This window comes from Mycobacterium sp. OTB74, from assembly GCF_029892685.1.
In the GTDB taxonomy this organism is placed as follows: domain Bacteria; phylum Actinomycetota; class Actinomycetes; order Mycobacteriales; family Mycobacteriaceae; genus Mycobacterium.
Genome location: NZ_JARXVD010000001.1, coordinates 229,228 through 286,000 on the forward strand (window position 1 = coordinate 229,228; position 56,773 = coordinate 286,000).

The 56,773-nt window shown below is 64.1% G+C and carries 54 protein-coding genes and 2 pseudogenes (1 of these 56 cut by a window edge); 13 read left to right on the plus strand and 43 right to left on the minus strand.

The window, feature by feature from the left end; genetic code table 11:
* The 5 genes in view from M2432_RS01125 to M2432_RS01145 are tightly spaced (at most 11 nt apart) and all read right to left on the minus strand, a layout consistent with a single transcriptional unit that may run on beyond the window.
* Positions 1–28, minus strand: partial view of a hypothetical protein gene (locus M2432_RS01125; protein ID WP_280824889.1) — the 5' end (the start) only. Its footprint begins 365 nt before the window's first position; 28 of the gene's 393 nt are visible here — the first part of the coding sequence; its start codon is at positions 26–28; its stop codon lies off the left edge, out of view.
* Positions 25–780, minus strand: coding sequence for an SDR family NAD(P)-dependent oxidoreductase (locus M2432_RS01130; protein ID WP_280824890.1), 756 nt, complete (start codon positions 778–780; stop codon positions 25–27). The genes M2432_RS01125 and M2432_RS01130 overlap by 4 nt, the downstream gene beginning before the upstream one ends.
* 11 nt (positions 781–791) lie before the next feature.
* Entirely contained in the window at positions 792–2,084 is a 1,293-nt protein-coding gene (locus tag M2432_RS01135) for a cytochrome P450 (RefSeq protein WP_280824891.1), read from the minus strand.
* Positions 2,081–2,539: a hypothetical protein gene (locus tag M2432_RS01140; RefSeq protein ID WP_280824892.1), complete on the minus strand. Its 459-nt coding sequence runs from the start codon at positions 2,537–2,539 to the stop codon at positions 2,081–2,083. Before M2432_RS01140 ends, M2432_RS01135 begins: the two co-directional genes overlap by 4 nt.
* A complete protein-coding gene (locus tag M2432_RS01145; RefSeq protein WP_280824893.1) occupies positions 2,536–3,951 on the minus strand; it encodes an aromatic ring-hydroxylating dioxygenase subunit alpha in 1,416 nt (471 codons plus the stop codon). The genes M2432_RS01140 and M2432_RS01145 overlap by 4 nt, the downstream gene beginning before the upstream one ends.
* 316 nt (positions 3,952–4,267) lie before the next feature.
* Between M2432_RS01145 and M2432_RS01150 the strand changes: the two genes are divergently transcribed.
* Positions 4,268–4,867 (plus strand): helix-turn-helix domain-containing protein, encoded by a 600-nt coding sequence (locus tag M2432_RS01150; protein ID WP_280824894.1) that lies wholly within the window; start codon positions 4,268–4,270, stop codon positions 4,865–4,867.
* Between the two features lie 600 nt (positions 4,868–5,467).
* Here M2432_RS01150 and M2432_RS01155 read toward each other — a convergent pair.
* Positions 5,468–6,583 carry a hypothetical protein gene (locus M2432_RS01155; protein WP_280824895.1) on the minus strand — a complete coding sequence of 372 codons (1,116 nt, stop codon included), beginning with the start codon at positions 6,581–6,583 and terminating at the stop codon, positions 5,468–5,470.
* Positions 6,584–7,741, minus strand: a complete 1,158-nt coding sequence (locus M2432_RS01160; protein WP_280824896.1) for a phosphotransferase family protein — start codon at positions 7,739–7,741, stop codon at positions 6,584–6,586.
* 44 nt (positions 7,742–7,785) lie between these two features.
* On the opposite strand from M2432_RS01160, the gene M2432_RS01165 reads away from it, so the two are divergent.
* Positions 7,786–8,388, plus strand: coding sequence for a TetR/AcrR family transcriptional regulator (locus M2432_RS01165; RefSeq protein ID WP_280824897.1), 603 nt, complete (start codon positions 7,786–7,788; stop codon positions 8,386–8,388).
* 88 nt (positions 8,389–8,476) lie between these two features.
* Here M2432_RS01165 and M2432_RS01170 read toward each other — a convergent pair whose 3' ends face one another.
* The 17 genes from M2432_RS01170 to M2432_RS01250 form a co-directional block, all read right to left on the minus strand.
* A complete protein-coding gene (locus M2432_RS01170; RefSeq protein WP_280824898.1) occupies positions 8,477–9,244 on the minus strand; it encodes an enoyl-CoA hydratase in 768 nt (255 codons plus the stop codon).
* A gap of 20 nt (positions 9,245–9,264) precedes the next feature.
* Positions 9,265–10,818 (minus strand): NADH-quinone oxidoreductase subunit NuoN, encoded by a 1,554-nt coding sequence (gene nuoN / locus M2432_RS01175; protein WP_280824899.1) that lies wholly within the window; start codon positions 10,816–10,818, stop codon positions 9,265–9,267.
* Entirely contained in the window at positions 10,815–12,350 is a 1,536-nt protein-coding gene (locus M2432_RS01180) for an NADH-quinone oxidoreductase subunit M (protein ID WP_280824900.1), read from the minus strand. The genes nuoN and M2432_RS01180 overlap by 4 nt, the downstream gene beginning before the upstream one ends.
* The gene (nuoL, locus tag M2432_RS01185) at positions 12,344–14,227 is read right to left on the minus strand and encodes an NADH-quinone oxidoreductase subunit L (protein WP_280824901.1); all 1,884 of its coding nucleotides are present in this window, start codon (positions 14,225–14,227) and stop codon (positions 12,344–12,346) included. The genes M2432_RS01180 and nuoL overlap by 7 nt, the downstream gene beginning before the upstream one ends.
* Positions 14,228–14,229: 2 nt before the next feature.
* Positions 14,230–14,529 carry an NADH-quinone oxidoreductase subunit NuoK gene (nuoK, locus tag M2432_RS01190; RefSeq protein ID WP_280824902.1) on the minus strand — a complete coding sequence of 100 codons (300 nt, stop codon included), beginning with the start codon at positions 14,527–14,529 and terminating at the stop codon, positions 14,230–14,232.
* The gene (locus M2432_RS01195) at positions 14,526–15,266 is read right to left on the minus strand and encodes an NADH-quinone oxidoreductase subunit J (RefSeq protein ID WP_280825287.1); all 741 of its coding nucleotides are present in this window, start codon (positions 15,264–15,266) and stop codon (positions 14,526–14,528) included. Before M2432_RS01195 ends, nuoK begins: the two co-directional genes overlap by 4 nt.
* Positions 15,267–15,334: 68 nt before the next feature.
* Positions 15,335–15,880: an NADH-quinone oxidoreductase subunit NuoI gene (nuoI, locus tag M2432_RS01200; RefSeq protein ID WP_280824903.1), complete on the minus strand. Its 546-nt coding sequence runs from the start codon at positions 15,878–15,880 to the stop codon at positions 15,335–15,337.
* Positions 15,870–17,093, minus strand: a complete 1,224-nt coding sequence (gene nuoH, locus M2432_RS01205; RefSeq protein ID WP_280824904.1) for an NADH-quinone oxidoreductase subunit NuoH — start codon at positions 17,091–17,093, stop codon at positions 15,870–15,872. Before nuoH ends, nuoI begins: the two co-directional genes overlap by 11 nt.
* The gene (locus M2432_RS01210) at positions 17,090–19,561 is read right to left on the minus strand and encodes an NADH-quinone oxidoreductase subunit G (RefSeq protein ID WP_280824905.1); all 2,472 of its coding nucleotides are present in this window, start codon (positions 19,559–19,561) and stop codon (positions 17,090–17,092) included. The genes nuoH and M2432_RS01210 overlap by 4 nt, the downstream gene beginning before the upstream one ends.
* Positions 19,558–20,859: an NADH-quinone oxidoreductase subunit NuoF gene (gene nuoF / locus M2432_RS01215; protein WP_280824906.1), complete on the minus strand. Its 1,302-nt coding sequence runs from the start codon at positions 20,857–20,859 to the stop codon at positions 19,558–19,560. Before nuoF ends, M2432_RS01210 begins: the two co-directional genes overlap by 4 nt.
* Entirely contained in the window at positions 20,859–21,578 is a 720-nt protein-coding gene (nuoE, locus tag M2432_RS01220) for an NADH-quinone oxidoreductase subunit NuoE (protein ID WP_280824907.1), read from the minus strand. The genes nuoF and nuoE overlap by 1 nt, the downstream gene beginning before the upstream one ends.
* Positions 21,575–22,888 (minus strand): NADH dehydrogenase (quinone) subunit D, encoded by a 1,314-nt coding sequence (nuoD, locus tag M2432_RS01225; RefSeq protein ID WP_280824908.1) that lies wholly within the window; start codon positions 22,886–22,888, stop codon positions 21,575–21,577. The genes nuoE and nuoD overlap by 4 nt, the downstream gene beginning before the upstream one ends.
* Positions 22,888–23,577: an NADH-quinone oxidoreductase subunit C gene (locus M2432_RS01230; RefSeq protein WP_280824909.1), complete on the minus strand. Its 690-nt coding sequence runs from the start codon at positions 23,575–23,577 to the stop codon at positions 22,888–22,890. The genes nuoD and M2432_RS01230 overlap by 1 nt, the downstream gene beginning before the upstream one ends.
* Positions 23,574–24,131 (minus strand): NADH-quinone oxidoreductase subunit B family protein, encoded by a 558-nt coding sequence (locus M2432_RS01235; RefSeq protein WP_280824910.1) that lies wholly within the window; start codon positions 24,129–24,131, stop codon positions 23,574–23,576. The genes M2432_RS01230 and M2432_RS01235 overlap by 4 nt, the downstream gene beginning before the upstream one ends.
* A gap of 14 nt (positions 24,132–24,145) precedes the next feature.
* Positions 24,146–24,520 (minus strand): NADH-quinone oxidoreductase subunit A, encoded by a 375-nt coding sequence (locus tag M2432_RS01240; RefSeq protein WP_280824911.1) that lies wholly within the window; start codon positions 24,518–24,520, stop codon positions 24,146–24,148.
* A gap of 226 nt (positions 24,521–24,746) precedes the next feature.
* Positions 24,747–25,139, minus strand: coding sequence for a hypothetical protein (locus tag M2432_RS01245; RefSeq protein ID WP_280824912.1), 393 nt, complete (start codon positions 25,137–25,139; stop codon positions 24,747–24,749).
* Positions 25,140–25,143: 4 nt separating this feature from the next.
* Complete coding sequence (locus tag M2432_RS01250; RefSeq protein WP_280824913.1) at positions 25,144–26,487, minus strand: glycosyltransferase; 1,344 nt, start codon at positions 26,485–26,487, stop codon at positions 25,144–25,146.
* Between the two features lie 49 nt (positions 26,488–26,536).
* Here M2432_RS01250 and M2432_RS01255 point away from each other — a divergent pair, with 49 nt between their 5' ends.
* Positions 26,537–27,196, plus strand: a complete 660-nt coding sequence (locus M2432_RS01255; protein ID WP_280824914.1) for a TetR/AcrR family transcriptional regulator — start codon at positions 26,537–26,539, stop codon at positions 27,194–27,196.
* Here M2432_RS01255 and M2432_RS01260 read toward each other — a convergent pair.
* The 10 genes from M2432_RS01260 to M2432_RS01305 all read right to left on the minus strand — a co-directional run bounded on the left by M2432_RS01260 (position 27,193) and on the right by M2432_RS01305 (position 37,135).
* Positions 27,193–27,579, minus strand: coding sequence for a nuclear transport factor 2 family protein (locus tag M2432_RS01260; protein WP_280824915.1), 387 nt, complete (start codon positions 27,577–27,579; stop codon positions 27,193–27,195). The two genes, M2432_RS01255 and M2432_RS01260, sit on opposite strands and share 4 nt — an antisense overlap.
* Before the next feature lie 2 nt (positions 27,580–27,581).
* Positions 27,582–28,904 (minus strand): phosphotransferase family protein, encoded by a 1,323-nt coding sequence (locus M2432_RS01265; protein ID WP_280824916.1) that lies wholly within the window; start codon positions 28,902–28,904, stop codon positions 27,582–27,584.
* Complete coding sequence (locus tag M2432_RS01270) at positions 28,901–30,139, minus strand: acyl-CoA dehydrogenase family protein (protein ID WP_280824917.1); 1,239 nt, start codon at positions 30,137–30,139, stop codon at positions 28,901–28,903. The genes M2432_RS01265 and M2432_RS01270 overlap by 4 nt, the downstream gene beginning before the upstream one ends.
* A gap of 31 nt (positions 30,140–30,170) precedes the next feature.
* The gene (locus M2432_RS01275; protein ID WP_280824918.1) at positions 30,171–30,785 is read right to left on the minus strand and encodes a TetR/AcrR family transcriptional regulator; all 615 of its coding nucleotides are present in this window, start codon (positions 30,783–30,785) and stop codon (positions 30,171–30,173) included.
* Between the two features lie 11 nt (positions 30,786–30,796).
* Positions 30,797–31,702 (minus strand): hydroxymethylglutaryl-CoA lyase, encoded by a 906-nt coding sequence (locus M2432_RS01280; RefSeq protein ID WP_280824919.1) that lies wholly within the window; start codon positions 31,700–31,702, stop codon positions 30,797–30,799.
* Positions 31,699–32,898, minus strand: a complete 1,200-nt coding sequence (locus M2432_RS01285) for a CoA transferase (protein ID WP_280824920.1) — start codon at positions 32,896–32,898, stop codon at positions 31,699–31,701. The genes M2432_RS01280 and M2432_RS01285 overlap by 4 nt, the downstream gene beginning before the upstream one ends.
* Positions 32,895–34,085 (minus strand): alpha/beta fold hydrolase, encoded by a 1,191-nt coding sequence (locus tag M2432_RS01290; RefSeq protein ID WP_280824921.1) that lies wholly within the window; start codon positions 34,083–34,085, stop codon positions 32,895–32,897. Before M2432_RS01290 ends, M2432_RS01285 begins: the two co-directional genes overlap by 4 nt.
* A 2-nt stretch (positions 34,086–34,087) precedes the next feature.
* On the minus strand, positions 34,088–35,203 hold the full coding sequence (locus M2432_RS01295; protein WP_280824922.1) for a homogentisate 1,2-dioxygenase: 1,116 nt from the start codon (positions 35,201–35,203) through the stop codon (positions 34,088–34,090).
* A 150-nt stretch (positions 35,204–35,353) separates the two neighbouring features.
* Positions 35,354–36,511, minus strand: a complete 1,158-nt coding sequence (locus M2432_RS01300) for an acyl-CoA dehydrogenase family protein (protein WP_280824923.1) — start codon at positions 36,509–36,511, stop codon at positions 35,354–35,356.
* Positions 36,512–36,544: 33 nt separating this feature from the next.
* The gene (locus M2432_RS01305; RefSeq protein ID WP_280824924.1) at positions 36,545–37,135 is read right to left on the minus strand and encodes a TetR/AcrR family transcriptional regulator; all 591 of its coding nucleotides are present in this window, start codon (positions 37,133–37,135) and stop codon (positions 36,545–36,547) included.
* A gap of 289 nt (positions 37,136–37,424) precedes the next feature.
* Here M2432_RS01305 and M2432_RS01310 point away from each other — a divergent pair, with 289 nt between their 5' ends.
* Entirely contained in the window at positions 37,425–38,414 is a 990-nt protein-coding gene (locus M2432_RS01310; RefSeq protein WP_280824925.1) for an alpha/beta hydrolase family protein, read from the plus strand.
* Positions 38,415–38,481: 67 nt separating this feature from the next.
* Complete coding sequence (locus M2432_RS01315; RefSeq protein ID WP_280824926.1) at positions 38,482–39,675, plus strand: serine hydrolase; 1,194 nt, start codon at positions 38,482–38,484, stop codon at positions 39,673–39,675.
* Positions 39,676–39,708: 33 nt separating this feature from the next.
* Here M2432_RS01315 and M2432_RS01320 read toward each other — a convergent pair whose 3' ends face one another.
* The gene (locus M2432_RS01320; protein WP_280824927.1) at positions 39,709–40,920 is read right to left on the minus strand and encodes an acyl-CoA dehydrogenase family protein; all 1,212 of its coding nucleotides are present in this window, start codon (positions 40,918–40,920) and stop codon (positions 39,709–39,711) included.
* A 43-nt stretch (positions 40,921–40,963) separates the two neighbouring features.
* Entirely contained in the window at positions 40,964–42,358 is a 1,395-nt protein-coding gene (locus M2432_RS01325) for an acyl-CoA dehydrogenase family protein (protein WP_280824928.1), read from the minus strand.
* 460 nt (positions 42,359–42,818) lie between these two features.
* On the opposite strand from M2432_RS01325, the gene M2432_RS01330 reads away from it, so the two are divergent.
* The gene (locus tag M2432_RS01330) at positions 42,819–44,033 is read left to right on the plus strand and encodes a DUF2235 domain-containing protein (protein WP_280824929.1); all 1,215 of its coding nucleotides are present in this window, start codon (positions 42,819–42,821) and stop codon (positions 44,031–44,033) included.
* A 118-nt stretch (positions 44,034–44,151) separates the two neighbouring features.
* On the opposite strand, the gene M2432_RS01335 is transcribed toward M2432_RS01330, so the two are convergent.
* Both M2432_RS01335 and M2432_RS01340 read right to left on the minus strand, forming a co-directional pair.
* Entirely contained in the window at positions 44,152–45,837 is a 1,686-nt protein-coding gene (locus M2432_RS01335; RefSeq protein ID WP_280824930.1) for an iron-containing redox enzyme family protein, read from the minus strand.
* Entirely contained in the window at positions 45,827–45,955 is a 129-nt protein-coding gene (locus M2432_RS01340; protein WP_280824931.1) for a hypothetical protein, read from the minus strand. The genes M2432_RS01335 and M2432_RS01340 overlap by 11 nt, the downstream gene beginning before the upstream one ends.
* 254 nt (positions 45,956–46,209) lie before the next feature.
* Between M2432_RS01340 and M2432_RS01345 the strand changes: the two genes are divergently transcribed.
* Both M2432_RS01345 and M2432_RS01350 read left to right on the plus strand, forming a co-directional pair.
* On the plus strand, positions 46,210–48,108 hold the full coding sequence (locus tag M2432_RS01345) for a phospholipase D-like domain-containing protein (RefSeq protein ID WP_280824932.1): 1,899 nt from the start codon (positions 46,210–46,212) through the stop codon (positions 48,106–48,108).
* Between the two features lie 99 nt (positions 48,109–48,207).
* Positions 48,208–48,357, plus strand: a complete 150-nt coding sequence (locus M2432_RS01350; RefSeq protein ID WP_280824933.1) for a hypothetical protein — start codon at positions 48,208–48,210, stop codon at positions 48,355–48,357.
* Positions 48,358–48,582: 225 nt separating this feature from the next.
* Here the strand turns inward: M2432_RS01350 and M2432_RS01355 are convergent, their stop codons facing one another.
* Positions 48,583–49,026: a hypothetical protein gene (locus M2432_RS01355; protein WP_280824934.1), complete on the minus strand. Its 444-nt coding sequence runs from the start codon at positions 49,024–49,026 to the stop codon at positions 48,583–48,585.
* A 669-nt stretch (positions 49,027–49,695) separates the two neighbouring features.
* Positions 49,696–50,307: a TetR/AcrR family transcriptional regulator gene (locus tag M2432_RS01360; RefSeq protein ID WP_280824935.1), complete on the minus strand. Its 612-nt coding sequence runs from the start codon at positions 50,305–50,307 to the stop codon at positions 49,696–49,698.
* Positions 50,308–50,835: 528 nt separating this feature from the next.
* Here M2432_RS01360 and M2432_RS01365 point away from each other — a divergent pair.
* The 4 genes and pseudogenes from M2432_RS01365 to M2432_RS27940 form a co-directional block, all read left to right on the plus strand.
* The gene (locus M2432_RS01365) at positions 50,836–51,072 is read left to right on the plus strand and encodes a hypothetical protein (protein WP_280824936.1); all 237 of its coding nucleotides are present in this window, start codon (positions 50,836–50,838) and stop codon (positions 51,070–51,072) included.
* 23 nt (positions 51,073–51,095) lie between these two features.
* Positions 51,096–51,485: a hypothetical protein gene (locus tag M2432_RS01370; RefSeq protein ID WP_280824937.1), complete on the plus strand. Its 390-nt coding sequence runs from the start codon at positions 51,096–51,098 to the stop codon at positions 51,483–51,485.
* Between the two features lie 631 nt (positions 51,486–52,116).
* Positions 52,117–52,353, plus strand: a pseudogene (locus M2432_RS27935) (transglycosylase family protein); the annotation flags it as partial.
* Positions 52,354–52,815: 462 nt separating this feature from the next.
* Positions 52,816–53,226 (plus strand): annotated as a pseudogene (locus tag M2432_RS27940) (NlpC/P60 family protein); the annotation flags it as partial.
* A gap of 116 nt (positions 53,227–53,342) precedes the next feature.
* Here the strand turns inward: M2432_RS27940 and M2432_RS01380 are convergent.
* Together M2432_RS01380 and hisN are read right to left on the minus strand one after the other, a co-directional pair.
* A complete protein-coding gene (locus M2432_RS01380; RefSeq protein WP_280824939.1) occupies positions 53,343–54,152 on the minus strand; it encodes a DUF1906 domain-containing protein in 810 nt (269 codons plus the stop codon).
* Positions 54,153–54,227: 75 nt separating this feature from the next.
* Positions 54,228–55,004 (minus strand): histidinol-phosphatase, encoded by a 777-nt coding sequence (gene hisN, locus M2432_RS01385; RefSeq protein WP_280824940.1) that lies wholly within the window; start codon positions 55,002–55,004, stop codon positions 54,228–54,230.
* A 23-nt stretch (positions 55,005–55,027) separates the two neighbouring features.
* On the opposite strand from hisN, the gene M2432_RS01390 reads away from it, so the two are divergent.
* A complete protein-coding gene (locus M2432_RS01390; protein ID WP_280824941.1) occupies positions 55,028–55,342 on the plus strand; it encodes a hypothetical protein in 315 nt (104 codons plus the stop codon).
* Positions 55,343–55,373: 31 nt separating this feature from the next.
* Here M2432_RS01390 and M2432_RS01395 read toward each other — a convergent pair whose 3' ends face one another.
* Positions 55,374–56,759 carry an FAD-dependent oxidoreductase gene (locus tag M2432_RS01395; protein ID WP_280824942.1) on the minus strand — a complete coding sequence of 462 codons (1,386 nt, stop codon included), beginning with the start codon at positions 56,757–56,759 and terminating at the stop codon, positions 55,374–55,376.
* Between the last annotated feature and the right edge of the window lie 14 nt (positions 56,760–56,773).

Consider the following 56,773-nt stretch of genomic DNA (forward strand, 5'->3'; position numbering starts at 1 on the left):
GCAGCGGGCCCAGAACATCGGTGCTCATGTACGCCGCCCGCCGTTCACGCCGATGATCTGGCCTGTCACATAGGAAGATTCATCGGCCATCAGGAACATCGCGGCATTGGAGATGTCCTCGGGACGGCCGGCCCGGCGCACCGGGGTGATCTTGGCGAAGTGCTCCAGCGGGGCACTGAAATTGCCCTCGGCGATGGCCTTTTCGAGCATCGGCGTGACCACCATGCCTGGCGGGATGGTGTTGACGGTGATGCCTTTGGGGCCCAGTTCCAGCGCCAGCGCCTTGGTGAAGCCGATCACCCCGGCCTTGGAGCTGACGTACGCGGCCATGTGTGACTGTCCACCCTGCGCACTGGACGACGAGATGTTCACGATGCGGCCCCACTGTGCAGTAAGCATGTCCGGCAACACTTCCTGGACGCAGATGAACGGCCCGCGCAGGTTGACCGCCATCACGTGGTCCCACAACTCGTCGGTGATCTCGGTGAACTTGCCGAACTGTTCGATGCCGGCGTTGTTGACCAGCCGCAGCACCGGACCCAGCTCGGCGCGCACCTGCTGCACCGCGTCGCGGACCTGGCCGCGGTCGGAGACATCGACGGTGTAGCCGTTGATGGTGCCGCCCGCCTCGCGCAACCGGGCGACCTCGGTCGCCAGCTGCTCGCTCGACAGATCGAAGATGGCGACCTTGGTTCCGTGGGCGACCAGCGCCTCGGCGATCGCTAGGCCCAGGCCTTGGGCGCCTCCGGTCACGATCGCAGTTGTGCCTTCGAAAGGCATTGAGGCAACTCCTAGTTGAATCGGATATGCAGCTTGGTCAGGCCGCGCAGGATGAAGGTGGGCAGGTACCGGTATCGGCGATCACCGGGCGGGCCGTGGTGCTCCTCGTCGATCCAGAATTTCTCGGTCCGGTCGAGCAGTCCGTTGATGCTCACCAGCCCCTCGGTGCGGGCCAAAGGCGCACCGGGGCAACTGTGCACACCCCGGCCGAAGGCCATATGGTTGCGGGCATTGGCGCGATCCGGATCGAAGGTGTCGGGGTCGGCGAATTTGGCCGGGTCACGATTCATCGCCGCGTTGACCAGCATCACGGTGGTGCCGGCCGGCAGGTCGACGCCACCGACGGTGACCGGCGTCTTGGCCAGGCGGAAGTCGCCGCGCACCGGGCTCTCCAAGCGCAGGGTCTCCTCGATGAAACGCGGGATGAGGTCGCGGTCGGCCCGCAGCCGGGTCTGCAGCGCCTGATCTTCGGCCAGGATCATCACCGCCGCCGATAGCAGCCGCACCGTCGTTTCCTGGCCTGCGGCAAACAGATTCGATGCGACGCGCACCGCGTCGATGACCTCCGGGGTGCTGCCGTCAGGGAATGTCGCCGAGGCGACACCGGTCAGCACGTCGTCGCACGGACTGGCGCGCCGGTCACTGATGTAATCGGAGAACTTCCCGTACAGATACTCCAGCGGTGACTGCGTCATCGCGTCGCCCTTGCTGCTGCCGATGGTGCCGGCGTGGCCCTGGGTCAGTGCATCGAGGAACTCGGGATGGTCGGACTCGGGGACGCCGAGCAGATCGGCGATCACCAGCATCGCGAACGGGCTGGCAAAATCGTCGATCAGCTCGCAGCGGCCGTCGGTCAGCGCCACATCGAGCTGCCGGTCGGCGAGCTGCCAGATGAATTCCTCGTTCTCCTTGAGCCGTTTCGGGGTGATCATCCGCGACAGCAGCGCACGGTGATCGGTGTGCTTGGGCGGATCGAAGGTGGGCAGCTGATCATTGAACGGCAGGTCGTCGCGGTGCTTCTCGATCAGTTCCGAGATGTCGGTGTCACCCAGATCATCCAGCGGCACAGGGAATCCCGGGAATGGGCCAGTCACCGACAGGCACGCCGAGAAGTGCTGGGTGTCGTTGTAGATGGACAGGCCTTCGTCGTACCCGGTGACCATAACCACGTCATGGTGGGTCTCCCGGCGCAGCGGGCACTGGTTGCGCAGCGCGGCCAGATACCCGTATGGGTCGTGCAGCAGTTTGTTGTCGGTAAAGAAGTCGACCGCGTCGACGTCGGCGTCGAGGTGCTGATCGGTCACTGCGAGTCACCGGGGGTGTCGAAGCTGGGCATCATGCCTGGCAACTCCATCTGCAGGTAGACGGCAATGTACCGAATCTTGTTTTCTGCGTTGAACTCATACACCGAGGCGCTGTTGACCACGCTGCTGAAATCGCCGATCTGGCTTCGTTCCTCGAGTTCGAGGAAGGTCACGTCGGGCGTCTCGGTGATGCGTTTGAACGAGCAGTCCCAGTCCGAGGAGGTGGCCCAGTTGGTCAGGAATTCGACGTACTCGGCCCAGTTCATCACATCCTTGAACGGCCCGATGCGCACGAATTCGTCGGTGGCGATCAACTCGGCCAGCGGTGCCCAGCTCTCGGCCGAAAACCCGGGCTGCTTGGCCTCTTTCACGAGTTTCTTCATGATCTGGCTGTAGTCCAGCACGGTCCGCGCCCGCCCAGTGCTCTGCCCGATGACGTCGTCGATGGTGGTCATGCGGTTGCCCCTTCGATCATTTCGCGGCCCGCCGCGGTGATCATCTCGCGGCCTGCCGCGGTAGCCATGTGACGGTCCACCACGGAATGGAAGTGCGCGATGACGACTTCCTCCTTCACCAGCGTCATGTGATCGAGCCGGTCGTTACGCAAGCCCTTCTGCTGGCGAGGCATTTGCTCGTAGTCCTGCTGGAGTGCCTCAAAGTACTTGTGGCTTCCCGGCGTATCCACCACGATGGCCTCAGCCCGGACGGCATCGCGGAACTCCTCTGGCAGGTACATGTAGCTGGCCACATGCCAGATGCATTTGTTGGGATCGCCGCTGGGGTGCGGCACCGACATGATGACGTGGCACTCGCCGGCGCGCACGGTCATGAAGTAGTTGGGGAACAGCACCCAGCCCTGATTGTCCACCATCTGATCGTCGGTCAGGCGGCTGACGTCGAGGCCCATCCCGGTCAGCACGTCGCGGGTGGCCTGCTGCAGCAGCGCCCGCGCAGTCACATCGTCGGGAAATTCCACGCTCTCGTCCTCGGACCGATAGGGCGCGAGGAGTTCCTGGAACCGCGGGATCACCGCCACGGTCCCCGGGAAGGTCTCCGGCAGGGCCAGCATCCCTTCGACCTGATCCTGCACACTGGCACCCTGTACCTCGAACGGAGCCATTGCGACGCTGTGGTCTTCGAAGAATTGGTAGCGCGCGGTCTTCGGATTGATGTGCAGCACCTGCAGCAGCTGGGGGTGGATGCCGTTGATGTGGTAGCCCTCTTCGAAGGCGTCCATGACGACTTTCCAGTTGCACTCGATGGCCTCGGTGACATCCATGACCGTGGTGAACTGTTCGATGTGGTACGGCTCTAACAGTCTGACCACGTCGTCACCGAGGTACTCGTGTAGTGGCTGGGCCTCGGGATCCGGGTTGAGGAAGATGAATCCGGCGAAGGTATCCACCGACACCTGCAATAGCGAGTTCTTGGTCTTGTCGATCGGGCCAGCCAGGTCCTCCCGCAGCATTCCCTTCAGCTTGCCCTCCAAGTCGTAGGACCAGAGGTGGTACTGGCAGAGGAAACCGCGCTTGGCGTTACCGGTCTCGGCGGTGCACAGGGCGTTGCCGCGGTGCCGGCAGGCGTTGACGAAACCCCTTAGCGTGCCGTCTTTTCCGCGCACGATGATGAACGACTGATCGAGGATTTCGTATTTCTTCCAGTCACCAGGTTTCGGCAGGTCTTCTTCTCGGCCGGTGATCTGCCAGGATCGCTTCCAGATCGCTTCGCGTTCGCGCGCAGCATATTCCGGACAGGTGTAACGGTCGGTGGTGATGACCGTTTTGAACGTGTCGGGCTGGATGTCATCCAGGCCGAGGCCGATACCCGATTCCGGGTTGAGCCATTCACCGGGACGCGTTGCTGGCATCAAAGGAGTCCTCCTCAAATGGGTGGTGAACACCGGCGGCGAGCACTTGACCGGAGTGGGCCTGCCGGTTGTGCCGCCGCGATAGATGGACCTCGGGGATCGCATCTGGTCGGTGTGACCGGACTCACGATACACTCATGCATTAGCGATACAAGACTGTATTAGAGTGGTCGGCATCACACTCTTTTGCGGGCGTCGGAAAGCTTTTGGTGGGTGTCGGAAAGGCTGGGGATGAGCTATCAACTCTCCGTGCTCGGTGACGCCCGCCAAGCCGTCGCAGAACAGCCGCCGCCCGAGTTGGTGGGAGAATTCCCCGGTGGCTGAACGTTGGACTAAAGAGCGCAGGGCCGAACACCTTCGACAGGTGCTACTGGATGCCGCCGAGGAGGTCTTCGCCCGCAAGGGCCTGACTGGCGCTGCGCTTGAGGAAATCGCGGACACCGCGGGGTTCACCCGTGGTGCCATCTACTCCCAGTTCGGCGCTAAGGAGAAGTTGTTCCTCGCGGTGGTCGACCGACAGCGCGACCGGTTCCTCGATGGATTCATCGAGATCATGATGTCCTTTCATCATCTCGATGACGTTGATATCGATGAACTGTCGGATCGGTGGCGGCAATTGAGCAGCGGGCCGGATCGAGCCGCGTTGGGATACGAGCTCACCCTGTACCTGCTGCGCAACCCCGAGGCGCGGGAGCGCGTGGCCGCCCAGCGCCTCGAGACCGTCCGCGCGCTCGGCGAGTTCATCACCAAGAACGTGGCTCGGATCGGCGGTGTCCTCGCGATTGACGCCGAGACGTTGGCCCGGGTGATCCTGGCGGCCAACGACGGCATCACCCTCGATAGTCACCTTGGTGGACAAGACCTGTACCGCCCCTACCTGCAGCTCGTCATGTCCAGCATCCAAACCCCGGTATAGACAGCGCATTTCGTGTTTGCTGGTTGGCTCGGCAGGGACACTTCGCGCTTGGAGCAACTACGGCGCACCTGAGCCGGTGTTCGCATATACAAACTGTCCCCGGCACACCGATGTGCCCGGGGACAGATGGCTCGCCAGGTGTTCCCCGTGTGCGGGGTGGGGTCTGCGGTACAACTGCGCTCATCCGTAAGAGCCCCGGGAATATATCGACAACCCCCGTCGCTAAACCCTCCATCAGTGCCGACATCTGACGGCGTCCAAAAATCGCAGAGTCAAGGCATTGTCGGCGTTCATGAAGGGAAACTGCGATGACTGCCAGTACAGGCTCTGTTACGGTCCGCCCTGCGGCCGCGGCGATTCACTGGTGGGTCGAGATGGCCACCGCCATTCTCGCCAAGGTCCGTCACCCCGCGAGACCACGTCAGCCACAAGCTCAGCGGTACCTGTACTTCGAGCAATCCGCCATGGCTCGCGAAATGTGGAGACTTTGACGCCTGGCCTTCAAAGCAAACTGCCCCCGGCACGCCGTTGTGCCGGGGACAGGTGGCTCCCCCACAAGCGGGAGGTACCCCAGCTCTGGCGGGGATGTGAAGCAGGGGGCTAGGGGGCGACGGTCAGCCAGTCCGAGAAGCCCGACGGGTCATGCCGGCCGAGTGCACCGTGTTCGAACAGGCCCCATCCTTCGGCCGGCGGCTTGTTGCCTTCACGGCACACCGCGCGTCCGACATGGTCGATGACGCCGAAGCCGGAGCGGCCCACGATCGCCGGGTCGTTCATGTCGTAGGTGAGCCGCTCGGTGAACTTCTCGCCCTTCCACATGGCGTGCAGCCAGTCCGAGTCGCCGCCGTAGCCGCCGCCGACGTGAATGGGGCAGGGCAACTTGGATTCGACGTCGAAGCGGACCGGAGTACCGTCCAGCGCAGTGGCCTCAATGGTGGCACCGGTGGGAATGCGGGTGCCGGAGCGGTAGTGGATCTTCACGCGGGGCCAACCCAATTGCTCGATTCGGCCGTCTTTCCACACGCGGGTGCAGTCGTTGAGCGAGCGGTAGCCGTCGGGGGCCTCTTGGATGATCATCACGATGGCGAACTCTTCGAAAGCCATCGGCACGTACAGCCACCACATGCCTTCGAATGGCGGATCGGCCGGTCGTCCGGCAGGCTCTGGCTCACCGATGGGGCGGATGCCCCATGACCGGTCGCGGGACCCGATCCACACCGACGGGTCGACCTTGATCTCTTCACCGTCGATGACGAGATGGCCTGTCCAGGAACCTACTTGGGCGAATCGTTGGGCGTCCAGGGAGACTCGGTTGCCCTGCCGCATCAGGTGGCGCTGCTCCTGCACGACGTCGAAGAGACCCTCCCAGGTCAGATCGGCGGCGATGCCGTCGGTCTCCTCGAGCACTATGCGCACCTTGTGCAGCGGCTCGGTGACCTCGACGCGGTAGCCCATGACGTGCTGGTTCAGCCGGTCCTGGTCGATGGCATCTGATAGGTGCACTGCGGTCTGGGTATCACCGCGTCGGACAAGGAAATACGCATCCTTCACCCCGAGGTTGGGGTAGTAGCCCATTCCGGTGATGACGAAGATGTCACCGGTGCGGTCGTGCGCATTGAAGTACGAGCGATCGTAGAAGTTCCGGTCACTGGACCCTGGCCAGGCAATGGGCTGGGGTACCTGGTGGATGGGGAATTCGTCCATGGGGCCCAGCATTTAAGCGGTTCCTTCCAACAGCTTTTCCAACAACGACTTGTGGTAGAACAGCGACTCGATGTCTTCGGGCCGCTCCATTTCGCCGAAATGCACGCGGCGGGCGCCCGTGCGCATGAACACGCAACACCACACGACGCCGGAGTAGATATAGAACCAGCGCAGGTCACCCACCTCGACGCCGGTGAGGTCCTTGTATGTCGCGCGGACATCTTCTTCGCGCAGCACATCGGGCAGACCGGGCAGCCCAGCCAGCCCTGCGAGCTCCTCGAACACCTTGTGCGCAAAGATGATCCACGACACGTCGAACTCGCGAGGGCCAACCGTGGCCATCTCCCAGTCGAGCACCGCCGACGGCTTGAAGTCCTGGTACAACACGTTGCCGATGCGCGAATCACCCCACACCAGAACCGATTCCGACGCGGCGACGTCGTCGGGGAAGTTGGCCTCCAGCCATTCCAGCGCGCGCTCGATCAGCGGTGAGCGCTCCAAACCTGCTGCGGCGTACTGGTACCAGTCCTTGAGCCAGCCGAAGTGCCTGCGCAGTGCGGTATCACCCGGCGGGTCGATCTCCGATAGGAAGCCGAAAGTCTTGTCTGCGTCCGGGATGGAGTGCAGTTTGGCGATGGCTGCGACGGTGCTGTCCTGCAGTGTGCACCGCTGCTCGGCGGTGGCGTCGGCGAACCAGTTGCCGCCGAAGGTGTAGGGCATGACGTCGGGCGGTACCTGGCCGTCCACGCAGTCCATCAGGAAGAACGGCGCACCCAGTACCTCACCGGTGGGTTCCAGCCAACGCACCCGCGGCACCGGAACATCGGTGAGCTCACCGGCCAGCCTCATGACGTCGAACTGATGGTCCAGTCGGTACGACAAAAAGACCGGAACGTCGTCGGCGGTGGGGGCCACGCGGGCCACCCACTTCTGCTCGACCTGCTCACCGTTCTCGGTCCAGCGGCCGGTCAGCATGATGGTTTCCGAGGACATGCCGTTGGAATCGATACCACTTTCCACTGTGATATCGGGCTTTATGGCGCCCTCGGTAACTGTCGAAATCCATTGCGACAGAACGGCCGGCACGGTCGTGACGTCCCGGCTGGAGCGCTGGAGGTGGTCGACGTTGGTCTCGACCGAGACGGAGCTTTCCGCCGGTTCGTTCGCCACAGGGTCTTCCTTCCGCAAACAATTACGATACGATGCGTAGCGTTATGAAATCAGACCCGCCAGCGGTTGACAAGACCCCAAGCGCCGGACGTCCGCGTGATCCGCGGATCGACGCCGCGGTGCTGGCTGCTGCCGCAGAACTGCTGGCAGAGGTCGGCTATGCCAACCTGACCATGGCGGCGATAGCTGAGCGGGCCGGGACCACCAAGACCGCGTTGTATCGGCGCTGGTCCAGCAAGGCGGAGTTGGTGCACGAGGCCACCTTCCCGGTTGCTCCGTCGGCGCTGACCACGCCAGAAGGCGACATCGTTGCTGACGTTCGGGCCATGATCAGCGCGGCCCGCGACGTGTTCACCAGCCCGGTGGTGCGCGCAGCGTTGCCCGGCCTCGTGGCCGATATGACTGCTGATCCCGAACTCAACGGTCGGGTTGTCGCGCGCTTTCACGGGCTGTTCGACGTGGTGCGGTTGCGGCTGGAAGGAGCGGTCCAGCGTGGCGAGGTGCATCCCGATGTCGATCCGGACCGGCTGATTGAAATCATTGGTGGCGCAACGCTATTGCGGATGTTGCTGCGTCCCGATGACGAACTGGGCGAAAGCTGGGTCGACGAGGCTGCCCTGATCGTCACCCGCGGCGTCGCTCGCTGACTCGCCCGGTCCATTCCCGTCCAAACGGACAAACGGGCCGCAAAGTTCGAGTGCGAGCGGCCATTTTGTCGATCTCGGCGCATCACCGTCATGTAGCCAGTTGACCCTTGTTGCGCGTCGTCACCGCAGCGAAGCGGTCACTTAACCCCGCGAAATCACGGGCTTGTGCCCCGGCGATATCCTGCTCGGCCGTCAGCGCCGGATCGGTGACCGCGGCTGAGCCTCGACGGTATATCTCCTTGAGTCCCAACATGGTTGGTGCGGGTACCTCGGCGATCGCCGAGGCCAACTCGATGGCGCGGGGTAGAAGTTGTTCGTGGGCAACCACTTCGGTGATCAATCCGATGTGCTCGGCCCGGGCGGCGTCGATCACTTCGCCGGTCATCGACATCCGGCGGGCCATGGCTGCGCCGACAACCTGCGGTAGACGCGCTGTCATTCCGCCGCCGGGAAGAATCCCCACCCGGGCATGGGTGTCAGCGAACACCGCGCGTGGCGAGGCCACCAGAAAGTCGCATCCCAGCGCCAGTTCCAGCCCACCGGTGAACGTGGCACCGTTGATCGCACCGACCAGTGGCTTTCGCATATCGGCTGCGGCGGTGATGCAGTTCTGGGTCTGAAACTCGCCGAAGTAGTCCATGCCCTGGGCCGCGGCTTCCTTGAGATCGACGCCGGCACAGAACGCAGGGTCAGCCCCGGTGAGCACCACTGCCTGCACCGATTCGTCGGCGTCCGCCCCGGTCAGCGCGGTGTAGAGGGCGCCGATCAGCTCACGGCTCAGGGCATTTCGTGCCGCGGGTCGATTGAGGGTTATGACTCGCACAGGCCCGTGGTCGGCCTGAATGACTGTTGGCATGGTCCTACGTTAATCCAGGCTCAACGTACGAAATGGTCGGCACTGTTCGCCAGATCCAGCAAGGGCTGCGGCAGGGCGCCCAGGAATAGCGTCACCGCGGCCGTCAGCACGATCATCGCTCGGCTCAAGGTGCCCATGTCCACTGCCGGGGCGTCGGCCGGAGGCTCGGTGAAGAACATCAACACGATCACCCGCACGTAGAAATACGCCGCAACGGCGCTGGCGATCACACCGACCACCACCAACGACGCCGCGCCGCCCTCTGCGGCCGCCTTGAACACCGCGAACTTGCTGACGAAGCCGCTGGTCAACGGAATGCCGGCGAAGGCCAGCAGAAACAACGAGAACACCACACCGATGAACGGATAGCGCCGACCCAGACCGGCCCAGCGGCGTAGGTCGGACTCCTCGTCACCGTCGGACCGGCGCACCACGCTGACTATCGCGAATGCACCCAATGTGCTGAAACCGTAAGCGAACAAATAGAACAACGATCCGGACAGTCCGCTGGCGTTCAGTGCGATGACGCCGGTCAGGATGAAACCGGTGTGGGCGATGGACGAGTACGCAAGCATGCGCTTGACATCGTTCTGTGAGATCGCGGTAATGGTGCCGACCACCATGGTCATCACGGCGACGGCGGAGAACGCCGGTTGCCATTGACGGGCCAGCGGTGGCAGTGCGACATAGCAGACGCGCAACAAAGCACCGAACGCCGCGATCTTGGTAGCCGAGGCCATGAATGCTGTTACGGGCGTGGGGGCACCCTGGTAGACATCAGGCAGCCACGAATGGAACGGCACCGCACCGACTTTGAACAGCAGGCCCACCGACAATAGGGCCACGCCGATCAGGCCCATGGTCGACGGGCCCGAGGCCTCGGCTATTCCCGACAAGCTCAAGGTTCCCGAGTATCCGTACAGCATTGCGACGCCGTACAGGAAGAATCCTGACGAAAATGCGCCCAGCAGAAAGTATTTCAGCGAGGCCTCCTGCGACAGCAGTCGGCGTCGACGGGCCAGGCCGCACATCAGGTAGAGCGGGAGCGACAGCACCTCCAGTGCCACGAACATGCTCAGTAGGTCATCGGAGGCCCCGAACAGCATCATGCCGCCGAGCGCGAACATGGTCAGTGGAAAGATCTCGGTCTGTGTCACACCGGCTTTGGTGGCCACGAGTTCGGCGGTGCTGCCCGGCACCGACGAAGCCTGCGGGGTGAACGCCACCAGGCCGCCCCCGGTATCGGGCCCGACCGGAACGCGCTGAGCGATCAGCAACGTGGCGAGCAACCCAACCCCGAGCAGCGTGCCCTGCAGGAACAGTGCAGGTCGGTCGATGGCGACGGCACCCAGTACTGCGTGCCGTCCCTCCGCCGAACCCAATTGCAGCGCTTCGACGATCACCGCTGCCAGCGCGGCCAGTTGTCCGCCGAGGCTGAGGACCACCTGGATGCCGTAGCGGGCGGTCCGCGGTGCGAACGCCTCCACCAGAACCCCGGCCAGTCCCATACCGAACACGATCAGCATCGGCGATAGCAGGCCGTACTCGACCGATGGCGCTTGCAACGTAGTCATCGGGCCGCCCCCTGCCCGGTGCTCAGCAGAGTATGTCCCACAGCGGGATTGATCACATCCAACGCCGGCTTGGGATAAACGCCGAGGACCAACAGGAGTGCGATCAGCGGAACGACCACGGCCAACTCGCGGGGTACCAGGTCACGCAGTCGCTCATTGCCCGCGGCTACCGGCCCGGTCATCATTCGCTGGTACATCCACAGGATGTAGATGGCCGACAGCACGAGGGCGGTTGCGGCGAAGGCCGCGAAGACCGGATAGTGCACGAATGTTCCGATCAGGACCAGGAATTCGCTGATGAAAGGCGCCAGCCCGGGTAATGACAGGGTGGCGAGTCCGGCAACCAGGAAGGTCCCAGCCAGCACCGGCGCGACCTTCTGGACGCCGCCGAAATCGGCGATGGACCGCGAACCTCGGCGCGCGACCAAGAAGCCGGCGATCAGGAACAGCGCCGCGGTCGAGATGCCGTGGTTGATCATGTAGAGCGTGGACCCGGTTTGCCCCTGATCGGTCATCACGAAGATGCCCAAAATGATGAATCCGAAATGCGAAATCGAGGTGTATGAGATCAACCGCATGACGTCGGTTTGGCCGATCGCCACGATGGCCCCGTACACGATGCCGATTACTGCAAGGGTGATGATCAAGGGGCGGAACGTGATCGATGCCGACGGAAACAGTTGCAGGCAGTAACGCAGCATGCCGAATGTGCCGACTTTGTCGACTACGGCCATCATCAGCACTGCTGTCGCCGGAGTGGCTTGCACCGCGGCGTCAGGCAGCCACCGGTGCAACGGCCACAGCGGTGCCTTCACAGCGAAGGCGAACATGAATCCGGCGAACAGTGCATTTCCCAGCGCTGGATCCAGATTGAGTGCGCCCACCTGCACTGCCGCGGCGATTGTGCGGAAATCGAAGGTGCCGGAATGCAATGCCGTGCTGTTGGCGGTGGCCACATACAAACCGATGACCGCCGCCAGCATGATCAACCCGCCGAACAGGTTGTACAGCAGGAATTTGACTGCTGCCTTCGAGGCGGCGGGCCGGTCCGCGCCGAAGCCGCCGATCAGGAAGTACATCGGGATCAGCATTGCCTCGAAGAACACGTAGAACAGCAGGATGTCCAGTGCGACGAGCGATATCAGCACCATCGACTCGACAGCCAGGATCAGTGCCAGATACGACTGCGTGGATCGAGATTGCACGCCACCGTCATTCCAGCCGGCGACGATCAGTATTGGCACCAACACCGCGGTCAAGACCACGAGAGCAAGCGCTATCCCGTCCAAGCCCAGGATGTAGCCGGTGCCGAACGACCGAATCCACGGGTGGTTCTCTACGAACTGGTAGCGCGGCCCGGCCGGGTTGAATCGGGCGGCCAACAGCAGTGTGACGGCCAGGACCGCCACCGACACCGCGAGTGCTGACCAACGTGCGAAAGCCTGTGCAGCCGAAGGCAGCAAGATCACCAACGCCGCACCGAGCATCGGTATCACCCACAGCGCCGTCAACCACCACATCCCGGTCACCACACCCTCACCGCGAGAACGGCGGCCATGATCAGCGCCGCTCCGGCCAACATTGACAATGCGTAGGATCGTGCGAACCCGTTCTGCCAGCGCCGCAGTCGCTGGGAGGCGGCTCCGATCGCAGTCGCCAGGTTGTGGCTGACGCCTTCGACGGCATCTTCGTCGAAGAGCACGAGTTCCCGGGTAATCAGTTGGCCCGGCCGCATCAGGACCCGTTCGTTGAAGGCGTCTCCGTAGAGGTCGCTGCGCGCCGCCACGGTCAGTGCCGATACCTCCTGCGGTGCGGTCACAGGGATTGCCTGGTTGCCGTACATCCGCTGGGCAACAACAACTCCCACTGCGACAACTCCCAGGGTGAGGACGGTGATCAACCAGCCGGAGACGCCGTGGTGGGCTTCGTGGTGGCCCACCACCGGTGCCAGCCAGTCCTGCAGCACGTCGCCGACCGCCAGCAGCGCACCGGCACCGATCGATCCCGCGGCCAGTATCACCATCGGCCAGGTCATCACCGACGGCGATTCGTGGGGATGGGCTCCATCGGCCCAGCGCCGCTCGCCGAGGAACGTCATGAGCATCACGCGGGTCATGTAGAACGCCGTAATGCCGGCGCCCAGCAGCGCCGCCCCGCCGAACAGCAGCCCCTTCAATCCGCCTGCGGCAAAGGCTGTCTCGATGATCGGGTCCTTGGAGAAGAAGCCTGACAGGGGTGGAACTCCGATGATGGCCAGATAACCCATGCCGAAGGTGGCGAAGGTGACCGGCATAGCGGTGCGTAATCCGCCGTAGCGACGCATGTCGGTTTCCTCGTCCATGGCGTGCATCACCGAACCGGCGCCCAAGAACAGCCCGGCTTTGAAGAACCCGTGGGTGAGCAGGTGCAGGATCGCGATGGCATAACCGGCCGGGCCCAGTCCGGCGGCGAGCATCATGTAGCCGATCTGGCTCATGGTCGACGCGGCCAAAGCCTTCTTGATGTCGTCCTTGGCGCATCCGATCACCGCTCCGAAAAGCAGCGTGACGGCACCGACGACCGCGACAGCCAAACGGGCGTCGCCAGATTCGTTGAACACTGGTGCCGAGCGCACGACCAGATATACGCCCGCAGTCACCATGGTGGCCGCGTGGATCAGCGCCGACACTGGCGTGGGGCCCTCCATCGCATCGCCCAGCCAGGACTGCAGCGGAACCTGAGCCGATTTGCCGCAGGCGGCCAGCAGCAACAACAGCCCGATGATGGTGGTTTCACCCGATGCCAGGTGCGGCGCGCTGATGAACACGCCGGTGAAGGAAAGCGTCCCGCTATAGGCAAACATCGCCGCCAGCGCCAGCGCCAGTCCGATATCACCCACTCGGTTGACCACAAACGCCTTCTTGGCTGCGGTGGCGGCAGCCGGCTTGTACGACCAGAACCCGATCAACAGATAGGAGGCCAGGCCCACGCCTTCCCACCCGACGTACAGACCCAGGTAGTTGTCAGCCAGCACCAGCAGCAGCATCGCGGCCACGAACAGGTTCAGGTAGCCGAAAAACCTTCTGCGAGCAGGATCGTGAGCCATGTACCCGACCGAGTAGATGTGGATCAGTGATCCGACTCCGGTGATCAGAAGCGCGAAGCAGATGGACAGCTGATCCAGTCGCAGTCCGAAGTCGACATGCAGTTCGCCAACGGGAACCCAGGAGAACAACCGCTCGTCGACCGTACGGGCAGCGTCGGCGCGGCCTGCCATTGTGAAAATGTGCATCACTGCAAGGACGAACGAGCCCAGTACCGTGAGGCACCCCAGCAGGTGCCCCCACGCGTCGGTGGCCCGGCCGCCCAACAGCAGCACGGCGGCGCCCGCGAGTGGCAACGCGATCAGCAACCACACCGAAGCCGTCATGGTCAGAGCTTCAACAGGTTTGCGGCATCCACCGATGCAGACCGCCGGGTTCGGAATATGGCCATGATGATCGCCAGCCCCACCACCACTTCGCAGGCGGCGACCACCATGGTGAAGAAGGCAACCACTTGTCCGTCGAGGCGGCCGTACATCCTGGCGAACGTGACGAATGCCAGGTTGGCTGCGTTGAGCATCAATTCGACGCACATGAACATGACGATGGCGTTGCGCCGCAGCAGCATTCCGGCCGCACCGATGGTGAACAGCAGCGCTGAAAGGTACAGGTAGTTCGCGGGATTCATGATTGGCTGGTCCCCTCGTTGGTCGGCACGCTGCGCCGCGGCAGGATGGCGCTGACCGACAGATCGGCATCCGACCCGTCCGGCAGTCGGGCTGGGACGTCGACGGCGTTGTGCCGTGCGTACACCCCGGGACTCGGCATGGGCGTCGGATGCCCGCCGGCCGTGAATCGCTCAACCGCGAGTTCGCGTTGGGTCTTGCGACGGTCGAGTCGTTCGCGGTGCGCCAACACCATCGCCCCGAGCGCGGCGGTGATCAGCAGCACGCTGGTGATTTCGAAGGCCCATAGGTAGCGGGTGAATATCAAGACAGCCAACCCTTCGACATTGCCTGCCCGGTTGGCGTGCTGGAGGCCGATGAAGGTGGTGCTGACGTTCCCGATGCCGGCGATCAGCGCGACGCCGAATCCAATGCCAGCGACTGCTGCCCAAACTCGTTGTCCGCGAATTGTTTCCACCATCGAGTCGGCGGAATCAACGCCGATGAGCATCAGCACGAATAGGAACAGCATCATCACCGCGCCGGTGTACACCACCACCTGAACGACACCGAGGAACACCGCGTCCTGGACGGTGTACAGCACTGCCAGGCTGATCATGGTGCAGGCCAGGAACATTGCCGAGTAGACCGCCTTGGGTGCGGTGACCATGGCAATGGCCGCGAGCACCGCTATGCCGCCCAGCACCCAGAACACGACGGCCTCGGCTGTTGAGGTGTGCGGGAGCGTGGTCTCGGTCATTGCGGCGAAGGTCCGTGGGGCCCCATGGGTCAACGTTGCGGTGAACGTCGCGGAGAACAATGTCGCGGTCATCCGGCGGCCTCGTCGCGGGACACTCCATCAGAGGTGATGTTGCCGCGGTAGTAGTCCTCAACAGTGCTGCCGTCGGCCATGGCATGCGGGGGCGCGGTCATCCCGGGCTGCAGCGGGGCCAGCAGCTTGTCCTTCCCGTAGATCAGGTCGGCACGGTTGTCGTCGGCCATTTCATAGATGTTGGTCATGGTCAGCGCCCGAGTGGGGCAAGCCTCGATGCACAGACCGCAGCCGATGCACCGCAGATAGTTGATCTGGTACACCTGGCCATACCGTTCACCCGGCGAAAAGCGTTGTTCGTCAGTGTTGTCGGCGCCTTCGACGAAGATGGCATCGGCGGGACAGGCCCACGCGCACAACTCGCACCCGATACATTTCTCCAAGCCGTCGGCGTAACGGTTGAGCTGATGGCGCCCGTGATAGCGAGGTGCCACCGGACCTGGCTGCTCGGGGTACTGCTCGGTGATCGGCTTTTTGAACATCGCCCGGAAGGTGACGCCGAATCCGGCGATGGCAGCAAGGAATTTCGGTTTACCGGGCATGGGTTACCTCCTTGGCTGGGATGGGTGGCACGGGGAAGGCGCCTGCCACCGGGGGAACCGACGCCTGGCCAACTGGTCTGCGCCGCAGGGTGTTCCACACCACGCCGACGACCGCCACCGCGACGATGAGGCCTGCCACGGCCAGCACCACGCCCCAGCTGTCATGTCCGTGGACCCGCAGGCTGTGCACGATGCTCACGAGCATGATCCATGCCAGCGAGATGGGGATGAGCAACTTCCAGCCCAGTGCCATGAACTGGTCGTAGCGCAAGCGGGGCAGGCTGGCACGCAGCCAGATGTACATGAACATGAAGGTCCACACCTTGCCGACGAACCACAGCAGTGGCCACCATCCGGTGTTCGCGCCGGGGATCAGGCTGAACGGCCACGGTGCCTGCCACCCGCCCAGGAACAGGGTGGTGGCCAGCGCGGACACGGTGGTCATGTTGACGTATTCAGCGAGCATGAACATTGCGAACTTCAGCGATGAGTACTCGGTATGAAACCCACCGACCAGTTCGCCCTCGGCCTCGGGCAGATCGAAAGGCGCGCGATTGGTTTCGCCGACCATGGATGTCACGTAGATCAGGAACGAGGGCAGCAGTAGGAACACATACCAACGGCCCTGCTGCGCGGCGACGATCTGGGAGGTCGACATGGTGCCCGCGAACAGAAAGACCGCGGCGAAAGAGAGCGCCATTGCGATCTCATAGGAGATCACCTGGGCACTGGAGCGTAGCCCGCCGAGGAGCGGATAGGTCGATCCAGAAGCCCAGCCCGCCAGGACGATTCCGTACACTCCGATAGAGGTGACGGCCAGCACGTACAGTACTGCGACCGGCAGATCTGTCAGTTGCAGTGGGGTTCGGTGGCCAAAGACGTTGACCAGCGGGCCCATCGGGATGACCGCGAACGCCATGATGGCCGGGATCACCGCGATCACCGGCGCCAGCAGATAGATCGGCTTGTCCACCCCGGCGGGAACCAGCCCCTCCTTCAGCGCCAGCTTGACCCCGTCGGCCAGGCTCTGCAGCAGGCCGAACGGGCCGACCCGGTTCGGGCCGAAGCGCATCTGCATGCGGCCCAGCACCTTGCGCTCGACCAGGATGGCCACCAACACCGTCAACAGCAGAAACACGAAGATGCCAACGGATTTGGCCACTATCAGCCACCACGGATCGCGGCCGAATGAGGACAGGTCGGGATAGTTCATGACGCACCGGCCGCTTCTGCCTCATTGCTCCTCACGTCCGCGTCTGCCTCATTGCTCCTCACGTCCGCGTCTGCCTCATCGCTCCTCACGTCCGCGGCGATCGACACCACGTCACCCTGCGAGACACCCAACGTTTGGTGCACCGCCGAACCGGGGGAGTTCAACGGCAGCCAGACCACCCCGTCCGGCATCTCGGTGACGTTGAGCGGCAGCGTGATACGGCCGCGTTCGGTGCTGACCGCCACATTGTCGCCGTCGGCGGCGGCAATGTCCGTCGCGGTAGTCGCGGACAAGCGCACGACGGTGGGACGCGCCGTGGCCGCCAGATGTGGCTCACCATCCTGCATTCGGCCCGAATCGAGCAGCATGCGCCAGCTGCCCAGGACTGCCTGTCCGGCGTCCGGTTTCGCTGCGGGTTCGGCGTCGACATTTGGTGCGGCCAACCGTGGTCCGGCCCAACGACCCAGCCGACGCATCTCGTCCCGCACCGTGGCCACGTCGCGTAGCCCGAGGTCGATGCTGTGCTCATCGGCCAGCGCGGCCAGCACTCGCATATCGGCCGTCGCCGTCGGCGGCAACGCCGGACTGAACGGCCGCGAGCGACCTTCCCAGTTCACGAAGCTCCCGGCCTTCTCACTGACGGGGGCCACCGGGAACACCACATGGGCCAAATCGGTGACCGCACTGCGGCGCACCTCAAGACTGACGACGAATTGCGCTGCGGCCAAGGCGCGGTGGGCCTGCTCTGGATCCGGCAGGTCGGCTAGTTCGACTCCAGCCACCAGCAGTGATTCCAGGATGCCGGTGGCGGTGGCGGACAGAATGGCGGCGGTGTCGCGTCCTTGGGTGGTCGGCAACTCGTCGACGTGCCAGGCGGCTGCGACCTCTGCGCGTGCCGCAGGGTCAGTCATCAGGCGGCCACCCGGAAGCAGGTGCGGAGCCGCCCCTGCCTCGAGCGCCCCGCGCTCGCCCGCTCTGCGTGGCACCCAACCGATTCGGGCACCCGTGCGGGCTGCCAGTCGGGCCAGCGCAGAATACCCGCCGGGCACACCGGCCAGGCGTTCCCCCGCAAGAATGACCGAGCCAGGCGGCATCACTTCGATGGCATCGAGCGCCCGCGGTTCGCGGCCAGGCGCGGTGGCGATGAGTGTGCCACCCATCTTGGTGAGGCCTCTGCTGGCGAACGGTGCCACCGCAACGACTTTCAACCCGTGCTTACGGAATGCCTTGCGCAGCCGCAAATACACGATCGGTGATTCGTCCTCGGGTTCGAAGCCTGCCAGCAGTACCACCGGTGCTGCCTCCAGGTCGGCGTAGGTGACCTGCATCGGTTGGCCGGCGACCACGGCGGCGAGGAACTGAGCCTCTTCTTCGCTGTGTACGCGGCTCCGGAAGTCGATATCGTTGGTGCCCAATACGATACGAGCGAATTTGGCGTATGCGTAAGCGTCTTCAACGGTCAGGCGGCCGCCGACGAGGACCCCTGTTCGGGTGCCAGCCGCAGCCAAACCCCGCACCGCTGCGGCGACCGCTTCGGGCCAGGATGCCGGTCGCTGGCTGCCGTCGGGCTCCCGGATTAGCGGGGTGGTGAGGCGATCTTCCTGGGTTGCGTAGTTGAATGCCCAGCGGCCCTTGTCGCAGTTCCATTCCTCGTTGACTTCGGGATCGTCACCGGCTAACCGGCGCAGCACTTTTCCGCGCCGATGGTCGGTGCGTTGTGCGCAGCCGGATGCGCAATGCTCACAGACACTGGGCGAGGAAACCAGGTCGAACGGCCGGGCCCGGAATCGGTAGGCGGTCCCGGTGAGTGCACCGACCGGACAGATCTGCACGGTGTTGCCGGAGAAATATGAGTCGAAGGGAGCGGCATTGGGTCCTGTGGCGATGCCGACCTGTTGCAGCGCACCGCGTTCCAGCAATTCGATGAACGGGTCGCCGGCAACCTGGTTGGAGAATCGGGTGCAGCGGGCGCACAAGACACAACGTTCGCGGTCCAGCAGCACCTGTGCCGATAGGTTGATCGGCTTGGGATAAGTGCGTTTCACATCCTCGAAGCGAGAATCGGTGCGGCCGTTGGACATTGCCTGGTTCTGCAGCGGGCATTCGCCGCCCTTGTCGCACACCGGGCAGTCCAGTGGATGATTGATCAGCAGCAGCTCCATCACACCCTGCTGGGCCTTGTCGGCGGCCGCGGAGGTCAGCTGAGTGCGTACCACCATGTCAGGGGTAACCGTTGTGGTGCACGACGCCAACGGTTTACGTTGCCCTTCGACCTCGACCAGGCACTGCCGGCAGGCACCCACCGGCTCAAGGAGTGGGTGGTCGCAGAACCGGGGAATCTGGATACCCATGAGCTCGGCCGCACGGATCACCAAGGTGCCCTTGGGCACGCTGACCTGCTGGTCGTCGATGGTTACCGTCACCATCTCGACTGCAGTGGCCTCCTTGGCGGGTTCAGCGAGCGTCATGCGCCGGCTCCTTCCGTGGCGAACACTGCGGCGGCATGTGGGTCGAACGGACACCCACCAGCCAGATGCGCCTCGTACTCGTCGCGGAAATACTTGAGTGAGGACATGATCGGGCTGGCCGCACCGTCGCCCAGCGCGCAGAATGACTTGCCCAGGATGGCATCGGAGATGTCCAGTAGCTTGTCCAAATCGGATGCATCGGCCTGCCCGTTTTCCAGTCGCGCATAGATCTGAGCCAGCCAGTACGTGCCTTCCCGACACGGTGTGCATTTGCCGCAGGATTCGTGCGCGTAGAACTGCGTCCACCGCCGTACTGCACGTACCACACAGGTGGTCTCGTCGAATATCTGTAGCGCTTTTGTGCCCAGCATCGAACCGACACCGGCCATACCCTCGTAGTCCAATGGCACGTCAAGATGTTCGGCCGTCAACATCGGTGTCGACGACCCGCCCGGCGTCCAGAACTTGAGTTGATGTCCAGCCCGTACCCCGCCGGCGTAGTCCAACAACTCACGCAGTGAAATGCCCAGTGGTGCTTCATATTGGCCGGGGCGAGCGACATGTCCCGACAACGAGTACAACGTGAAGCCCGGGGACTTCTCCGAGCCCATGGACCTGAACCAGTCGACGCCGCCTCGCACCACGGCCGGAACGCTGGCGATCGACTCGACGTTGTTGACCACAGTGGGGCAGGCGTACAGTCCGGCGACCGCGGGAAACGGTGGGCGCAATCGGGGTTGACCACGCCGGCCCTCTAACGAGTCGAGCAATGCGGTCTCCTCGCCGCAGATGTAGGCGCCGGCGCCGGCATGTACCACCAGGTCGAGATCGAAACCGGTGCTGCCGATATTGCGTCCCAGATGGCCTGCGGCGTAGGCCTCGGCTACCGCAGTCTGCAGTCGCCGCAACACCGGCACGACCTCGCCACGGACATAGATGAACGCGTGTCTGGCGCCGATGGCATACGACGCAATGATCGCGCCCTCCACCAGCGCATGCGGAGTGGCCAACATGAGCGGAATGTCTTTGCAGGTACCGGGTTCGGACTCGTCGGCATTGACCACCAGGTAATGCGGCCTGCCGTCGTCGGGGGAGATGAACGACCACTTGGTGCCGGTGGGGAAGCCCGCGCCGCCGCGGCCGCGAAGTCCAGAGTCCTTCACCAGACCGATCACTTCACCGGGCGGCATCGCCAGAACCTTGCGCAGAGCCTGGTAGCCGCCCTGACGCAGATAGCTCGCCAACGTCCACGATTGCGGCTGATCCCAGTGGCGGCTGAGCACCGGTGTCAAATTCACTACGGCGCCTCCATACCCAGTTCGTCGGCGATTCGCAGCCCCGCCAGCGTCGCCTCGCCGGGCGCCGAATCGTTGCATCCAAGGCGGTCATCGGCGAAGCCGGCCAGGATGCGCGCGGTTTCACGGAAGGTACACAGCGGTGCGCCCCGGGTCGGGGTCGCCGGACTTCCTGACCGTAGTGAGTCGACGAGCTCCCTTGCGCTGCTGGGAGTTTGATTATCGAAGAACTCCCAGTTGACCATCAGAACTGGGGCGTAGTCGCAGGCCGCATTGCATTCGATGTGCTCCAGGGTCACCCGGCCGTCGGCGGTCGTCTCGCCGGCTCCGACCCCGAGATGCTCTTCCAGAGATTCCAGGATCGCGTCACCGCCCATCACCGCGCACAGTGTGTTGGTGCACACTCCAACCAGATAGTCGCCGGTGGGGGTGCGGCGGTACATCGAGTAGAAGGTCGCCACCGCGGTGACCTCCGCGGGGCTGAGGCCCAATTGTGCTGCACAGAAGGAGATTCCGGCGGGGGTTAGATAGCCGTCCTCGGACTGGACCAGGTGCAGCAGCGGCAACAGGGCCGACCGCGCGCTGGGATACTTGGCGATGATCGCGGCTGCATCGGCCGCCAGCCGCAATGCCACCCCATTCGAATAGGACTGCGGACCTTGACCTATCGGTGGTCCCGGCTCGTCAGGGCGTGGACCCAGCTGCAGCTCCACAACGCTCACCTGTCTACCCCTCCCATCACTGGGTCTATCGACGCCACCGCGGCGATCGCGTCGGCGACCATGGCTCCCTCGCACATCGCTGCCACCGCTTGCAGATTCGTGAACGAGGGATCGCGGTAGTGCACCCGGTAGGGGCGGGTGCCGCCGTCGGAGACCATGTGCACGCCCAACTCACCACGAGGCGATTCGACCGCCACGTAGACCTGTCCGGCCGGCACTCGGATGCCCTCGGTCACGAGTTTGAAATGGTGGATGAGTGCCTCCATCGACGAACCCATGATCTTGGCGATGTGCTCGTTGGAGTTGCCCAGACCGTCGGGTCCGATCTTCAAATCGGCTGGCCAGGCCAGCTTCTTGTCGGTGATCATCACCGGGCCGGGCTTGAGTCGATCGATACACTGCTCCACGATCTTGATGGATTCGCGCATCTCGCGCACCCGAATTATGTAACGCCCGTAGGAATCACACTGGTCGTCGGTGATGACATCGAATTCATAGTTCTCATACCCACAGTACGGTTGGGCTCGTCGTAGGTCATGCGGCAGCCCGGTGGCTCGTAGTATCGGCCCGGTGATGCCCAGAGCCATACATCCGGTCAGATCCAGGTAGCCGACGCCCTGCGTGCGGGCCTTCCAGATGTAGTTCTCGTTGAGTAGGTCTTCCATGTCCTGCAGGCGCTTTGGTAGCAGCGTGAGCAATTCGCGTAGTTGCGGAAGGGCTTCGTCGGGCAGGTCTGCGGCCAGGCCACCGGGCCGGATGAAAGCGTGGTTCATCCGTAGCCCGGTGATGGTCTCGAAGACCGACAGCACCAGCTCGCGCTCGCGGAAACCGAAGAACATCGCCGACATGGATCCCAGTTCCATTCCCCCGGTGGCCAGGGCCACCAGATGGCTGGAGATCCGGTTCAGCTCCATGAGCATGACCCGAATGACGTTGGCACGCTCGGGGATATCGTCGGTGACCCCTAGTAGCTTCTCAACTCCCAGGCAATACGCCGTCTCGTTGAAGAAGGGGGACAGGTAGTCCATCCGCGTCACGAATGTGACACCCTGGGTCCACGTCCGGTATTCGAGATTCTTCTCGATACCGGTGTGTAGATAGCCGATTCCGCATCGAATCTCGGTGATGGTCTCGCCGTCGATCTCCAGGATCAACCGCAGCACCCCGTGTGTGGACGGATGCTGCGGGCCCATGTTCACCACGATGCGCTCGCCGGCTACGGCGTTCTCGCGCGCCGCTGCGACCACTTCTTCCCAGTCCTGACCGCCGACGGTGATCACGCGGTCCTGGGAGTCGTTGGGTACGTTCATCAGTTATAGGCCCGCCGCTCGTCGGGAGGTGGAATCTGTGCGCCGTGGTATTCCACCGGAATGCCGCCCAGCGGATAGTCTTTGCGCTGCGGGTGACCGACCCAGTCGTCGGGCATCTCGATGCGGGTCAGTGCGGGGTGCCCGTCGAAGATGATGCCGAAGAAATCATACGTTTCGCGCTCATGCCAGTCCGTGGTCGGATAGACCGAAAACAGCGACGGCACATGAGGATCGGCATCCGGTGTGGTGGTCTCGACCCGAATGCGCCGATTGTGGGTTATGGACATCAATGGGTAGACGGCATGCAATTCGCGCCCCGTATCGTCGGGGTAGTGCACCCCCGATACGCCCAGACACAGTTCGAACCGTAATGCCGGGTCGTCACGCAGCACTTGGGCGACCGCGACCAGGTGCTCCCGGTGAATTTCCAGGGTCAGCTCATCACGGAACACCACGACGCGTTCCACCGCGGCCGTAAAAACGTTCTGGCCCAACGCCTCTGCCAGGGCATCGACCACTGCGTCGAAGTATCCGCCGTAGGGCCGCGGCGAACTCGCCGGCAGGGTTACCGCACTTACCAACCGGCCATAGCCCGACGTGTCACCGCTGCCCTGCACGCCGAACATGCCACGGCGCGTTCCGATCACCTCGGGCCCGTCGGGGGCGGTGCCGCTCGGCGTGTCCGTCATGACCGCAATAGTCCCTTCAGTTCGATGGTCGGGCGTGCCTGCAGCGCAGCCTCTTCCGCGGCGGCGATGGCCTCAGCGCGGTTGACGCCCAGCGGCATCTCCTGAATCTTTGCGTGCAGCTTGAGAATTGCGTTGAGGAGCATTTCTGGACGGGGCGGGCACCCCGGTAGATAGATGTCGACGGGCACGATGTGATCGACGCCCTGAACCACTGCGTAGTTGTTGAACATGCCTCCCGAGGAGGCGCAGACGCCCATAGCCAGAACCCATTTGGGCTCGGCCATCTGGTCGTACACCTGGCGCAGCACCGGAGCCATCTTCTGGCTGACCCGGCCGGCGACGATCATCAAATCTGCCTGACGCGGCGTGGCGGAGAACCTCTCCATACCGAACCGGGCGATGTCGAAACGCGGTCCAGCGGTGGCCATCATTTCGATGGCGCAGCAGGCCAGGCCGAAGGTGGCCGGCCACAACGAGCCTGACCGAACGTATCCCGCAACCTTCTCGACAGTCGACAACAGGATGCCGCCGGGTAAGCGTTCTTCCAGTCCCATCCTCGTCCCGTCCTTCAGTCCCAGTTCAATCCGCCGCGGCGCCAGATATATGCGTAGGCGACGAACACCGTCAGCATGAAGAGCAGCATCTCCACGACGGCGAATACCCCAAGGGAATCGAAGGAAACCGCCCACGGGTACAGGAACACGATCTCGATGTCGAATACGATGAACAACATGGCCGTCAGGTAGTACTTCACCGGGAACCGTTGCCCTGTGGTCTCATGACCAAGCGAGCCCGGTTCCATCGGTTCGATACCGCATTCGTACGCCTCGAGCTTGGCCCGGTTGTAGCGGCGCGGGCCGATCACCAGCGCGATGCCGACCGAACCTATCGCGAACACGGCCGCGATGGCGCCAAGCACCAGGATGGGGACGTAGACATTCATACCCTGAGTCGCTCCCTCGTCGGGCTGTCGATGTGAGCTAGCACACAGCTTAGCCGCGTTAACGGATGGGGTGGCGCATTTTGGATAGGATCGATCTTGAATCTACGGTGTTCCCGCGCAGACCTGCGCTTTGCGCGAAGATTGAACGGCCGCAGGCTATTTCATGCTGGTTAATTACCATTTAAGCGACGTCGACCGGCGTCGTCCGCGGTCGGCCTGTGAGTATCTAAACGCGGTTGGTCAATACGGCTACTACGGCTTCGCCGAGTCGGATCGGGTCGATCGGGTGCGGCACTGAGGCTTCGGCTCGTGACCATGACGCCAGCCAGGCGTCATCGGGCCGTCCGGTGAGGACCACGATCGGTGGGCACTGCGCCACCTCGTCCTTCAATTGTTTCGCCAACCCCATCCCGCCGGCCGGAGTGGCCTCACCGTCCAGGATCGCCAGATCGATATCGCCACCGCCCACAGTGTTGATCACCACGGGTGCCGTCGCCACATCAAGATAGGTCAGTTCCGGGAAGTCGGGGTGGACTCGGCGGCCCAGAGCAGCGCGCACCTGATCACGCGTGTTCGGGTTATCGCTGTACACCAGGATCTTCAGCGCAGTCTTGGCCACCCGATCAGGCTACGACCGAACCGTCATGCGGCGCGTCGTTTTCTGCCGACCCGGCCGGAGTTGTTGGGGTGCAAGGTGTTTGCGCAAGCTTGTCGACCAGTGCAGCCAGCCCGGCGAACCCGGGGGAGATGGCCATCTCGGCCCTGATCCGTTCACTCGCGCGCCGATAGCGGGAATCGTTCAGCACCGCGTGGATGGCCCCGTGCAGATCCCGCGGGGTCGGGTGCTCACTGCGGATGCGATGGCCGGCACCGGACCACGCGACCCGGGCACCGACCTCCGGCTTGTCCTCCTTGCCGCCTGTCGCGACGACGGGCACGCCGTAGCGTAAGGCGTGCTGGACGCCGCCGTAGCCGCCGTTGGTGACGTAAACCGCTGTGCGCGGCAATAGTTCGTCGTACGGCAGGTATGTGGCGGCGCGGGCATTTGCCGGCAGTGGCGGCAGGCTGTCGAGGGGACGGCCGCCTGTCGAGACGACTATGAGAACGTCCTCGTCGGCCAGTGCTCGCAGAGTGGGTGCGATGACCTGGCCGTAGTCGAGGTTGGCGACGGTGCCTTGGGTTACGTGCACCACCGGCCGCGGTCCGTCGAGGTCGGGCCACCAATCCGGGAGCGGCGTCGGCATGCTGGTGGCCGTCAGCGGCCCGGCGAAATACAGATTCGGCGGCGCATCGGACATCGGATACTCGAAGGAGGGAACGCTGAACTGCACGTACGCGTCGGTGTGCCGGCTCCAGCTGGTGAGCGTGAAGGGGATCTGGGTGCCGTGCACATCGTGGTAGGCCGTTTCGATGACCTGATGCGACTGTCGCAGCAACCGTCGATGGATGGCCGCCAGGACGGTATTGCGTTGCCGGTTGAAGAACCGGGCCGGCGGCAAGCCCATTCCGAATGGTGCGCTGTCCAGGCTTTCGAAGCAGACCGGGACGATGCCGCACATGATCACCGCCGGGCGATCGCGTCGTTGCTGTTCGAGCAGGAAAGCGGCGCCGAGGAACAGTGGGTCTGCGAGCACGACGTCGGCCGGTTTTGCCGAGAGTGCCGCCATCAGTGCGTGGTACTGCGCGGTGGAGGGCCGGGCGAACACGTGCTCGACGTCGAAGGCGATCGCCTTGGTGCCTTTGAGCTTGGCGCGCTGTGGAAACTGGTCGAACAACGACGCGTCGTCGAAGTCGGCTTCCTCGGGCAGCGGCATGAACGACGCGCCGACGGCGGTGACCTTGTCGGCGAACTTGCGGCCGGTGATGAAGCGGACGTCATCGCCGCGTTCGACGAAGCCTTTCGCCACGCTCAACAGCGGTGTCACGTGGCCGTGGGCGGGAATGCTGCAGATGACGATCGATGACATTCTGGCCCCTGGGGATCATCTTCGGTTGGTCAGCGTAGTATTCATTACTGTGACACGGCAGTCAATATCTAGGCGCGGGTATCGATCGGAGCTCAGGCAGCGTCAGGCCGAGGAAACCCGCACCCGCATCCTGTTCAGTGCGGCCGAACTCTTTGCCGCCGACGGATACGCGCGAACAACCCTGGCCAAGATCGCTTCCGTCGCGGGTGTGTCACCCGAGACCGTGCAGGGGCAGGGGTCCAAGGCTGCGCTCTTGATTGCCGCCCTCGAGTACACCGTGGTGGGCGTCAGCGGCGAGGAGAACGTCCTCAATCTGGAGCTCGGACGCCGTTTGCAAGCTGCCGCGAGTCCGTCCGACGCCGTCGAGCTGATCATCGCCGAGCAGACCGAGGCACACGAACGCAGCGCCGGGCTGGGGCTGGCACTGATCGGTGCTGCCAACGGCGATCCCGAACTGGACCGCTATCTGACCGCGCTGCTGGCGAGCGTCACCGAACAGCATCGTCGGCTGCTCGCGATCTTCCGTGACCGCGGATGGTTGCGTGACCAGATGCCGTTCGACGAACTGGTCGAAACATCCGCGGTGCTCTGCAGCATCGAGACTTTCATCCGGATCACCCAGCGTGACGGATGGACCGTGGACCGCTACCGAACCTGGCTGCGTCGGGTGATGACGAATATCATTTTCGTTGCGCCGCAACCGAATTAGAGCAGCGCCGCCATATCCCGCGGGTCGAAGTATTCGTCGATCCGGCTGATGAGGCCGTTGGCGCCGAGTGCGACGACGATGCAGACCCGCATCGCGATGGTCGCGCCGTCGGTGCCGGTGGCATGCAGGATGTGCTGTTGAACGAAACCGCCGTCGAAGATGCGCCGGTCCAGTATCTCGTAGCGGCGGACGCTGGTGCGGTTGATGAACCAGCAGATCACCGCGTACGCGCGACGGTAGTCGTTATCCTTCGGATCGCCGGAGTGCCACACGGCGATGTCGTTGTTCCAGAGTTCCTCGATGAGCGCGACGTCGGACTGCTCGATGGCCTCGAACAACCGATCGGCGACGTCGATGATGGCCAGTTCGTCGGTGACGGGCATGCTCACTCCTCCTGATAGCTGGGATGGGCAGCGGCCAACCGATTACTCACCAGCACCCTCAGACACGGCATGAGATCGTCGGCCCGGTCATCGAGATCGCCCCGCCGGATCGCTGTGGCCAGTTCTGCTTCGTCGGTAACGCAAAGCTTCGACAGGGCAGCGCTCGCCTCGTCGGACGAGCCGTTGTCTAGTTCGCGCTGCACCATCCGCAACGCGTTGGCCGCAACGCGGGCATGGTAGTTGACCTGGCCGTCGGTGGCGCCCCGAACATCGGTGTCGAGGAAGTCGGCGACCGCGGCGACGAGTTCTGCCGCGGTAGGACGGCCGTGCAGTACGCCGGAGGGATCTGGATGCGATTCGGTCGGCTTGGAGCGCGTGAACGCACCCGCATGGTCGGGGTCGATCAGGTTCAGCAGGTCCCACTCCGTCTCGCAGACCCGGCGTCCGATGGTCGCCAGCTCCACCGACGGGCTTTGCCCGGACAGATGGCGCTCGGCTTGGAAGCGGCAGATCACCCCCCAGCGCAGGGTGGCAAGCACCAGCCACCACCGGAACTCGTCCCGGTCGACCGTGCGGTCGCCGGTGTGTTCGTAGGCGGTCAGAAAATCCTCGATGCTGCCGAGTCCGCCTGCACCGAGAGACTTGGGGGCGCCGAACCGCCACGCCCGGATGCAGAACCACGCCAGGTCCTCGCAGGGATCACCGGCGTGGGTCAGTTCCCAGTCCAGCACAGCGGCCAGGCGTGAGCCGTCGATGACGAGATTGCCCATCCGAAAATCGCCGTGCACCAGGGTGGCAGGCCGGGATGCCGGTCGATTGCGCTCGAGCCAGCGGAACGCCCACTCGAACGTTGCGGTGGTGTCGTGCATCGCATCCAGTTCCGCGCGCCAGGCACCCAGCTGGTCCTCGCTGCTCAGCCCAGCGCCGGCAGGATCGGCCCGGTGAATGTCGGCCAGTGCGTCCGCGCACTGTGCCAACAGGGCAGCGCGGCCCGCGTCGTCCAGCCCGCGGAAAATCTTGCGGACGATGGTCTCGCCCGGGATTTCGGAACAGATCAGATAAGGGTTACCCAGCGGCTCAACAGAATTCGATGCCGCCAGGATATGCGGGACCGGAGCGCCCTGGGCGCCCGCGAGCTTCTGGACCGCAGCTTCGAGTTCCATCGAGGCATGCAGTTCATCGGGTGGGCCGGTGCGCAGGATCAGCGGCCGCTCGTCGGCCTTGAACGCCCAGGTGGTCCGGCTCGCCCCGCCCGTCAGCCGGGTCAGATCGGTCACCGTCGCACCGAGCACGGCGCCCAGCGCGTCTGCGAGAACAGCACTCATTTGCGGCCGAACTTGAGCATCCGCTGTGCTACCCGCCGGATCTGAATCTCCTCGGCGCCCTCGGTGATTCGGTACCGCCGGTGGTGCCGATAGATGTGCTCGAACGGTTCATGCCGGCTGTAGCCGATGCCACCGTGGATCTGCATGGCTCGATCGGCGGCCTCACACACCAGTCGGTTGGCCCGATAGTTGGCCATAGATACCTTGTCCGAGACCTCCATGTGGTGGTCGCGGTCCAGATGCCAGGTGGTGTAATACACCAGCAGGCGGACCATTTGGGCTTCGGTCTGTAATTCGGCCAGCGGCCACTGCACCGCCTGATTCACCGACAACGGCTTCCCGAACACCACTCGCTCACCGGCGTAAGCCGCGGCCCGGTCGATGCAGTACTGGGCAGCTCCAAGGCTGCTGGCGGCCTGCCGAATCCGGTTCTCGTGCAGGAAGGTCTGACCGACCTCCAGGCCGCGGTCGACCTCGCCGAGCACCGCGTCGGCAGGCACCCGAACGTCCTTGAGTTCGACTTCGCCGTGGTCGCTGGGCATGTTGAACGTCCACCAGTAATAGGGGACAGTGAACCCCGGAGTGTCGGTCGGCACCAGGAAAGCGGTTATCCCCGTTGCGGATCCGTCTGCGCCGGATGTGCGCGCGAAGATCAGGTCGTGGGTGGCGCGGTGCACCCCGGTGTTCCAGCGCTTGGCTCCGTTGATCACCCAGTCACCTCCGTCGCGGACCGCACGGGTCTCCATCCAGGTGGCGTCGCTGCCGTGGTCAGGTTCGGTCAAGCCGAACGCCATGGACCGCTTGCCGGTGATCATCGCCTCGACCCAGTCTTTCTTCTGGGCTTCGGTCCCGAACCTGCTCATCATGATGACCTGCGGGAAGTTCCCGACGATCGAAGACTCGTCCTGCAAATCGTTATGCAGGCCAAGGCCCTTGTGCGCCAGGTGTTCTCGGATCACAGCCATGTCCAGATTGCTGCCGTCGCGACCGCCGAACTCACTTGGCAGGCCGTATCGTAACCAACCGGCCGCATCGGCGCGCCGACGCATCTCGTCGAGCAGATCCTCCCATTCGCGCGCCGGCACGCCACCATTGTCGAGATCGGTGCGGGCGAACTCGCGACGCCGGTCGAAATACTGCATGTTTTCGCGTTCCAGCGGCTTGATCTCCGCCTCGATGAAGGCATCCATCTCGGCCAGCACGCCCGGAAGATGTTCCGGTAAAGCGAAATCCACTCTGATCTCTCTTTCTGCTGTGGGTGCTGCTCTACGAGCCGTACAGGGTTTTCTTCCAGATGGTGGACAGCGTTGTGATGGCGTCGGCATCACTGATCTGCAATTCGGAACCAGGATTGCCGACCACCACCACCGTGAAGTTCTCGAACAGCAGGGCGATGGCGGCCGCGATGTGTTCGGCGTTGAGGCCCTGAGCGTAGCCCTGCGCCTCGGCGTGTCGCACCGATTCGGCAACCACATCCATACCGAAGCGCCGGAACTCGTGCTGCACTTGGGCAAATCGCGGTTGGGTGGCACCAAGCTGGGCCACCGCGATCATGATGCCGATGTTCTGCTTGAACAGATTCCAGTACCCGGTGACCACGGTGGTGAAGTACTCGGTGTCCTGCGGCGAGGCCGGCAGGGGCACGTTCATTCCTGACGGGGCGACGATGTCGTGCAGGAACGACTCGGCCAGCGACGCCAGCAGGTCTTCCTTGTCATCGAAGTAGCGGTAGAACACCGCCGAAGACTTGCCCGCGGTCGACGTGATGTCGGCCAGCGTGGTGCCGTGAAAACCCCGTTCGGCAAACAGCTTCCGGGCTGCCAGCTCGATAGCCTCGCGAGTCTGGCGGCCCTTGGCGGTCAGGGAATCGGCCGGTGTCATGGGTGTCGGGCTCAGCTCACGATCCGGTCCCCGGCGCGCAGCAGCGCGCTGGGCAGTTCATGACCGACGACCCGCTGGGCCACCCGGGCTGCGTCGATGGCCCGGGTCAGGTCGACGTCGGTACCGATGTCGCTGTCCCGCAATAGATACACCAGGTCCTCGGTGGAGATGTTTCCGGTGGCGCCGGGCGCGAACGGGCAGCCGCCCAGTCCGCCCACCGAAGCGTCAAGTCGCGTCACGCCGCCCTGCACCGCGGCGTAGGCACTGGCCAGCCCGGCGCCGCGGGTGTTGTGGAAATGCCCGCCGAGCGGCAGTTCACCGATCACCGGGCGCACTCGTGCGACCAGGTCGGCGGTCCGGCGTGGGGTGGTGGTGCCGATGGTGTCCGCGATCGCCACCCGGTCGGCGCCGAAGTCCTTTGCCGCCGAGGCGATGTCGACCACCCGGGCCGGATCGGTCGGCCCGTCGAACGGGCAGTCCCAGGCCGTTGCGACGATCACCTCGATGCTGGCCCCACCATCGTGCGCAATGCCCGCGATGTCGGAGATCAGCTGGGTCGAATCGGCTGTCGACCGCCCGACATTGGCCTGGCTGTGGCCGTCGGCCGCGGACACCACGTATTCCAGCGACTGCATGCCGGCGGCAATCGCGCGGTGCGCACCGCCTGGACCGGCCACCAGTGCCGAGAACTCAACCCCCTCGAACCGCGGCAGTTCGGCTGCCAGAGCCGCCGCATCGGCCAAGGCGGGCACCTTCGACGGTGACACGAACGCCGTCGCCTCGATCTCCCGGACCCCCGTGGCCACGATGGCTTCAAGAAGTTCCAGCTTGGCGGCCAAGGGGATTGGGTCTTCCAGTTGCAGTCCGTCGCGCAGGCAGACCTCGCGAATGGTGACGTGGCTGGGCAGGTAGTTCACAGCACACCTTCCTCGTGCAGTGCCGACAATTCGGCGGCGCTGAGGCCAAGCAGCCCGCAGTACACCTCGCTGTTGTGTTGGCCCGGCTGAGCAGATCCGGCGTTGCGGATACTGCCTGGTGATTCGGTGAGCACCGGAACGATACCGGGCCCCTTCACATTTCGTTGTGCGCGCTCGTCCCAGTGATCGGCGATCATCCCGCGGGCCTGCAACTGCGGGTCCTGCACCACTTCGGCGACGGTGTTGATCGGTCCGCTGATCACCCCGGCCTTGGAGAGGGTGGAGATGATCTCGTCGGGCTCGCGTGAACCCGCCCATGCGCCGATGATCGCGTCCAGTTCATCCTGATTGCGTCCGCGGGCAAGATGATCGGCGAAACGCTCATCAGTCGCCAATTCGGGCTGGCCCATGGCGCCGCACAACCGGCGGAACACAGTGTCCTGGTTGGCCGCGATCACCACCCAGCTGCCATTGGCGCTCTGGTAGATGTTCGACGGCGCAATGCCTTCCAATCGAGTGCCCGACGGCCCGCGCACCACGCCGCCGACGTCATAGTCGGGAATGGTCGATTCTTGTATGGCCAAACAGCTTTCGGTCAACGCGGTGTCGACGATCTGTCCTTCGCCGGTAACCGTGCGCCGGTACAGCGCGGCGAGCGCGCCCTGCGCGGCGAACATCCCGGCCAAGCTGTCGCCCAACGACAACGCCAGCCGCGGGGGCGGACCACCGGGGAAGCCGTTCATGTGCCGTAGGCCGCTGGAGGCCTCGGCGACCGAGGCATATCCGGCCTTGCCCGCGTCCGGGCCGGTCTGCCCGTAGCCTGATACCCGCACCAGGATGATGCCCTTATTATGTTGGCGCAGAACGTCGTAACCCAGGTTCCACTTCTCCAGGGTGCCCGGACGGAAATTCTCTACGATGATGTCGGAGCGTTCCACCAACTGCAGGAACAGCTCCCGGCCCCGCTCCGTGCGCAGGTCCAGCGTCACCGCTTTCTTGTTGCGGGCATGCACGGTCCAGAAGAACCGGTGCCCGTCCAGCTCGGCTTGCCCCCAGGTACGCAATGGATCTGGCGAGGACGGCAGCTCGATCTTGAGCACCTCGGCGCCCATGTCGCCAAGCAGTCGGCCCGCGTAGGGCCCAGAGATCAGGGTGCCCAGTTCCAGCACCCTGATTCCGTCGAGCGCACCAGTCATAGCGAAAATCCATGCCGGTGCAGCCAATCCGTACAGATGGCCACTGCCTGACGCAGTGTGCCGCGCTGATCCGGCCCCGAGTAGTAGTGATTGGCACCGGGAATCTCGTGCATCTCCTTGTCCGGATGCCCGATTGCCTCAAACAACCGCCGCGTGTGGCTGGGCGTGCAGGCGTCATCGGCAAGGTTGCCGATCACCAGGGTCGGCACGGCGATATCCGGGCCGGCCTTCACCGCGTCACCGTTGGCGTCGTCGTAGCTCCACTGCGACAGCCAACTGCGCAGGGTGCAGAAGCGAGCAAGCCCGACCGGTGAATTGTTGACCACCTCAGGGTCGCCCAGGTAGCAAGTTCCCGGAGTGCGTTCGTTCGGGTCGACCGTCGGGTCCAACCAGCGCGGATCGGCCATGGTGCCGTGCACCACGAACCCGAACTCGTCGTCAGGCCGTCCCGCGGCCTTGAGTTCCGCCAGCTTCTCTTTGACCCACTTGGTGATTCGACGATTCCGGGCCACCTGTGCTTCGTGGTAACGCGCAAGGAACTCCGGGGTGTAGGGCGGCTGGTTCGGGTTGTTCGGGTTGTACAGATCCAATTCCGGATCACGTTTGGTCGGGTCGGCCTCGTCCAAGATGGATGCGTCCATCCACTCGGTCATGGTGCCGTGCCGACTGATGTGCGCGGCCAGCAGCATGACGCCGTCGGCCGGGATCAGCCCCAGTTTGGTCAGGTCGGGTCCGTCGCCAGACGGGCTGGCGGTCACGGTCGGGTTCTGGGCCTGCTGCTGATAGAACACAGACAGAGACCCGCCACCACTCCAACCGCCAAGCACCACCTTGGTATAGCCGAGCCGGTTCTTTGCATCCTTGATGCACTCTCCAAGGTCTTCGACCACCTTCTCCATCAGCAACGCCGAGTCGGTACCGCGGAATCGACTGTTGCAGTAAATGACATGATGCCCGGCGCGAGCCAAAGCATTGATCATCGGCAGGTAGGCCCCGCCGCCGATCGGATGCATGAACACCACCACGGTGTCGCTCGGCTTGTCCTTCGGCTTGAGCAGATAGCTCTCCAGCACGACGAGCTCGGCCACGCCGCCGTACACATCGCGGACCGCCGAGTTATTCTGGTACGCAACCAGATACGGGATGCGCTCGTAGTCGTACTTGACCGGTGCCTCGGTTGTTGTCATTTCTAGTGTTGCCCCAGATCGTTAGCGAGAATTTCGGCGGACGGGATGAGACGACGACGGGTGTCGATGGCGATCACCGACCAGTCGACACGGTCGTAGTCGTCGAACTTGCGGCGGGCCCGTTCCCGAGCTTTCTCCGGTGCACCGTGGTGAACTCCTTGCGGTGCATGGGAAATCAGGCCGGGCGGCATCGGAATGCCGTACAGCGATCCGCCGTGGAAGAACGCGATCTCGTCGTAATCGACATTGCGGTGATACCACGGGGTGCGCTCGGTGCCCGGCACGCTTTCGGCGGGCTTGGGCAGGAAGTTCATCACATAGACGCCGGTGGCCTGCATGAACAGGTGCACCGTTGGAGGTAGGTGCACGCTCTCGGAGGTAATGACGGTGTAGTCCTCGATGTTGAAGGTGAACGGGAAGTTGTCTCCGCGCCAGCCCTCCACGTCGAGCGGATTATGTTGGTAGAACAAAGAAGTGGAGCCCGACCCCTGGATTTCTGAGTGGATGAGGCGGACCTCGTACTCTTCTCGGCCGTCGTCGTCGATCGGAGCGGGCTCGGGGATGGTGACCTGAGCTGGGTCGAAAGGGAAGTGCCGCCCCAGGGTGCCGGCCGGCGGCACCCGGAAATCGTCGGTCGCCTGGATCATGAGGAAAGTGCTCGCACCGCCCTCGCCACTGTCGGGCACCTGGCGGAAAGTGCACGCCTTGGGGATGTACACCCAGTCGCCCTCGCGGTAGGGCAGGGGACCGAACTCGGTCTCCAGCAGGCCGGATCCCTTGTGCACGAACACAAGTAGATCGCCGTCGACGTAGCGGACGAAGAAGGGCATCGGTTCGCTGCGTCGGCTCAGAAGCACCTGGCAGTCGGCGTTGGAGAACATCAGCAGTGGCCCGCCATGCGCGTCGGTAGCGTCGCTGGGCTTGAGCTCACTGGAAAGCACATCCGTGGGACGCAACGGTCCGACAGTGCGGTAGGCGGTGGGGTCGTTGCGCCGGTACATGTTGGCGGTGCGCCCGACGAAACCGCCACGACCCAATTCGTCGTCTTTGAGTCCGTCTAGATCGGCATGCACTCGCTTCGGTGTCTTGCCTTTGCGCAGGTGAACGAAGGATTCCATGAGCGGCTCCTGGGGATCTGGCGGCGAAACTGAAAGTGACTTTACTTTTTGTTTACGGGCGTGGCAAGGGGTGGCTACAGTCACGCGGAGAAGTTGCGCATGCCTCCGCGTGACCCAAAGCGCGTCGAAAGTGCTACTCGCCCAGCGGTTTCAGATCATGGACGTACGCGGGATTCGCAGGCCGAGGGCGAGCGCCCCGGCCAGTTCCCGGCTGGTGTCGTAGTCGAACACCACGTGTCCGGCCAGCATGTCCACGTCGCGCTTGAACCGCTGCAGAGGACTGGACAGGAAGTGGATGCTCGCCCCGCCCGCGGCCAGCAGATCACTGATCACCGCACGCGATTCGGTGACGATATGGGCCGCCGCCAGGCGGGCCTGCGCACGCACCGGCTTGTCGACCGAGTCGCCTGAGGCAACTATTTCTTCTATCTCTCCGACTGTGTCGGAGAGCAGCCCGCGCAGGGACCGCAGCCGCACCTGTGCACCGGCCAGGTGGGCCTGGGCGATCGGCTTGTCCTTCTGCATCACGCCCTCGTAAGGCAGGACGCGCTCGGCCAGACGTTCGGCATAGATTTCCGTGACGCGTTCGGCGCTGCCGAGGGCCGGCATCGCCGCCAGCAGAGCCAGTGCGGGCACCATCGGCCAGCGGTACGTGGCGCTGTCGTGCAGTCCGGCGCCCGGTGCGGTGCCGGCATAGATATCGGTGACTTTGACCAGGCGGTGCTCCGGCACGAACGCGTCCGTGGCGATGGCGTCATTGGATCCGGTGGCGCGCATGCCATCGGTATGCCAGACGTCGTCGACCGTGACATCGCTCATGGGTAGTAGTGCCAGGGCGGGGTACAGGCCGTCGTCCGGTCCGCACAACGCGGCCACGATGATCCAGTTGCCGTGCATCACGCCGGTGGCCCACGACCACCGCCCGGTCAGCCGGACCCCGCCGTCGGCTGGCAGGCCGCGACCGGTCGGGGCCAGTGGGGCCGGAGCCAAGAACGGTCTGCTGCCGAAGGCTTCCTGTTGGGCTTGTTCACCGAACAACGCCAGCATCCAGTTGTGCAGGGCGAGGAAACCGATAGTCCAGGCGCTGGACGTGCAGCCGTGGGCGAGTCGGCGGACCGGATCGAGGATGGCCGGGAAAGGAGCTTGCCGGCCGCCGTAGCGAGCCGGCACCAACAGTTCGGTGAATCCGGAGGCGACCAGGTCGCGGACTGTGTCATCGGGGAGCCGGCGCAATTGTTCGGCCTCTGCCGCACGCTCGGCGAGCGCAGCGACGAATTCGTCTGTGATGGCGGCCTGCGCACTCAGCATGACGCGGACCGTACCATACCTTTTAGTACGGAATTATCTGGTGAGCATGAGGTCGAGGAATCGCTCGCTGCGGGCGGCCAGTCGAGGGTGCGGGGAATGGCCGGATAGATGTAGGAAACCGATCCCGACGGCAAAGGTGGCGTCGGCGCGCAGTTCGGCCTCCTCGGCGTCGAAGCCGTAGTCCTGGAAGGCCTGTCGGACCGCCGCCAGGATCCGCCGGTCGGCGGCCCGCACGCTTTTGGCAACTGCCTGGTCAGACCGCGCCCACTCTCGCATCGCCCGCTCGAGTGTCCAGTGCCGCGGGCTGACCAATGAACTCATCATCTGTAGCAGGCGATCTCGCGGCGGCAATGTGCCGATGTCGTCTATGTGGCTACGTTCGGCGTCCCGGAGTTCACCCCACCCTTGGATAAGCGCCGTGCGATAGGCGGCCATGTTGCTGAAATGCCAATAAAAGCTGCCCTTGGTGACATCGAGGCGAGCGCACAGCCGATCGATCTTCAGCGCTTTGATGCCTTCCTCGGCCAGGATCGAATACCCGGCCGACAACCAATCGTCGACGCTGAGTCGACTGGCCGGCCGCGTTTCCGGAGGCGCGCCGAAGTCGGGCGGATCGCTCGTCACGAACGGCAGCCTACGGCCGGATAAACGGCCGATAAACGCGAAAGTTACGAAATTCCGAAATGGTCCGCTATCTGCAACAACCTGGTCTCGGGGAGTTATCAAAGGTTTCCCGAGCGTGCGAACCCGTGTTTTACTGCCCTGGGACAATTCAATCCTGAGGTTCGCTTGGTTCCAGTACCAGGCCGGGCGAGCCGTACGCGACTGTGACCCACGTCATGGCCGTGCCACGAGCGCTGTTTGGCGCCCTTGGGCGTGTCATCAGGTACCCGATACTGAATGGGAATTGTGAATGTTCGTTGACAAGATTCGCGGCCGCTGGGCTCGCAGGGTCCTGGGTGTCGTCTCGGCAGCCGTCCTGCTCCCGGGCATGATCGGACTTGCGGGCGAGACTGCCACCGCCGGTGCGTTCTCCCGCCCCGGTCTGCCAGTTGAGTATCTGCAGGTGCCGTCGCCCGCGATGGGGCGCGACATCAAGGTGCAGTTCCAGAGCGGTGGCCCGGGTTCGCCGGCTGTGTACCTGCTCGACGGTCTGCGGGCCCAGGACGACTACAACGGTTGGGACATCAATACCCCGGCCTTCGAGTGGTACTACCAGTCCGGCCTGTCGATCGTCATGCCGGTCGGCGGGCAGTCCAGCTTCTACAGCGACTGGTACCGGCCCGCCTGCGGTAAGGCTGGTTGCCAGACCTACAAGTGGGAGACCTTCCTGACCTCGGAGCTGCCGTCCTGGCTGGCCTCGAACCGTGAGGTCAAGTCCACCGGTATGGCCGCGGTGGGTCTGTCGATGGCCGGTTCGGCAGCCATGACGCTGGCCATCTACCACCCGCAGCAGTTCATCTACGCAGGCTCGATGTCGGGCTTCCTGAACCCGTCCGAAGGCTGGTGGCCGTTCCTGATCAACGTCTCCATGGGTGACGCCGGTGGCTTCAAGGCCGACGACATGTGGGGCAAGACCGAGGACCCGAACAGCGCATGGCAGCGCAACGACCCGATGGTCAACATTCCCAAGTTGGTGGCCAACAACACCCGCCTGTGGGTCTACTGCGGTAACGGCAACCCGAGCGAGATCGGTGGCGACAACGTCCCGGCCAAGTTCCTTGAAGGTCTGACCATCCGCACCAACCGCACCTTCCAGGACAACTACCTGGCCGCGGGCGGCAACAACGCCGTGTTCAACTTCCCCGACAGCGGTACCCACGACTGGGGCTACTGGGGACAGCAGCTGCAGGCCATGAAGCCTGACCTGCAGCGTGTGCTGGGCGCCAGCGCACAGTCGTAAGCATCGCGCAAGCACTGCGAGCAGGGCCCCGGGTTAATCCTGGGGCCCTGTTTCGTTGTCTCGGTGCATGATTGATGATTGGGTGGTGACGTCGCAACCCATTCACGACGATGATCAGCCACCGGACCCGCAGCACATGCTCACCTGGAGTCAGGCCGAGCGGGTCATCGGTTTTCGCAACACCTACCGTGCCTACCCCGGGACGACATTCCGTCGTGCGTCCGCGCGGCCTCTGCCGGTTTCGGCCAGGCCGTTGATCGACGTGACGTACACCTTCGACGGCACGACCTACCACCTGGCCGATTACCTGAGCCGGCAGGACGTGACCGGGCTGCTGATACTCAAGGACGGCCAGGTTGCCCATGAGTACTACGGCGCCGGAAACACCGCATCGACACTGTGGACGTCGCGATCCGTTGCCAAATCGGTGGTTTCGACGTTGATCGGGGTCGCGGTCGCCGACGGGGCAATCAAGTCGTTGGAGGACCAGTTGAGTATCTACAATCCGGAATTGGCCGGAACTGCCTGGGACGGTGTCACCGTCAGACAGTTGATGCAGCACACCTCGGGAGTGCAGTGGAACGAGGACTACACCGACCCGGATTCGGAATTCGCTCGTCTGACTCGGTACGAGGCGGGCACGGGAGTCTACGACGCGGTCAGCGCATTGGTGCGAAACCTCAAGCGGTGCCCTGGGATTGAGCCCGGCGACTTGTGGTCATACAACAGTGGTGGAGCCTGGCTACTGGGCGACATTCTGGAGAAGGCCACCGGTATGTCGATTGGCCGGTACCTGGAGCGAAAGGTCTGGATTCCCTTCGGCATGGCGGCCGACGGCGTCTGGCACAGTTACGAAGGGCATGACACCGGCGCGCACGGATTCAATGCGACGCTGGGGGATTGGGGCCGGTTCGGGCTCTTTGTCTTGGGCGAAGGGACTCTGCCGGGCGGCGAGAAAATCCTGCCCGAGCACTGGCTGCGGGATGCTTCGCACTGGGTGCGCGCCGAAGGTTCGGTCTCAGCTGAGCGCCCGAATGGAATCTACGGATACCAATGGTGGAACAACGATGTGCCAGCGACATCGCTTGGTAATGAAAGCCTATGGGCACTAGGGATTTTCGGTCAGATCTTGGCGATCAACCGCCGGGAGAACATCGTCATGGCGCAGTGGTCCACCTGGCCGCAGGCCGAGCCGTCGTTTGACCGGCAACCGCACGAGGCCGCGCTGATGTTAGAGGCGATCGCGACTGCGCTGAGGTAGCCCGGACGTACTGCCGGGCTACCGCAGCGGGTGTCACTTGAGTTGCGCCGACGACAGGCCCAGCAGTCGTCGTGCCACCACGAGCTGCTGAATCTGCTGTGTGCCCTCGAAGATGTCGAGAATCTTGCTGTCGCGGGCCCACTTCTCCAGCAGCATCTGCTCGGAATAGCCTGTGGTGCCGGCCAATTCGACGGCTTTGAGAGTGATGTCGGTGCCGACGCGGGCGGCCTTGGCCTTACCCATAGAGGCCTCTTTGGAGTTGGGCACCTTGTTGTCGGCCTGCCACGCCGAGCGGATGGCCAGCAGGTAACCGGCCTCCCAGTCGGCTTCCATCCGGAGGAACTCGGCGGCCGGAGCGCTCTGTGCATGCGCGGGCTTGTCGTAGGAGATCTCGATGCCGGCATCGGTCAGAATGGTGCGCAGCTCCTCCAGCGCGGCACGGGCAACACCTATGGCCATTGCCGCCACCATCGGACGGGTGTTGTCGAAGGTCTCCATAACCCCGCCAAATCCCTTGTCCACCTTGACTTCCGGATCACCGATCAGGTTGTCCTTGGGGATGCGGCAGTTGTCGAACCGGATCACCGCGGTGTCGGAGGCCTTGATGCCCAGTTTGTGTTCGAGGCGCTCGACGATCACGCCGGGGTGCTCACGCGGCACCACAAACGACTTGATGGCCGCGCGGCCGAGGGACTTGTCCAGCGTCGCCCACACCACGATGTGGGTGGCACGCGATCCGGCGGTCACGAAGATCTTCTCGCCGTTGATGACGTACTCGTCACCGTCGAGAACCGCGGTGGTGGTGACCGCCGCCGAGTCCGATCCGAAGCTGGACTCGGTGATTGCCATCGCGGCCCAGACTCGTCCGAAGCGCTCGAGTTGTTCCTTGGAGGCCACCGAGGAGATCGCAGCATTGCCCAGCCCCTGGTAGGGGACGGTCAGCAGCAGGGCGACATCGCCCCAGCTGATCTCGATGGCGTTCAGCAGCGCAGACATGTTGGCGCCGTTGATGTTCGCTTTCTTGCTCTTGTTCTCGTCGCTGGAGAAACCGGCTCCGGCGAACGAGATGGTGTTGGCTTCTGAGATACCTTCGAACAGGTCGTTGAGGGTAGCCAGTTCCACCGGGAAAGTGTGCTCGGCCAGGTCATATTTGCGCGAGATCGCCCTAATCACCTCGGCGGCACCTCGGTGGCTCATCTCGCTGACGGCCTGGAGCTTGCGGGGCATTTCCAAATTAATTGCCATGATTGGTCTTTCGCTTGAACAGAGTTGGGTCTAAAGGGCCGGTCTACAAAACGACGACACCCTCGGCGACGCCGATTGCCCGCAGATCGCGGTACCAGCGTTCGACCGGGTGCTCCTTGGTGTAGCCGTGGCCGCCGAGCAACTGCACGCCGTCCAGGCCGATCTGCATGCCCTTGTCGGTGGCGAACCGCTTGGCCAGCGCGGCCTCTCGGGCGAAGGTCATGCCCTGTTCGGCGCGTGCAGCGCCGCGCCAGGTGATCAGCCGCAGTCCGTCGAGCTCGATCGCGATGTTGGCGCACATGAATGCAACGGCCTGGCGGTTGGCGATCGGCTCGCCGAACGCCTCGCGCTCCTTGATGTAGGGGATCACGTAGTCGAGCACCGCGTGCGACGTGCCGACAGCCAGTGCGGCCCAACCCAATCGAGACAGCGCGATGGCCTCAGAGAAATCTGCGTCGGTTGCTTCGTCCTCGCCGAGTCGGTTGTGCAGCGGGACCGCGACGTTGTTGAGCTCGATCTGGCCCAGTGCCGCCGCCCGGATGCCCATGCTCGGGTCGGCCTTGACGGCCAGGCCCTCGGCGGCGGACTCCACGATGAACAGCGCCGGCTTGCCGTCGAGCTGCGCGCCGATGATCAACAGCTCGGCTTCGGCGGCTGCGGGTACCAGGGACTTGACGCCGTTGAGGCGGTACCCGCTCGGGGTACGTACCGCGGTGGTCTTCAGGGCCGTCGGGTCGAACAGTGCATGAGGTTCGGCGATGGCCACACACGCCTGCGGCACGCGCTCCCCGGAGAACGACGGCAGGTAGGTGGCCTGCTGGCCGGCGCTACCCCAGTGCGTCAGCGCCGAGGCGACGCCGCCGGGCGCCAGGATCGGCAGGGCCAGACCCATGTCGCCGTACGCCAACGCCTCGGCCACAAGGGCGGTGGTGACGGTGCTGCGGTGGGAGGCGATGCCGTCGAAGTCCTCGGGCACATTGAACGCGGTGATGCCGAGCTCGGCGGCCTTGGCGATCAGATCGGCCGGGAAGGTGGCCGACTCATCAGCATCGTGAGCTGCGGGCCGCAGGATTTCCGCGGCGAAGTCTCCGACTGTCTCGATGATCATCTTCTGCTCATCGTCGGGCGTCAGATCGAAGTAGTCCGAGCCACCGGGCTTGAGCCGCGTCGGAGTGGCGGTCAGGCCCTGGACGCGCTTGAACTGACGACCGGTCGCGCCGATGGCGGAGAAGCCGGTTTTGACGCCGTAGCGGAGCCCGCGGTTTAGCGGATTGCGCAGGTTGTACTTGTCCAGGAACTCCTGGCCTACGAACGGGGTGATCAGCGCAAGGCTGACATCAATTACCGATCGCTTGTGCTTTTGCAGGCCGATGGCGCTCTCCGAACCGTTGCGCTTGGGGCGCTGCGGGGTGCCGTTCTGGGTGGGGGCGTTGGTCATGTCGACAGCCTCGAGTCGTTGGGGCAGTTCGTTATGACCGTATCTTACTCCTGAGTAAGGTACGGGGCCGGTGTTATTTAGTTCACACGAAGATGGGCTGTTGCGGCCAACAGAGTGGAACATGCGCCGGCCGTCGTCGTGGTGCGCGCCTTCCGTCGCGCCTCGAGACAGATTCTGGGACGTAGAACGGCAACCAGGTCGGCAGCACCACGGCCAGTGCGCTCGCCGATGGCGGCGTTGCCATGTGTAGTCGACTACCCGAATCGGGTGGCCGCTGCCGGGATGTCAGGCCCGCCAACCGACCCGACGGCGAGGCGCGGTGTCGTGGACCGTCGCGAAGTGCAGTAGTCGACTACGCACGCGCGCCGGCGCGCGGCGTCGGAGACTGAACTGCACTCGGCTGAGACGTCCAGACCAACGACGGGGCTTGGGTGTCCGGCCCATCAGGCAAGGAGGAGCGATGAGCCAGCCACGCAATCTGGTGGTGTGCTTGGACGGGACGAACAACGAACCAGCCCACGGTGCCACCAACGTCGCACGGATCTATGGTTCGGCGCGCCAGGATGACCGTCAGTTGGTCTACTACGACCCGGGTGTGGGCACCGTCGGTGGGCTGGATACCGTGACGCCCCACCTCGACGCTGTGAAACAGGTCTGGGGTCTGGCAACCGGCTATGGCATCCGCGAGAACATCGCGCAGGCCTACGGTTGGCTGGCCGACAACTATCGGCGCGATGACCGGATCTTCGTGTTCGGTTTCTCCCGGGGCGCCTACACCGCCCGGGCCCTTACCGGGATGTTGCGGACGGTCGGACTGTTGCATCCTGACAGCGCCAACATGGTCCCTTATGCCTTGAAGCTCTTCGCCCAAAGCGGGCCGCTGGGCTCCGCGGACGCCGACCCCGACGGCCCACCCGATCCGAGTGCCGCGGAAGCCGAACGGCAGTTCTGGCGGCAGCGGGCGGATTTCCGGATCCAGTTCACCAATCCCGACTTCCCGCACCCGTTCGACACCACCCGCAACCAGGTGCACTTCCTCGGGGTATGGGACACCGTCAAAACCGTTGCCTGGCTGGACTTCTGGGGAAAACTCACGGTGGCCCGCTGGCCGTTCACCGCGAAGGTCAGCAACGTCGGCACCGCCCGGCACGCCATGGCCATCGACGAGCGGCGGCACTTCTTCGAAGTGAACCGGTTTGACCCGGCGCTGGTCGCGACCGACCCACAACGCTTTCAGGAAGTGTGGTTCACGGGGGTACACAGTGACGTCGGCGGCCAGTTCCCCGACCACCGATTGTCCGACCTCGCGTTCAGTTGGATCGCCGCCGAAGCTCACACCGCCGGCCTGGCGATCAACACCAGGCGCTACCAGCGCCTGGTTGGAACTGCGTTCGGCCAACCGCTGCCACCTGACGACTGCCTCGGCGCATTGCACCCCAACACGTGGCCGTGGTGGCTGCTCGGCGGCTGGCGACCACGGAGGATCCAGCCGGGGGACAACGTGCATTGCAGTGTGCGGCAACGGATCACCGAAACTGCGAACAAACCAGACCCCTACCATCCCACGCTGCCGGCGAACGTCAGCTGGGTGACCGACGCCGTAATGCAGTCACCGGCCGCCGATGCGTCCCCGCGTGCGAAGGACGCTGTGCCGACGGCCCAACCCGTGCCGTAGGGAGGACGGCCGGAACCGGCTAAACCGGATGGTCGGCGACCGGCATCGTTGCGAGGATCACGGTTACCGACGTCTGGCTACCGCATCCGGCCGGCGGGGTATCCGACCACTGCATCGGTCAGTGGACGCTGCCGGAACCGTGGATGCGACCGTGGGGATGGGCGGCCACCCGGTCGGCGGGCGTCAGCAGCGTGATGGGACGCGCGGCGGGCTCCGCGTCGGGAGCCGGGCAGCCGGCGTTGATCCAATCGGTGATTTTTGTGGCGCCCGATGCAGCGCCTGGCACGCCGGGGGCTGCATCGGCCAGCAACTGGGCCATCGCGTTGTTCCCGCGGACGATCTCGGTGATCAGCCGGCTGTGTTCGGCGTCGCCGGCGATCACCCACTGCGATCGGGCCAAGGTGGCCAGGAACTCCGCTGTGGGCCGCTCGAACCACCAGGCCACCGACTCGCTCCGCGGCTTTCCGGGGCAGTCGGGGTCATCGTCGGTCAACAGGACGCTTTGGTGGGCGGCGACGCCCTGTTGGCGCGTGCGCAGGGCGTCGATCAGCTGTTGCATCCGTCCGGCCGCCGAATCCGGTGCCGGTGCCGGTGCCGGTGCGGGAGTAGATGCGAGGGTGGCGAACCAGGCACGCCAGCTGTCCAGCTCGGCGTCGGTAAAGATGCGGAACATCGGTCCTGTAGGGGTGGTCAGTTCGAAAAACGGGCTGTGTGCCGGGTCGCCGGGGGTGACCAGTCCGCACTTGACCAACGCGTCCATCAGGGCTGGCGGATCGGCGAACAGATCGTTGATCAGCTTGCCGCCCAATGTTTTTGAGCCGTGGTTCAGCCGCGCGATCGGCGCCCGCGCGGTGATCATCGCGGCGACCGCGTCAGCCGGTGACAGCTGTTGGCGGCGCTGCTTTTCGGCAACTTGATTGGCCAGGTCGCCGGTCGTCGCGAACGCGACGTAGCCGTCCCAGATCCGGGCCCAGAGCTGCTGCACGGCGTCGTCTCCGGAGTCGATTCGGACCTGCTCGAGGTAGACCTCGACGGCGCGCAGCGCTTTGGCACCGTGGCCGGTGGCGGCGTTGTCGATCGAGACGTGGACCTCGTAGAACTCGGTGTCCAGCCCGAAGTGCTGATTGAGCAGCACCATGTTCTTCAGCTCGATGGAGCCCCATTCCAGGTACAGCGTCATGCCGAGCAGTTCGGGCAGGTAGTGCTGGGGGAACTGGGAGACTACAAGCTGAAACAGCGGCAGGGTGAACGCGGCGTCCACGATGTCCGGATTGTCGGTGTAGGGGCGGGAACGGATGTCCGGTAGGTCGAAGCCCGCGCTGCGTAGCAGTTTGGTGTAGAGGTTGGGGTGGTTGAGGGCGGGATCGCCGTCGCCGAGTTCGTCGGCGTAGATCGAGAACAACAGGGCGTGCAACTCGTCCATCGGACCGACCTGGGCGATGGTCCGCAGCCACGCGCCGTCGGTCTGGTTGAACGGGGCCATCTGCAGCAACCATTCCAGGACATCGTCTTTGGTCCGCGCCGTCCAGCTCTGCTGGGTCTCGTATTCGGAGACGTCCTTGGCGAGGCCTTGATAGATCGTGTTCATCCGCGTTTCGAAGTCCTGCGGGGTGTAGGCGAACGGACGCAGTTCGTCTTCGAGTCCCGGCTTGGTCTGCCTGTCGCGGGCCGCGTGCAGGTAGCCGTCGGCCAGGGTGCGCGCGGTTGGCAGGAAGCCGTCGTAGGAGTCCAGATTGAGCATGATGTGGAAGTAGTCCCGGTCTTTGAGACCGGTGTAGGCATCGACGCCCGGATCAGCGGCCACCGGAGCCACCTGCGGCCGCGGGCACCGTCACGTTCGCGGTGCCGGTGAGGTTCACTGCGGTGATGTCGGTGATCTCAACGCCCTTCCTGGACGGCGGGTAGGTTGCACTGCTGGCCATGGTGATCCCCTCGAGGTGGTAGACGCTGGTCCCCCGTCGACGTTAGAGCCACTGCTGGGGCGTGGGTGTACGTAGTGGACTACGCAAATTGCGCCGCGCCGCCCCTTGATTCTGTGACTTCGTGGCCGACGTGCTGAAACGCGCGGGAGTCGTTCGAATTTGCGTAGTCGACTACGCATGCCTGTCAGCGGCGAGTGGCGCACGCTGGCGACAGTGACGCGGATCGGCCGCGCACCGCCGGAAAGGACGCCCTGATGTCACCCGTTCGCGCCACCAGCGACCTGATCGCCGTTAACGCCTTCCGCGGCGACGCCAAAACTCTGCTCGCCTTCGACATGACCACCGATGCTGCGCGCACAGGGTTGGCCGGCTTCACCATTGAGGTGCAGCCGCCTGGCGTAGCACCGTACTTCGTCGACAACAATCTGCGGCTGGCCCCCGACCCCAAGCACGCGCAGGTCGCCGATCAAACACCGTTCGCCAGCGTCAACGCCCCCATCCACAAGTTCCGCTGGGTGCACGTCCCGGGCCTGGTGCACCAGGGCGGCGACCCGGCCTTCGGCGACTACACCTACGTGGTGACGCCGCGGTACTTCACCGCCGACGGGGCGCTGCAGGCGCTCGATCCGTCGACCAGCGTGTCAATCGGGGTGCCGGTGGGCCCGTTCCAAAAGGGGGCGCTGAAAGTCGCCTTCACCCGCGGCTACGTGCAGTCCCAGGCGTTCGTGCGGCATTTCGGCCCCAAGCTGCAGATCCGTCCGGCGGACGCCGATCTGCTGTTCGACACCTCGGCGACCGCCGGGACCGACGGCAGCGGCCAGAGCTACACCTTCGCCGAGGAATACCAGTGGCTGGGGTTCACCGCCCGCCAGCAGGTGTTCGACCTGCTCGCCGAGGTCCAGGCGGATTCGACGCTCTCACTCGACGTATTCGCCTACGACCTCAACGAACCCGACGTGTGCGCGGCCCTGCTGAAACTCGGTGCGGCCAAACAGGTCCGGATCATCCTGGACAACGCCGCGTTGCATCACAACAAGGCCAAACCGACCTCGGAAGATCAATTCGAGACCGAGTTCGACGCCCAGGCCGGCGCCGATTCAATCAAACGGGGCAAGTTCGGCCGCTACGCCCACGACAAGGTGTTCGTCGTCTCCGACAAGGACGGACCGCGCACGGTGCTGACCGGGTCGACGAACTTCTCGGTTACCGGCCTGTACGTCAACGCCAACCATGTGCTGGTCTTCGATGACCGCCAGGTCGCCGCCGCCTACGCCAATGTCTTCCAGGAGGCCTGGGACACCGGTGTCAAGGCCGCGCCGTTCGCCGGCTCGCAGTGGGCCGCAGCACCATTCACTTTCGGTGCGGCCGACGGTGCCGTTCCGCCGACCTCGATCACGTTCTCCCCACACACCGAAGACATCGCTTCCGGCATCCTCGGCGCCCTGGTGGACCGCATCAAGGCCGAAGCCGGACAGCCCGGCGGCGCACAGGGGTCGGTGTTCTTCGCAGTGATGGAACTCGGCGGCGCCTCCGACAACCCGGTCTATGACGCACTCAACGAAATCCACACCGACCCAAGTGTTTTCAGCTTCGGTATCTCCGATTCACCCAAGAGTGTGTCGTTGTATCTGCAGGGCCAGAAGACCGGACTGCTGGTCAGCGGCCGGCCCGGCGGCACCCTGTTGCCGCCGCCGTTCAACCAGGTGCCTCAGTTCGCCGGCCACGAGATCCACCACAAGTTCGTCGTGTGCGGCTTCCGCGGCACCGATCCGGTGGTGTACTGCGGGTCGTCGAACCTGGCGCTGGGCGGCGAACAGGCCAACGGCGACAACCTGCTGGCAATCCGTGACGCCGACGTGGCCACCGCGTTCGTCATCGAGGCGCTCGCCCTGGTCGACCACTACGAGTTCCTCGACGGGGTCAGCAAGAAGTCCGGATCCTCACCGCGGGACGTGGCCGACACCGGGGCCAGTGCCGGCGCGGCCACCGCGGCGGGTTGGGTACTGGGCACCACCGACGCCTGGACCGAAAAGTACTTCGACACCAACGATCTGCACTGCGCCGACCGGCAGTTGTTCGGCGCCCCGTCGCCCGGCGACGACGGCGGCCAGAGCGCCGCAGTCGCCGCACACCCCAGACACGGACGGGGCTAGACACCGCCCCATGGCCCGGCGCCCTGCCCACGCACCCTCGCGGATGCGTGGGTCGGGACCTGCCCGTGAAATCCCTTCGACCGGAAGGACTTCCGTGACATGAGCACTGCCAACCCATCGAGTGTTGACTTCGGGATCGGCGCCAAGAATGTCTTTGCCTGGTACTCGATCCTCGACCTGCCTGCCACCCAGGTCACGATGTCGGTATCACCGGGATTCCGGTTCAAGATCCGCCGCGAGGAATACTGACCGGTTCCGACTCAACCAGTGCCGAACGGTCGGTGCGAAAAGGCAGGCTCGGGTGTGCACCGACGCTGGGGCAACCTTGGCGCTGAGTGAACCAGTGTTGGGTTATGGCTTGTTGCAGAAGACGTGGGGTTTTTCCGCTACGGCACTGCAGAGAGGCCGTTTGGGCATCGATATCTCTCATCCGGAAACATCGCTTCAGTGTGCGAACCCGCTGCAGGCAATGGGTTACTGCCCGCCTGGCCCAGCGGATGCGTCGACAGCGGATCGGGTCAGCGTGCCGGTGAGCGTTTCGACGGTGTATGTCGAGAGCATCTCGCCGACCTGAGGGAGGTCGTCGCGGTGCCATGGACTGTGGGTCAGGACCAGCGCGGCGGTGACGGGGACGTCGGTGGCAGGCTGCTCGGAATCCGCGGGGCCGGCGTCGGGCAGATACAGGGTGATCTTGAACCGGACCTCGTTGTGCGGTTCGAGCATCCGGCGGACGGTGGCGGTGATCTGGGAGCCGAATTTGTCGCGCCCGCTCTGCACGATGTCGGTCCCGGCGAATTCGTGTGTGCCCCTGAGGGCGGGGGATGTGTCGTCAAAGCTGATCTTTAGGGTGGCATCGGCGTCGGAATAGCTGAGCTGCACACGGTCTCCGGAGAGCTCGTAACGGGTGATGTAGGGCATGCCGACCTGCCTGTGGTTGGGATGAGGGTGGGCGCATATGGGCGCCGAGGCTGTGGCCGCCGACGCCGCGCTAACTGAGCGGTTTCAAGACCCAGCTAGCCATTTCGTCCTCCTCGCGAACTTTCAAGAGCGCTCGATGGAAAGTGTCGATGCACGGGGTCCGTGACGATGTACACCGTCCCCGATGTTACGGCGCACCGGGATACATGATCTAAGTAGCTCACTACCTGAATCATCGGAAGTCGTTGCGTGGCTTAGCTACCCGGCGGGTGCGTCAGAGTGGGCCTTACGGTGACCGCATCTGTGCCGACCACCATGTAGCTATCCGGCCGCCCCGTGTGCACACGTTGAGATCGCCGCTGACCCGTTCGATGTGTTCTAGCGTTGTACCACCAACGATCCACTCCTCGCCGATGGCCGTTGGCCGCATGGCCAGCGCGAGCTTGATGCGGCCGAAACGGCGAAACGGTCATTCCCTGGATCAGCACCTACGCGCCGGCATTTGCATACGGGAACTACCAGGCAAAACCAAGCGCACCATCCCGATATTCGAGCTGAAGCGGCACCAATAACAAGGACGCGACGACCTCGTGGCCTTGTCGGTATGGGTCGATCGGGATGCAAAGCAGAGATGATGGTCGACGTCGGCCGAAGCGCTGTAGGACTGCCTCAATCTTGCGGCGCGGAGAATGCCGGGGCGACGAATTCCCGCATGATGGCCCGGTAGCGATTCTGGTCGTTGGTCTCGTCAAGCCCGCGCATCAACATCAGTCCAAGAGTGGACAACCAGAGATAGATGTCGGACCGCGGTATGTCTCGTGACAGCTTGTTGCTGACGTAGGCAGGATCGAGGAACGGGTCCCAGAACTCCGCGGCGATTTTCTCGGTTGTGTGCGCTGTAATCAGTCGCTGGCTGAGGCTGGCGGCCTCGGGCTCGGCGATAGCGCGCACCACTGGGTCGAGGCGAGCTTGCTCAGCGACGTACAGCAGCCCTTCAACAATCTGATCCGCAAGGTTGGTTTGCCGGGCGATGACCTTGTGCGCGCGGTCGTGTAGTGCCCGGGAACGCATGAGGATCAGTTCGATGATCAAGTCGTCGCGATCGCTGAAATATCGGTAGACGCCGGGCCGGGACATGCCGACTTCGGAGGCGATGTCCTCCATCGTGGTTTTCCGCAGACCGTAGCGGCCGATGCAGCGCTCGGCGCCGGCCAGGATTCGATCGCGTGCCTCGTCTGCTCTCGCCGACTCGATTGACGGTGTGTGGGCTCCCCGGGCCATGCCCCGATGTTACCCGTGACGTGTGTCGTTTTCCGACATATGTCCGTTGTTGCTAAGAAGTTTCTAGCAAATACCTAGTGGACCTTGACATATGACACGCGCCATGCGCATGCTGACAAATAACGTAAAACGTCAGCCGTTAAAACAGGCGTTTGAGGCTCTTCAGAGGAGTGAAGGGAGCCGGCACTGATGAGGATCGGTTTGCAACCACCGTTGGCGATGAACGGTGGCCTCACAGACGCCGCCGTGGGAACTCCCAGGCCTGGACCTGGACCTACCTCGACGACGCCCACCCGCCTAGTCGAGTCGGACGTGACGCGACCTGTGATTTGCGACGGTAGCCATGTGGACCTTGATTACCAGTGACGGGCGGCGACTAGCCGACGTCAGCTCTGAAGATGTCGCGCGCCGTACCGTGCACATGCTGGGCGAAACCCAATGGCGCGGACCATTCTCGTGGGACGTGGTCGGCCGCGATGGGTGTCGGTTCGTCGCAGAGATCCGGCACCGTGCCGAGGGCAGCCGATCATGATCGTCGGGCGCCCTCCACGTACGCCGGTGATCGAAAACACCGGCGACATGACGGAATTCAGCGTCGGAGACCTGGTGCGCAATGGCACGCGCGTGGCCACGGTGACTGACGTTGGCACGGTCCTCGTCGCAATCACGACGGCGATGGGCGCTTCGCGGATGGTCTGTCCGTGGGAGCTGGTGCGGCTACGCGCCGCGAAACACGAGCGCAGCTTCGGCGCTTCATGGCAGTAAACAACTAACTGACGGTCACCACCATGCAACACCTGCAAGAAGCGAATCTGGCTTGGTCGCTCATTGAAGCGGCCAAACCCGAGTTAGCCCCGCGAGAACGCAACCACGTCTTCGTCAGCGTCGGCGCCGGCGACTCGTTCACCGCGATTCGCATTCTGCTCAAACTTATTGCGGACAAACAGATTCCGTTGTCACCGCGAATGGTGCAACGGTGTACCACCTGGCTCGAAGCCTATGCGCTGCATGAGGACCATGAGCGCCTGCAATTGAACATTGACGGCCTGAAGGTGACCGCAGCCGGCCGTAAGCCACGGGCAATTGTCAGATCGCTTACGTGCAAAAGGAATTCAGCAGCCTTGGCTATAGCGGCCGACGCGCATCACGATCTCGGAGTTGCCGCACGGGCCGGTTAGCCGGCCGCTTGATGAAAAACAAACTTGGTGTGGTCAACCATCGCAGGTCCCGAATTGGACTCGCGCGGGCCACTCCGAACTAGATAGACCGTTGTTAGTAGGAGGCACGACAATCATGAACAGCACCCGGAGCTTGCCTGTCGCAGGCGGCATAGACAGTCCTCGGTGGCGCCCTAAAATGAACGCGAAAGGGGCATGGGCCGTATTGACTGCAGGCGTGCTCAGCTATGAAATCACTTGCAGGGAAGGTCAACTCCTCAGCCAAGGAGTGGATGAGTGGCTGATCTCTCGACCTATCCTTACGCGCGCTGCGATAGTAGCAATGGCGCTTCATCTGGTTAATGCGGTACCGACGCGCTATGACGTTGTCTCGCTTGGGTTTCAGGTGCTGCGACAAAGCTCGCGGTATTTGGTGATGGACCGGTTGGCGAGCTGACGTGGCAAAAGTTCTAACCGCGGGTGCGACGCACCGCGGCCGTATCGTCGCTGTGCCGTTGAGGCCTGTTGAATCCTCCACTGGCGCTGGGGTTCACCTGTGACCGGCCGGCATCGTAAAGCCAGTGCCTCGAACTCGGCGTCGACCGCGATGAAGTTCGCGATCACCAGTATGGTCCTCGGTGGCGGCGGAGCAATGGCCGGTCAAGCCCACGCGGCGACTGACAGTGAATGGGATCAGGTGTCGCGCTGCGAGTCCGGCGGTAATTGGGCGATCAACACCGGAAACGGGTACCAGGGCGGATTGCAGTTCGCGCCCGCCACGTGGAGTGCGTATGGCGGTGGCAAGTACGCATCCGAAGCGCAGCAGGCTACCAAAGAGCAACAGATCGCTGTTGCTGAGCGGGTACTGGCGCAGCAAGGCCGTGGTGCATGGCCGGTCTGCGGCGGCCCCCTTTCAGGTGCCGCGCCTCGCAACGTACCGCCGGCCGCACCCAAACCTGTTGCCGCCTCGCACAGCGACTCCGCGGTCGGTGACGTTGCCCCCGCGCCGCGGCTCAACGCCGAAACTCCGGAAGAGCCGAACCCGCCCGCGCCGCCCGCTCCGGTGGAGGCGGCGAACGTGGCGGTCGTGTCTCCTAGTGAGCAAGGCACTCAAGGAGATCCACCACCCCAGCCACAACTTCCGGCACTGAACGCAGCGGCAGAACCCCTCGGCCCCGATGCCGCGCCTGCTCCAGATGCCCAGGCGGACAACGTGACATCCCAGGATGGCGCGCCGCCGCCACCACCTCCCGATCAAGAGCTATCCGAACCCTCACCGGGGCCAGCGGCTCAACTGGTGCAGGCCTCTGCCTCTGACCCGGGTAACGACACTGCCAAGGAAGCGACCCTCATGGCACTGATCCATCGGTATTCGGGAACACCGTACGTCTGGGGCGGGGATTCTCCCCAGGGAACCGACTGTTCGGGGCTGGCGTCGTGGCTGGCGAATGCGGCCACTGGCCGCCCGGTTTTCGGCGACCGATTCGACACCAGTACGGAGGAATCGGCGCTACGGGCACGAGGTTTCCGCGATGGAACGGAGCCAGGGGCCCTGGTGATCGGATGGAATGGTCACCACACGGCAGTGACCTTGGCGGACGGGACTCCGGTCGCCAGTGGCGAGGGTGCTGGGATCAGGGTCGGTGGCGGGGGTGCCTACCAGGCCCAGTTCAACCATCACATGTACCTCCCGATAACGCCGGGACCCGTCGACAGCCCGCCCGGACCACCCGATCCGCCGGCGCCCGTCGACGGTATGGATGTGTAAGCCGGGCGATCACGCTGGCGAAACCCTAGGGGATCACGGCGGCAACGTCGTTGATTGCCTCGGTGATTACCGGTTTTCGCGAGGCGCTTCTGACAGATTGCTTTACGACCTCACGGATGCAGATTCCACTGGCCGACATCGGAGGCCAGTGCGTCGCTGACGTCGACTTCGAGCCCGCCGACCAATGGGCCGGGATTCGACACGGTGCTCACTATGCGCTGATAGAGAACTGCGGCTGGGTCGACCTGACCCCGAGACCAGGACCGGGTCTGCCAGGCCCACTTGCGGCCGGGCGTTGTCGAATTCCCGATAACGCCATCGGCGGCAGCCCATTGGCAGGTGTTGATGCCTCCGTAGACGCCGGTGCGCTGCACTCCGATCACCGAGTTGATTCCGCGAAACCATTGCAGCGCAAGGTTATTCCAGGTTTCGCGGTTGATGTCATCGTCGATGGTGAAGAAGATCGGTGCGTTCTGGCCGCCACCGGCCGCGGTGTGCAGAGCCCAAGCGGTGCGGGCGTCGGCGACGCCGCCGGCGTATCCACGGGTGAAGTCCGACGGCGCGGTGCTGTTGGGCTTGCCGTATTGGTAGTTACTGACGATCACCAGCCCAGCAGCGGTCAGCGAGTCCGCGTACGGCCGGGTGATCGGTTTGGCGCCCATGGACGAGCCGGGACGCGACGTCGAGACGTAGTTGATCACCCCGGAGTGGCCGGCGGCCTTGATGTCTTGCGCCGGAATCTGGCGCATGGCGAAGTCGATCAGCGTGGGAGCGGCGGCCGACGCCGTGGGTGCGCCAGAAGTTGCTGCTGCCGCGCCCAACCCGACCAGCGCCGACGCGGCACCGGCGTAGCGCAGGGCGTCACGCCGGGAAACCGGGCGTGAGTGCCATAGGCCGGAAGTCCCCGGCGAGTCCTGCATCGCATGATGTTAACAATGTGACTGGTGTTAATCGTGTAGCCTCGCGGGCCGAGTTCAGTTTGTGGCACGAATTGCTCAGGCGAGGGCGGCGAGCACCTGCTTGTGCAGCAGCCCGTTGGTGGCGACAGCACTGCCCCCGTGCGGGCCGGCGTCGCCGGCCACGTTGGTGAACGTGCCACCCGATTCGCGGACCACGACATCGAGCGCGGCCAAATCCCACAACTTGACCTCGGGCTCGACCGCGATGTCGACGGCGCCCTCGGCCAGCAGGCAGTACGACCAGAAGTCGCCGTACGCGCGCACTCGCCACACCGCGTCGGTCAGCGCGACGAACTTGTCGCGCCGGTCCTCCCACCCGGTGGTCAGGTCCGAGTAGGACAGGCTGGCCGCGTCGAGCGAGCCGACGCCCGACACCGAGATTCGGCGGGTTTGGCCACCGAACGCGGTGAACGCGCCCGACCCCGTGCCGGCCCACCACCGACGGCACAGTGCCGGAGCGCTGACCACCCCGACGATCGGCACGCCGTCCTGCAACAGCGCCACCAGGGTCGCCCACACCGGTACCCCGCGGACGAAGTTCTTGGTGCCGTCGATGGGGTCGATCACCCATTGGCGACCCTCAAAAACCGCGGTGCCGCCGTATTCTTCGCCAAGCAATGCATCGCCGGGCCGCGCCATGGCCAGGGTCTGGCGCAGCGTTCGCTCCACCGACTCGTCGGCATCGGTGACGGGCGTCAGATCCGGTTTGGTCTCGATCTGAAGATCGAGCGCACCGAACCGATCCAGCGTCACCGCGTCGGCCTGATCAGCCAATTGCAGGGCTAGGTTGACGTCGTCTGCGACCGTAGGCATGTCTGCAGTCCTACCATGAGCTCATGTGGGAGATCGTTGCGCTCATCGTCTTGGTCGGGGCGCTGGTCCTAATCTCCATCCCGTTGATCCGGCGTAGGCCGCATGGAGAGTCCGGCACGCTACTGGTCACGGGTGTCAGCCCCCGCCCAGACGCGACGGGGGAGCAGTTCGTCACCATCACCGGAGTCATCAGCGGCCCCAGCGTCGTAGAACATGAGGTGTACGGTCGTCTCGCGGTCGACGTCGGAAGCTGGCCTGTGATGGGCCAACTCCTCCCAGTGGTGTACTCGCCGAAGAACCCCAACAACTGGAGTTTCGCGTCGGCTTCTGGCCACTGACCAGAGAGGTACGGCACCTCGCGGGCGGCGCTCAGCCGTGCGCCACCCGCAGCATGTCCTCCACGCTGGCGAGTTTCACCCGCGGTCGTCCGTCGGCTGAGCCTGCCGCACGTTCATGGGCATCGATCAGCTGCCAGTGCTCATCAGTGACCAGCGCAGGCTGGCGCGACCGCAGCCACGCCTCCAACTCATCGGAGCGTGCCGCGCTCACATCGGGAAGTTCGGCACCACACATGTCGGCGATCAATGTGTTGACGGTGTCCTGCGAGTCCTTCTTGTTGCTGCCGATGACGCCCGACGGCCCACGCTTGATCCAGCCGACCACGTATTCGTTGCGGCTGCCCTCCACTCGTCCGTCCGTGTGCGGAATGGTCGCGGACCGATCGTCGAACGGCAGCCCGGCGATCGGCACACCGCGGTAACCCACAGCCCGCACCACCAATTGCGCAGGCAACTCCTCGCGAGCTCCGGTGTCCTTGGCCACCAGTCGTCCACCGTCGTCAACGAGTTCGTTGTGGCCCAGGATGATTGAGGACACCCCTGCGCCGTCGTCGCTAGCGTTGAGCTCGATGGGCGAGGTCTGAAACCGAAACACGATGCGCCGCTTGCGTCCCAGCGACCCGCGCTCGGCGTAGCCCCGCAGGATCTTGATGTTCTGCCGAACGGTCTTGCCCGCTGCCTCCACCTCTTCGTCAGTGAGGGGATCCACGTCGGCCGGGTCGACGATCACATCAACGTCGGCCATGGCGTCCATGTCACCCAGCTCGCGCAGTTCCAGCGTGGTGAAGGTGGCCTGCAGCGGGCCACGACGGCCGATGATCACCACCTCCTGCACGCCGCGAGGCATCAACGACGACAGGGCATGGTCGGCGATATCGGTGGCACCCAGCGCATCCGGATCGCTGACCAGGATGCGGGCCACGTCCAACGCCACGTTGCCGTTGCCGACCACCACGGCGCGGGAGGCCGACACGTCGGGGGCCATGTGCTGGAAATGCGGGTGTGCGTTGTACCAACCGACGAAGTCGACCGCAGCAACGCTGCCGTCCAGGTCATCACCGGGGATGCCCAGCGGCCGGTCGGACTGGGCGCCGACCGCGTAGATCACAGCGTCGTAGCGCTCTGCCAGTTCGGCCGCCTGCACATGCTCGCCGACCGTGACATTGCCGAAGAAACGAAAACGTGGGTCTTCGGCGGTCTTCTCGAACTGGGCGGTGACCGTCTTGATCTTCGGATGGTCGGGCGCCACTCCCGAACGAACCAGCCCCCACGGAGTGGGCAGCATCTCCAGCATGTCGACTCGGACGTCGACGGGGTTGTCGGAATCCGCCTTGGCATCAGCGAACTTCAGTAGTGACGCGGCTGCGAAAAACCCTGAAGGGCCCGAGCCGACGATCGCCACATGGTAGGGGCGCATATATGTGAGTGCTT

What these genes read in the sequence shown, in the direction of transcription:
- M2432_RS01275 (WP_280824918.1), bottom strand. Translation starts at nt 30,785, where the DNA reads ATGACACCGGCCGATTCCCTGACCGCCAAGGGCCGCCAGACTCGCGAG.
- M2432_RS01295 (WP_280824922.1), bottom strand. Translation starts at nt 35,203, where the DNA reads ATGGAATCCTTCGTTCACCTGCGCAAAGGCAAGACACCGAAGCGAGTG.
- nuoL (WP_280824901.1), bottom strand. Translation starts at nt 14,227, where the DNA reads ATGACGGCTTCGGTGTGGTTGCTGATCGCGTTGCCACTCGCGGGCGCC.
- M2432_RS01345 (WP_280824932.1), top strand. Translation starts at nt 46,210, where the DNA reads ATGTCACCCGTTCGCGCCACCAGCGACCTGATCGCCGTTAACGCCTTC.
- M2432_RS01235 (WP_280824910.1), bottom strand. Translation starts at nt 24,131, where the DNA reads ATGGGACTGGAAGAACGCTTACCCGGCGGCATCCTGTTGTCGACTGTC.
- nuoD (WP_280824908.1), bottom strand. Translation starts at nt 22,888, where the DNA reads ATGAACGTACCCAACGACTCCCAGGACCGCGTGATCACCGTCGGCGGT.
- nuoH (WP_280824904.1), bottom strand. Translation starts at nt 17,093, where the DNA reads ATGAACTATCCCGACCTGTCCTCATTCGGCCGCGATCCGTGGTGGCTG.
- M2432_RS01330 (WP_280824929.1), top strand. Translation starts at nt 42,819, where the DNA reads ATGAGCCAGCCACGCAATCTGGTGGTGTGCTTGGACGGGACGAACAAC.
- M2432_RS01170 (WP_280824898.1), bottom strand. Translation starts at nt 9,244, where the DNA reads ATGCCAACAGTCATTCAGGCCGACCACGGGCCTGTGCGAGTCATAACC.
- M2432_RS01350 (WP_280824933.1), top strand. Translation starts at nt 48,208, where the DNA reads ATGAGCACTGCCAACCCATCGAGTGTTGACTTCGGGATCGGCGCCAAG.
- M2432_RS01145 (WP_280824893.1), bottom strand. Translation starts at nt 3,951, where the DNA reads ATGCCAGCAACGCGTCCCGGTGAATGGCTCAACCCGGAATCGGGTATC.
- M2432_RS01165 (WP_280824897.1), top strand. Translation starts at nt 7,786, where the DNA reads ATGAAATCAGACCCGCCAGCGGTTGACAAGACCCCAAGCGCCGGACGT.
- M2432_RS01310 (WP_280824925.1), top strand. Translation starts at nt 37,425, where the DNA reads ATGTTCGTTGACAAGATTCGCGGCCGCTGGGCTCGCAGGGTCCTGGGT.
- M2432_RS01395 (WP_280824942.1), bottom strand. Translation starts at nt 56,759, where the DNA reads ATGCGCCCCTACCATGTGGCGATCGTCGGCTCGGGCCCTTCAGGGTTT.
- M2432_RS01265 (WP_280824916.1), bottom strand. Translation starts at nt 28,904, where the DNA reads ATGAGTGCTGTTCTCGCAGACGCGCTGGGCGCCGTGCTCGGTGCGACG.
- M2432_RS01230 (WP_280824909.1), bottom strand. Translation starts at nt 23,577, where the DNA reads ATGACGGACACGCCGAGCGGCACCGCCCCCGACGGGCCCGAGGTGATC.
- M2432_RS01210 (WP_280824905.1), bottom strand. Translation starts at nt 19,561, where the DNA reads ATGACGCTCGCTGAACCCGCCAAGGAGGCCACTGCAGTCGAGATGGTG.
- M2432_RS01250 (WP_280824913.1), bottom strand. Translation starts at nt 26,487, where the DNA reads ATGTCATCGATCGTCATCTGCAGCATTCCCGCCCACGGCCACGTGACA.
- M2432_RS01325 (WP_280824928.1), bottom strand. Translation starts at nt 42,358, where the DNA reads ATGACCAACGCCCCCACCCAGAACGGCACCCCGCAGCGCCCCAAGCGC.
- M2432_RS01380 (WP_280824939.1), bottom strand. Translation starts at nt 54,152, where the DNA reads ATGCAGGACTCGCCGGGGACTTCCGGCCTATGGCACTCACGCCCGGTT.
- M2432_RS01195 (WP_280825287.1), bottom strand. Translation starts at nt 15,266, where the DNA reads ATGACCGAGACCACGCTCCCGCACACCTCAACAGCCGAGGCCGTCGTG.
- M2432_RS01360 (WP_280824935.1), bottom strand. Translation starts at nt 50,307, where the DNA reads ATGGCCCGGGGAGCCCACACACCGTCAATCGAGTCGGCGAGAGCAGAC.
- M2432_RS01370 (WP_280824937.1), top strand. Translation starts at nt 51,096, where the DNA reads ATGCAACACCTGCAAGAAGCGAATCTGGCTTGGTCGCTCATTGAAGCG.
- M2432_RS01315 (WP_280824926.1), top strand. Translation starts at nt 38,482, where the DNA reads ATGATTGATGATTGGGTGGTGACGTCGCAACCCATTCACGACGATGAT.
- M2432_RS01285 (WP_280824920.1), bottom strand. Translation starts at nt 32,898, where the DNA reads ATGACTGGTGCGCTCGACGGAATCAGGGTGCTGGAACTGGGCACCCTG.
- M2432_RS01300 (WP_280824923.1), bottom strand. Translation starts at nt 36,511, where the DNA reads ATGCTGAGTGCGCAGGCCGCCATCACAGACGAATTCGTCGCTGCGCTC.
- M2432_RS01340 (WP_280824931.1), bottom strand. Translation starts at nt 45,955, where the DNA reads ATGGCCAGCAGTGCAACCTACCCGCCGTCCAGGAAGGGCGTTGAGATC.
- M2432_RS01390 (WP_280824941.1), top strand. Translation starts at nt 55,028, where the DNA reads ATGTGGGAGATCGTTGCGCTCATCGTCTTGGTCGGGGCGCTGGTCCTA.
- nuoN (WP_280824899.1), bottom strand. Translation starts at nt 10,818, where the DNA reads ATGACTACGTTGCAAGCGCCATCGGTCGAGTACGGCCTGCTATCGCCG.
- M2432_RS01290 (WP_280824921.1), bottom strand. Translation starts at nt 34,085, where the DNA reads ATGACAACAACCGAGGCACCGGTCAAGTACGACTACGAGCGCATCCCG.
- M2432_RS01130 (WP_280824890.1), bottom strand. Translation starts at nt 780, where the DNA reads ATGCCTTTCGAAGGCACAACTGCGATCGTGACCGGAGGCGCCCAAGGC.
- M2432_RS01240 (WP_280824911.1), bottom strand. Translation starts at nt 24,520, where the DNA reads ATGAATGTCTACGTCCCCATCCTGGTGCTTGGCGCCATCGCGGCCGTG.
- M2432_RS01365 (WP_280824936.1), top strand. Translation starts at nt 50,836, where the DNA reads ATGATCGTCGGGCGCCCTCCACGTACGCCGGTGATCGAAAACACCGGC.
- hisN (WP_280824940.1), bottom strand. Translation starts at nt 55,004, where the DNA reads ATGCCTACGGTCGCAGACGACGTCAACCTAGCCCTGCAATTGGCTGAT.
- M2432_RS01155 (WP_280824895.1), bottom strand. Translation starts at nt 6,583, where the DNA reads ATGCTGGGCCCCATGGACGAATTCCCCATCCACCAGGTACCCCAGCCC.
- M2432_RS01140 (WP_280824892.1), bottom strand. Translation starts at nt 2,539, where the DNA reads ATGACCACCATCGACGACGTCATCGGGCAGAGCACTGGGCGGGCGCGG.
- M2432_RS01260 (WP_280824915.1), bottom strand. Translation starts at nt 27,579, where the DNA reads ATGCCCGTCACCGACGAACTGGCCATCATCGACGTCGCCGATCGGTTG.
- nuoK (WP_280824902.1), bottom strand. Translation starts at nt 14,529, where the DNA reads ATGAATCCCGCGAACTACCTGTACCTTTCAGCGCTGCTGTTCACCATC.
- nuoI (WP_280824903.1), bottom strand. Translation starts at nt 15,880, where the DNA reads ATGCCCGGTAAACCGAAATTCCTTGCTGCCATCGCCGGATTCGGCGTC.
- M2432_RS01320 (WP_280824927.1), bottom strand. Translation starts at nt 40,920, where the DNA reads ATGGCAATTAATTTGGAAATGCCCCGCAAGCTCCAGGCCGTCAGCGAG.
- M2432_RS01355 (WP_280824934.1), bottom strand. Translation starts at nt 49,026, where the DNA reads ATGCCCTACATCACCCGTTACGAGCTCTCCGGAGACCGTGTGCAGCTC.